The organism is Streptomyces sp. NPDC036813 (genome assembly GCF_055609245.1).
Genome location: NZ_JBVJPV010000015.1, coordinates 1 through 52,652, shown reverse-complemented (window position 1 = coordinate 52,652; position 52,652 = coordinate 1). Strand labels below are relative to the sequence as shown.

The following is a 52,652-nucleotide window of genomic DNA, read 5'->3' as shown; positions in this document are numbered from 1 at the left end:
GGGGGGGGGGGGGGGGGGGGCGCCCGCCCCGCGGCCCCCCCCCCCCCCCCCCCCCCCCCCCCCGCCCCCCCCCCCCCCCCCCCCCCCCCCCCCCCCCCCCCCCCCCCCGCCCCCGCCCCACAACGCACCGCAGGCGCGACACCAGCCCACCACGCACCGCAACGGGCCGCCGCAGGCACCCAAGGGGCGCGGGGAACGGCGCGACCAGCCACAACGAAACCCGCCCAGGCCGCCGCAGGCGAAACCCGCACAGGCGCCGCAGGCACCCGCACCCGCGCCGCAGGCTCACGTCATCCAGCGATCCGCCCGCGCAGCGCGACGCCCCGTCCGGGACCGCTCCGCCTGCCCCCGCAGCAACTCCGCCGCCTCCCCCGCACCCCGCAACCGCGCCGTGACCGTCTTGCCGGCCCCCGTGTCCACATGCACGTCGGCCAGCCCCCACAGCCGCTCCCACGGCCCCTGAGTGACCCGCACGCTCTGCACCTTGGCGTGCGGCACGAGCGCGAGACGCCGCCGCAGCAACCCGTGCCGCGCGGCGAACACCTCCCCGCTGACCGCGAGCCCGTACCCCCGCCACCACACCGGCACGCAGAACCCGGCCCGCCGTGAAGGCCGCGACAGCGACGACATCGCCGGCACGACCACCCCCGGCAGCACGCGCGCGACGACCGCCTCGGCGACCTCCCGCGGAGCGACCGGCACCAGCACGGAGTTGGACGACCCGGCCACGTCCAGCTCCACCCGCACCCATCCCCGCCGGCGCCACAGCAGCGGCTGCACGATCCGCACCGTCTGCACCCGCCCCGGCGGCACCGTCTCGTGGCTGCGGTCCAGCAGCCCCCGGTCGATGCGCAGCCCGTCCGGGGACTCGCCGACCGTCCAGTCGTACTCCGCGACGAACCGCCCCACGCTGCTCGCCCCGGCCGTGCCGAGCAGCGGCGTCGCGGTCGCGAGGACCGTCCACAGGCTGTGGGTGACCAGCCACAGCACCGGCGGGACGACGAGCGCGGCGACCAGCGAACCCCATGTGGCACCCGTCAGCGCCAGGGACAGCGCGAGCACCCGCGGCGGCACGCGCAGCACTTCGCGCGCCGGCGCCTCCCCGACCTCGTGCGCCGTCTCGGGCGCGAACCCGGCGGCGCGCGCGAGCAGTTCCGCGCGAAGTGCGCGCGCCTCACGCTCACCGAGGAACGCCAGCTCGTCCTTCTTCTCCGCGCCGACCACGTCGAGCCGCAGCTTCGCCACCCCCGCGATCCGCGCGAGCAGCGGCTGCGTGACGTCGATCGCCTGGATGCGTTCCAGCCGGATGTGCGCGCTCCGGCGGAACATCAGCCCGGTGCGGATGCGCAGCTCCGTGTCGGTCACCGCGTAGTGCGTGAACCACCAGGTCAGAAAGCCGTACAGGGCGGCCGCCGGGACGACCACGGCGAGCGCGAGCAGCAGCGTCGTGGTCGTCAGCCGGGTCAGCTGCCGCTGCGCCTGGTCGGGGTCGTGCACGGCCCAGCCCACGATCACCGCGATCGGCGCCCACGCCCGCCGCAGCGGTGTCACCGGATGCAGCCGACGCTCGACGACGGCCGGCGCCGCGCCCGCACCGCCGGCGGCCCCGCGCGCCGTCACAGTCCCGCCGATCGGGCCTCGCCCAGCTCGGTGAGCCGGTCGCGCAGCCGTTCCGCCTCGGCCGGGTCCAGGCCGGGGATGGTCGCGTCGGTCGCCGCGGCCGCCGTGTGCAGCTGCACGCTGGCCAGTCCGAAGTACCGCTCGACGGGCCCGGAGGTGACCTCCACCAGCTGCATCCGCCCGTACGGCACGACGGTCTCCTCGCGCCACAGCACACCCCGGCTGATCAGCAGGTCGTCGGCGCGCTCGGCGTACCGCCAGGACCGCCAGTTGCGGCCGAGCAGCACCCAGCCCCACGCCGCCGCCGCCAGAGGCAGCACCGCGAAGGCCGCCCACGCCGGCCCGACGAGCAGCCCGAGCAGCAGCCCGCCGGCCAGGGCGATCACCCCCAGCCACACCACCAGCAGCAGCCGCCGCATCCGCAGCAGCCCCGGCGGCAGCCCGGTCCACACCGGCTCCGCCCCCTGCACCGCCGTCCCCGTGTCCGTCCCCGTGTCCGTCGCCGTGTCCGCCGCATCCCGCCGGTCGTGCGGGCTCCCCGTCTCCATGCGGCCAGCGTACGTAGGGGAGACTGTGTCCATGACTCCTACGACGGAGACCATGGTCGGGATCGGCGGCGCCGCGGAGAGCACCGACATGGTGCTCAACATCGGGCCTCAGCACCCGTCCACGCACGGCGTGCTGCGGCTGAAGCTCGTGCTGGACGGTGAGCGCATCATGCGCGCGGAGCCGGTGATCGGCTATATGCACCGCGGCGCGGAGAAGCTCTTCGAGGCGCGCGACTACCGCCAGATCATCGTGCTCGCCAACCGCCACGACTGGCTGTCGGCGTTCTCCAACGAGCTGGGCGTGGTGCTCGCCGTCGAGCGGATGCTCGGCATGGAGGTGCCCGAGCGCGCGGTGTGGACGCGCACGCTGCTCGCGGAGCTGAACCGGGTGCTCAACCACCTGATGTTCCTCGGCTCCTACCCGCTGGAGCTGGGCGGGATCACGCCGGTCTTCTACGCGTTCCGCGAGCGCGAGGTGCTGCAGAACGTCATGGAGGAGGTCTCCGGCGGGCGCATGCACTACATGTTCAACCGCGTCGGCGGCCTCAAGGAGGACCTGCCGGCCGGCTGGAGCACACGCGCGCGTGAGGCCGTGGCCGCCGTGCGCTCCCGTATGGACGTCTTCGACGACCTCGTCCTCGGCAACGAGATCTTCCGCGGACGCACCCGGGACGTGGGCACGCTCGCGCCCGAGACGGTGCATGCGTACGGCGTGAGCGGCCCCATCGCGCGCGGCTCCGGCGTCGACTTCGACCTGCGCCGCGACGAGCCGTACCTGGCCTACGGGGAGCTGCAGGACACGCTGAAGGTGGTCACCCGGACCGAGGGCGACTGCCTGGCCCGCTTCGAGTGCCTGCTGGAGCAGACGCACAACGCGCTCGACCTGGCCGACGCCTGTCTCGACCGGCTCGCCGAGCTGCCGCCGGGGCCGATCAACCAGCGGCTGCCGAAGGTTCTGAAGGCACCCGAGGGCCACACGTATGCGTGGACCGAGAACCCACTCGGCATCAACGGCTACTACCTGGTCAGCAAGGGCGAGAAGACGCCGTACCGGCTGAAGCTGCGCTCGGCGTCGTACAACAACATCCAGGCGCTGACCGAGCTGCTGCCGGGGACGCTGGTCGCGGACATGGTGGCGATCCTGGGGTCGATGTTCTTCGTGGTCGGCGACATCGACAAATAGGTCCTCCGGCAGGCAGGTCCTCCGGCGGACGCCGCACGGTTCCCGCGGACGCGCCCCACGGGTTCCCGCGGACGCCGCACGGGTTCCCGCGGACGCCGCCCCACGGGTTCCCGCGGACATCGCTTCGTGCCCGCGGACACCGCCCGGCAGGTCACACGGCGGTGAGCGGGTCGGGGACGCCCACCGGCTGGAGCAGCCAGCCGAAGTCGCCGAGGCCGCCCGGCGCGGTCAGCTCGGCGGCCTCACCGGCGCTCGCGAGGGCGCGCACATACGCGGCGGGGTCCGTGGAGGCGAGCGTCAGCGGGGGGCGTACGCCGGTGATGCCGAGGGCGCGCAGTGCCTCGCGCTGGGTCAGGGTCCGCCCGCCGGGCAAGGCGCACGCGTCCAGGGCCACGTGCGCCGTGATGTCGCACGATCCGTCCGGTACGGGCGCCGTCTCGCGCCCCTTGCTGAAGCCCGTCAGCGTGCCGAACGGCGGGCGCGTCGCCGTCGTGTGCGCGTAGTCCACGGCCACCGCGAGCCCCCGCGCGACCCGGCCGACCGCCGACGACCATGCCTCGTCGCGCGGCCGCCCGATCTCCGCGCGCAGCCCAGGCTCCCCGGCCAGCGGCCACCAGCGCGCCAGCCACGCGGCGTCCGCGCCCGACACGGGCTCGCCGAGCCGCTCGGTGCCGTCGCGCCGGACCAGCACCAGCCGGGCGGTGCCCGACGCGTCCACCTCGGCGACCTCGACGGGCACGTTGTCCAGCCACTCGTTGGCGAACAGCAGCCCGGTGATCTCCCGCGGCGGCTCGGTGAGCCACTCGATGCGGTGATCGAGCCCGGCGGGACGGGCGGCGATCTCGACGGCGCACACGCGCGTGCGTGCGGCCACCTCGGCGGGCAGCGCGCCCAGCACCCCGGCGGCCAGCTCCCCGCGCCCCGCCGCCATGTCCACGAAGTCCAGCACGGCGGGCCGGCCCAGGGCCTCGTCCACCCGGACCAGCAGCGCCGCCACGGCCCGTGCGAACAGCGGGGAGGCATGCACCGACGTACGGAAGTGCCCGGCCGGCCCCTCCGGCCGCCGGTAGAAACCGCGCGCGCCGTACAGCGCGTCCTCGGTCGCCGCCCGCCAGCCGCGCCAGCCGTTCCCGCCGCCCGCGCGGTCCGTCGTCTCCTCGCCCACCCGCACAGACTAGGCGTACAGGTGATCGCGGCCTCCACCTTGGGGAGTACGCTCGCCGGGCGGGGATCGACCCTCCGGTTGACCCCTGCACCTATCCCGCTTGCCTACGCTGGGTTACGTGCAGCGCCTCTACGACTTCCTCCGCAGACACCCGACCGGGGTCGACGCCTTCTGGGCGCTCGTCCTGTGCGGGCTCTCGCTGATGGCCGCGGGGGCCGGTCAGGCGAACCGGGGCACCGACGCGCCCGCGCTGATGGTGCCGGTGGTGCTGCTGCTGTGCCTGGTGGTCGCGCTGCGGCGGCGCATGCCGGAGAAGATGCTGCTGCTGGCCATCGCACTCGGCCTGGCGCAGCTCGCGCTGGACGTCGACACGATGACCGCGGACTTCGCGATGCTGGTGATCACCTACACGGTCGCCGCGACCGGCGCCCGCTGGGCCTCCCGGCTCGCGCTGGTCATGGGCCTGGGCGCGGCCACCATGGCGCAGCTGCGCTGGCCCGGCAACGGCACGGGCCTGGCGGGCCACGTGGCGATCGTGGTCTTCCAGACCGTGCCGTTCGCCCTGGCCTGGGTGCTGGGCGACTCGATACGCACCCGCCGCGCCTACTACGCCCAGCTGGAGGAGCGCGCCGCCCGGCTGGAGAAGGAGCGTGAGGCGCAGGCGAAGGTCGCGGTGGCCGCCGAGCGCGCCCGGATCGCGCGCGAGCTGCACGACGTGGTCGCGCACAACGTGTCCGTGATGGTCGTCCAGGCCGACGGCGCCGCCTATGTGCTGGACGCGGCCCCCGACCAGGCGAAGAAGGCCCTGGAGACGATCTCCTCCACCGGCCGGCAGGCCCTCGCCGAGATGCGCCGCCTGCTCGGCGTGCTGCGCACCGGCGAGCACCAGGAGGGCGGCGAGTACGTCCCGCAGCCCGATGTGGATCAGATCGAGGACCTGGTCGAGCAGTGCCGGGGCTCCGGACTGCCCGTCGACTTCCGCGTCGAGGGCACGCCGCGCCCGCTGCCCAGCGGCGTCGAGCTGACCGCGTACCGGATCGTGCAGGAAGCGCTCACCAACACCCGCAAGCACGGCGGGCCGAACGCGGGCGCCAGCGTGCGCCTGGTGTACTTCGACGACGGGCTCGGCCTGCTCATCGAGGACGACGGCAAGGGCGCCCCGCACGAGCTGTACGAGGAGGGCGGCATCGACGGCCGGGGCCACGGCCTGATCGGCATGCGCGAGCGGGTCGGCATGGTCGGCGGCACCCTGGACGCCGGGCCGCGCCCGGGCGGAGGATTCCGCATCAGCGCCCTCCTGCCGCTCAAGCCGGCCCACTGACCGGCCCTGTGACTCGACCGGCCCACTGACCGACCCTGTGACTCCGAACGGAAGAGGCCCGATGACGATCCGCGTGATGCTCGTCGACGACCAGGTGCTGCTGCGCACCGGGTTCCGGATGGTGCTTGCCGCCCAGCCGGACATGGAGGTCGTCGCGGAGGCGGGTGACGGCGTCGAGGCCCTGCAGGTCCTGCGCTCGACGGCCGTCGACGTCGTCCTGATGGATGTGCGCATGCCGAAGCTGGACGGCGTGGAGACCACCCGGCGCATCTGCTCCGAGCCCGAGCCGCCCAAGGTGCTCATCCTGACCACCTTCGACCTGGACGAGTACGCCTTCTCCGGGCTCAAGGCGGGCGCTTCCGGTTTCATGCTCAAGGACGTGCCGCCCGGCGACCTGCTCGCCGCGATCCGGGCCGTGCACAGCGGTGACGCGGTCGTCGCGCCGTCCACCACGCGCCGGCTGCTGGACCGGTTCGCGCCGATGCTGCCGTCCTCGGGCAGGGAGCCGCAGGCCAAGGAGCTGGAGCGGCTCACCGAGCGGGAGCGCGAGGTGATGGTGCTCGTCGCGCAGGGCCTGTCGAACGGCGAGATCGCCGCCCGGCTGGTGCTGTCGGAGGCGACCGTGAAGACCCACGTGGGCCGCATCCTGACCAAACTGGGGCTGCGCGACCGCGTGCAGGTGGTGGTCCTGGCGTACGAGACCGGGCTGGTGCGGGCCGGCGGACACGGCTGACCGGGTGGTGCGGCGCCGGTAGGGTGTCGGGCCATGCTCCTGTGGATCAACGGCCCCTTCGGTGGCGGCAAGACACAGACGGCTCATGAGATACGGCGCCGGCTGCCCGGCAGCGTCATCTGCGACCCCGAGCACGCCGGGTTCGGCCTGCGCCGCATGCTGCCGCCCGAACTGCGCGGGGACTTCCAGGACTTGGCCTCCTGGCGGCAGGGCGTCGTCGAGGTGCTCGACCTCGCGCTGACCAAGCACGAGGGTGTGGTGATCGTGCCCATGACGGTCACCGACTCCGGCTGCTTCGCCGAAACGGTCGGCCGGCTGCGCGGACTGGGCCATGACGTACGGCACTTCGCCCTGCTCGCCGAGCGGGAGACCGTACTGAAGCGGCTTCGGGAGCGCGGCTTCGGGCACCTCCTGTCGTTCGCCGGCGGGAAGAACGCCGGGCTGGGCCGCGAGAGCTGGGCGGTTCAGCAGCTCGACCACTGCCTGGAGCGCCTGCAGGAACCGGAGTTCGCGGAGCACCTGTGGACCGACCACACCACGGTGCCGAAGACGGCCGACCGCATCGCCGTCCTGGCCGGCCTGCGGCTGACGCCGAACACCGAGAGCCGGCTGCGGACACGGCTGCGCCAGACGGCGGTGGGCCTGCGCCACATCCGCTTCGACTGACGCCCGCCTTTCCGGCGGCCCCCCGGACAGGCCCTAGCGGAGGATTCCTTCCAGGAAGTCGCTGCCGAGCCGGGCCACCACCGTCACGTCCAGCTGGTGCAGGACGTAGCGGCCGCGGCGGCGGGTGGTGATCAGGCCCGCCTTCTTCAGCACGCCGAGGTGCCGGGATATCTCGGGCGGTGACATGTCGTGCACGCGGGCCAGTTCCCCCGTGGTGTACGCGCTGCGGGCCAGGTGGCGGCAGATGCGCATGCGCACCGGGTGGGACAGGGCGGTCATTCGCAGGGTGAGTTCCTCGACCGACGTGGGGGCGGTCAGGTCGGGGGAGCCGACCGGGTAGTGCAGCAGGGGCTGCCAGCCCGCTCGGTGCAGGACGTTCAGATGCGGCCAGCCGAGGCTGGTCGGGACGAGCAGCAGGCCGCCGCCCGCGGTGATCGTGAGGGCCTGGGCCAGCTTGTCCACGACGATGTGCCCGCGCTCCTCGTCGAGGCTCGTGGCCGGCGAGACCGCTGCCAGGGCCTCAGCGAGCCCCCTGCGTCGCAGCAGATCCGTCTTGTGCCGGGCGTCGGCGGCCAGTTGGTGGCGCAGTCGCGCCCAGACGTCGGCGAAGAAGGCCTCCTCGCAGTCCTCCAGGAAGCGACGCAGCCACGCCCGGACGCTGGGCGGGTCGTCCAGCAGCCGCCGGGTGAAACGCACCTGCCGGGGCCCTCGGGAGGCGGCCACCTCCAGGGCCCGGCAGCGCACCGCCGGATCGTCCAGGATCCCTTCCTGCGGTGCGGCGGTCGCCGGGGTGCAGGTGAACTCCAGTGCGGCGTCGACGAACTGCGCGTCCGTCAGCTTGTCCAGCAGGTCGAGGTCCTCGGCGAGCGTGGCCCCGGGCAGGGTGCTGCGGCCCGGGATGCCGGCGAAGGGCTGGAACAGGTCGGAAAACGTCGACCGCCACAGGAAGTCGGCCTCGCACATCCGGTCGGCCAGATGCGGGTCGAGCCGGGCCGTCACCCCGGTCACCCAGCCCTGCAGGCCCGGATGGTGTCCCGGTTCGGACAGCGCGTGCAGCGCCATGCCGAGCTCGGCCAGGGCGGAGGGCACGACGGCCACCTGCTCCGGCCGCAGCCCTGTGATGTCGATGCGCACGCTCATGTCCCCATCGTGCACCCCACCACTGACAGCGCCCCCGCCGATTGACGGCAGTCGTCAATCGGCGGGACGTGCGCGGCGGACCAGGCGCAGGCTGGGGACACCAGGGCAGCCGCGGAGCCTTCCGGACCCTTCCCGAACTCCCTCTCCCCGCACCTCACGTCCCGAAGAGGCGATCCGCCATGAGCATCACCCAGCAGTACCTCCTCGACGCCCACCGTGCCCGGCAGCACGGTGAGGCGGCCCCGCCCGCGCCGGGCACCCACGAATGGCAGCTGGCGCGCGAGCTGCGCGACTACGGCCGGTTCCGCGCGGTGCTCGCCGGGCGCCCGGCCCGCGGACGGCTGCGGTGGCGGCTGCGGCTGCGGTCGCGGCACGCGGACGTCAGCCGGCGAGCGCCCGCACGCGCGTGACGAAGTCGGCGACCGCGGCGCGCACGTCGGCCTCGCTCCACTCCAGGCCGGCGGCGCGCACCGTGACCTCGGTGTGGGACAGACCCGGCCCCGCCTGCTCCCACGGGCTCTGGAAGAGCAGCGTCTTCGTCTCCTCGCCCTGACGCACCGCCGCCTCGGACAGCACCTGCGGGTCGTAGGGCAGCCAGACCTGGAACTGGTGGGTGTGCGGCACTTCGGGGTGCACGCGCGCCCAGGGCAGGCCGGACTCGGCGAACCCCTCGCGCAGCCCGGCGGCCACCACACGCGCGTGCGCCACGTACTCCGGCAGCCGGGGCAGCTCCCACTCGAGACCGGCGAGCGCCGTGAGCACGGTCGGGAACTGCTGGAGGATCATGCCGCCGTACCGGTGGCGCCAGGTCTTCGCGTCGTCCACCAGCGTCGCGGGGCCGGCGAGGGCGGCGCCGCCGAAGCCGTCGAGAGACTTGTAGAACGACACGTACACGCTGTCGGCCAGGCCGGCGATCTCCGTCAGCGGACGGTCGAAGTGGGCCGTGGCCTCCCACAGGCGCGCGCCGTCGATGTGCACCACCGCGTCGCGTTCGCGCGCCGCCTCCACGACCTCGGTGAGCTCCTCCCAGGACGGCAGCAGGAAGCCGGCGTCACGCAGGGGAAGCTCCAGCATCAGCGCCCCGAACGGCTCCGGGAAGGCGCGCACCTCCTCGGCCGTCGGCATCCGCGGCGCACTCGTCACGGGGACCGTGCGCAACCCGCTGACCACGGTGAACGCCCCGCCCTCGTGCACCTGGGGGTGGGCCAGCGCGTGCAGGGCGACGGTGGGGTCGCCGGTGCGGGCCGCCCAGCAGCGCAGGGCGACCTGCTGTGCCATCGTCCCGGTCGGGAAGAACGCGGCCGCCTCGGTGCCGAGCAGCTCCGCGACCCGGGCCTCCAGGGTCTCGACGATGCCGTCGCCGTATTGATCGGGGCGGTCGTCGAGGTCGTGCAGCTGTGCCGCGCGTTCCAGGAACGCCAGGCGCTCCCGCAGGGTGGCCAGATAACCGGGGCGTGAAAGCACCCGTTGCGCGCCCCTGTGTGCGACAAGGCGCCGGTCGCGCATCTGCTTGCGCCATCCGTCGGCCGCCGGTTCGTCCGTCTGCCGGGCCGGGTCGTCCACCGCCCGCTGTCCGTCCTGCTCCGCCACATCGCTCATGCGGGCGATCATGCCGTGCGCCGGATGAGAGGGGCATCCGGATTTCCTCGCCCGCCTCCACCGCACGGCATCCGCCCGGGGCGTGGCGTAACCCACAGCCTGTGGACGAACGGACGCCTCCCGACCCGATAGCGTTAACATGACGAGAAATCGTCCGGTACCCGGAGCGGACTGGAACGGAAGGCCCCCGTCGCGTGAGTACAAGCCAACAGCCAGATCCCAGGGACCGCCCCGCGCGGCTCACCGTCGGCGTCGTCGGCGCCGGGCGCGTGGGCCCCGCGCTCGCCGCCTCCCTCCAGTTCGCCGGGCACCGTCCGGTCGCCGTCTCCGGGGTCTCAGACGCCTCCCGCCGGCGCGCCGCACTCCTGCTGCCCGACGTCCCCCTCGTCCCGCCCGCCGAGGTCCTCCAGCGCGCCGACCTGGTCCTGCTCACCGTCCCCGACGACACCCTGCCCGGCCTCGTCGCCGGCCTCGCCGAGACCGGCGCCGTCCGGCCCGGCCAGCTGCTCGTGCACACCTCCGGGCGGTACGGCGCGAAAGTGCTCGACCCGGCGCTGCGCGCGGGCGCGCTGCCGCTGGCCCTGCACCCGGCGATGACGTTCACCGGCACGCCCGTGGACGTGCAGCGCCTGGCCGGCTGCTCGTTCGGCGTCACCGCGCCCGAGGAGCTGCGGCTGGCCGCCGAGGCCCTGGTGATCGAGATGGGCGGCGAACCGGAGTGGATCGCCGAGGAGATGCGCCCGCTGTACCACGCGGCGCTCGCCCTCGGCGCCAACCACCTGGTCACCCTGGTCGCCCAGTCCATGGAGCTGCTGCGCGAGGCCGGCGTCGAGGCCCCCGACCGGATGCTCGGCCCGCTGCTGGGCGCCGCCCTCGACAACGCCCTGCGCTCCGGCGACGCCGCCCTGACCGGCCCCGTCGCGCGCGGGGACGCCGGCACGGTCGCCGCGCACGTCGAAGAGCTGCGCAAGCACGCGCCGCAGACCGTCGCCGGATACCTGGCGATGGCCCGTGCCACCGCCGACCGGGCCCTCGCCCACGGACTGCTCAAGCCGGAACTCGCGCAGGACCTCCTCGGGGTACTCGCCACCGGGACCGACGGGATCGACGGCACCGAAGGGGACGCCCGATGACCATCACCTTGCTGCGCACCGCCGACGAACTCCGCGCACGCACGCGTGGCGGCCGCCGCGCCGTCGTGATGACCATGGGCGCCCTGCACGAGGGCCACGCCACGCTCATCCGCACCGCGCGCGGGATCGCCGGCGCCGACGGCGAGGTCGTCGTCACCGTCTTCGTCAACCCCCTGCAGTTCGGCAAGGGCGAGGACCTCGACCGCTACCCGCGCACCCTGGACGCCGACCTCGAGATCGCCGGGCAGGCCGGCGCGGACGCCGTCTTCGCGCCGGCCGTGGAAGAGGTCTACCCGGGCGGCGAGCCGCAGGTCCGCGTCAGCGCCGGCCCCATGGGGGAGCGGCTGGAGGGCTCCTCGCGCCCCGGCCACTTCGACGGCATGCTCACCGTCGTCGCCAAGCTGCTGCACCTCACCCGCCCCGACGTCGCCCTGTACGGCCAGAAGGACGCCCAGCAGCTCGCCCTGATCCGGCGCATGGTGCGCGACCTGAACTTCGGCGTCGAGATCGTCGGCGTGCCCACCGTCCGCGAGGACGACGGGCTCGCCCTGTCCAGCCGCAACCGCTACCTCTCCCCGCAGGAGCGGCGCACCGCGCTCGCGCTGTCCCGCGCGCTGTTCGCCGGCCGCGACCGGCACGCCGCCCAGGAGGCGCTGCGCGCACGCGCGCGTGAGGTGCCCGCCACGCACGCGCGTGCCGAAGCCCTCAGCGCCCTCGGCGAGTCCCGCGCCGCCGCCGACGCGCACGCCGTGGCCACCGTCGCCCCCGGCGGCCCGGCCGCCGTACGCGCCGCCGCGCGGGCCGTCCTCGACGAGGCCGCCCGCCTGGACCCGCCGCTCGAACTGGACTACCTCGCGCTCGTCGACCCGTCCGACTTCACCGAGATCGAGGACGACTTCACCGGCGAGGCCGTCCTCGCCGTCGCCGCCCGGGTCGGCGCGACCCGGCTGATCGACAACCTTCCTCTCACCTTCGGAGCCGCCTCGTGACCAGCACAGGCATACGACTGAACGCGCCCGCCCCCGGGTGGTCCATCGCCGCGGACGTGGTGGTCGTCGGTTCCGGCGTCGCCGGCCTGACCGCGGCCCTGCGCTGCGAGGCCGCCGGCCTGAACACCGTCGTCGTCACCAAGGCCCGCCTCGACGACGGCTCCACCCGCTGGGCGCAGGGCGGCATCGCCGCCGCCCTCGGCGAGGGCGACACCCCCGAACAGCACCTCGAGGACACCCTCGTCGCCGGTGCCGGCCTGTGCGACGAGGAAGCCGTGCGCGTCCTGGTCACCGAGGGCCCCGACGCCGTACGGCGGCTCATCGCGACCGGCGCCCACTTCGACGAGTCCGACGAAGGCGACCTCCAGCTCACCCGCGAGGGCGGCCACCACCGGCGCCGTATCGCCCACGCCGGTGGCGACGCGACCGGCGCGGAGGTCTCCCGGGCACTCGTCGAGGCCGTACGCGCGCGTGGGATGCGCACCATCGAGAACGCGCTCGTCCTCGACCTGCTCACCGACGCCGACGGCCGCACCGCGGGCGTCACCCTGCACGTGATGGGCGAGGGCCAGCACGACGGCGTGGGCGCCGTGCACGCCCCCGCGGTCGTCCTCGCCACCGGCGGCATGGGCCAGGTGTTCTCCGCGACCACCAACCCGCCGGTGTCCACGGGCGACGGTGTGGCGCTCGCCCTGCGCGCGGGCGCGGAGGTCTCCGACCTGGAGTTCATGCAGTTCCACCCGACCGTGCTGTTCCTCGGCGCCGATGCGGAGGGTCAGCAGCCGCTGGTCTCCGAGGCGGTGCGCGGCGAGGGCGCCCACCTGGTCGACGCCGACGGCGTGCGCTTCATGATCGGGCAGCACGAACTGGCCGAGCTCGCCCCGCGCGACATCGTCGCCAAGGGCATCCTGCGCCGCATGCTGGAGCAGGACGCCGAGCACATGTTCCTCGACGCCCGGCACTTCGGCGCCGAGATGTGGGAGCAGCGCTTCCCGACCATCCTCGCCGCGTGCCGCGCGCACGGCATCGACCCCGTCCACGAGCCGATCCCGATCGCCCCGGCCGCCCACCACGCCTCCGGCGGCGTGCGCACCGACTCTCACGGCCGCACCACAGTGCCCGGCCTGTACGCGTGCGGTGAGGTCGCCTGCACCGGCGTGCACGGCGCGAACCGGCTCGCCTCCAACTCCCTGCTGGAGGGCCTGGTCTACGCCGAGCGGATCGCCGCCGACATCGCCGTACGCAGCGCCGAGGACGGCCCGCACGTGCGCGTGCCCGAGCCCGTGCCCCAGCCGGACCAGCCCGCGCACCCGCTGCTCGCCCCCGAGAGCCGGTTCGCGATCCAGCGGATCATGACCGAGGGCGCCGGAGTGATGCGCTCCGCCGACTCCCTCGCCAGGGCCGCCGGCCAACTGCAGCGGCTGCACGACGAGGCCAGTGACGCGCTGGAGGAGAACGGCAAGACCGCCGAGCCCGGCGTCGACACCTGGGAGGCCACCAACCTCCTGTGCGTGGCCCGTGTCCTGGTCGCCGCCGCCCAGCAGCGCGAGGAGACCCGCGGCGGCCACTGGCGCGAGGACCACACCGAGCGCGACGACACCCACTGGCGCCGCCACATCGTCGTACGGCTGAACCCGGACTGCACCCTGGCCGTGCGTACCACCGACACCGCCGACTTCCCCCCGACCCGCCCCGAGGCCCCTGCGGCCCGGCCCTCCCAGGAGCAGTGACCCACGTGACCGATCAGGACCTTCCCCTCGCCTCCGACGGCGGCTGCGGCGACGGCTGCGCCTGTGGCGCTGACACCGACGAGGACTACCTGGAGTGCGGCCTCGACCCCGCGCTCGCCGAGCTCCTGGCCGAGGCCGGGCTCGACCCGGTCGAGGTCGAGGACATCGCCAACGTCGCCATCCAGGAGGACCTGGACGGCGGCGTGGACGTGACGACCGTCGCGACCATCCCCGAGGACGCCGTCGCCACGGCCGACTTCACCGCGCGTGAGGCGGGCGTCGTCGCGGGCCTGCGGGTCGCCGAGGCGGTGCTCTCGGTGGTGTGCACCGACGAGTTCGAGGTCGAGCGTCACGTCGAGGACGGCGACCGCGTCGAGGCCGGGCAGAAGCTGCTGTCGGTCACCTCGCGCACGCGTGACCTGCTCACCGCCGAGCGCAGCGCCCTGAACATCCTGTGCCGCCTGTCCGGCATCGCCACCGCCACGCGCGCGTGGGCCGACGTGCTGGACGGCACGAAGACACGCGTGCGTGACACGCGCAAGACGACGCCGGGCCTGCGTTCGCTGGAGAAGTTCGCGGTGCGCTGCGGCGGCGGCGTCAACCACCGCATGTCGCTGTCCGACGCTGCCCTGGTCAAGGACAACCACGTCGTCGCCGCGGGCGGCGTCGCCCAGGCCTTCAAGGCCGTACGCGAGGCGTTCCCGGACGTGCCGATCGAGGTCGAGGTCGACACGCTGCACCAGCTGCGCGAAGTCGTGGAGGCCGGCGCCGACCTGATCCTGCTGGACAACTTCACCCCGGCCGAGTGCGCCGAGGCCGTCGGGATCGTCGGCGGGCGGGCGCTGCTGGAGGCGTCGGGCCGGCTGACGCGCGACACCGCGCGCGCGTACGCCGAGACCGGCGTGGACTTCCTCGCCGTGGGCGCCCTCACCCACTCCTCGCCGATCCTCGACATCGGCCTGGACCTGCGCGAGGCGGAGTAGGGACCGGCCATGCTGCTGACGATCGACGTAGGCAACACGCACACCGTCCTCGGGCTGTTCGACGGCGAGGAGATCGTCGAGCACTGGCGCATCTCCACCGACGCCCGCCGCACCGCCGACGAACTGGCCGTCCTCCTTCAGGGCCTGATGGGCATGCACCCGCTGCTCGGCGACGGCCTGGGCGACGGCATCGACGGCATCGCCATCTGCGCGACCGTCCCGTCGGTGCTGCACGAGCTGCGCGAGGTGACCCGGCGCTACTACGGCGACGTGCCTGCCGTGCTGGTCGAGCCGGGCGTGAAGACGGGCGTGCCGATCCTCTTCGACAACCCCAAGGAGGTCGGCGCCGACCGCATCATCAACGCGGTCGCGGCGAACGAGCTGTACGGCGGCCCGGCGATCGTCGTCGACTTCGGCACGGCGACCACGTTCGACGCGGTCTCCGCGCGCGGGGAGTACGTCGGTGGGGTCATCGCGCCCGGCATCGAGATCTCCGTCGAGGCGCTCGGCGTGCGGGCCGCGATGCTCCGCAAGATCGAGGTCGCCCGCCCCCGCAGCGTCATCGGCAAGAACACGGTCGAGGCCATGCAGGCCGGCATCGTGTACGGCTTCGCCGGCCAGGTCGACGGCGTCGTCAGCCGCATGGCCCGCGAACTCGCCGACGACCCCGAGGACGTCACGGTCATCGCTACGGGCGGCCTGGCCCCGATGGTCCTCGGCGAGTCCTCGGTCATCGACGAGCACGAGCCGTGGCTGACGCTGATCGGCCTGCGGATGGTCTACGAGCGGAACGTCTCCCGCACGTGAGGCGCGCGTCGGCGGCCCCGGTGCGGTGACGGGGCGACGCGCCCCGTCCCCGGCCTCGGTGGCGCCGCGCGGAGGCGCGGACGCACGAGGCGGGGGACGCATCTGACGGCGGGGCGACGCGCGGAGGGATGACGGCGGGGCGCCGTCGACCCCCTGCGGCGCCTCCCCGGGGCCTCCAGTGGCGTGCTCCTCGTCCCCGGCGTCCCCGGCACGAACGCGCGCCGCGAACCGGTCCGCACGCCGGCCCGGCGGTGGGCCGCCCAGGCAGGGGCTGCAGGTTGCGCATCCTCGCCGCGTCCGCCCGCGGCGGGCCGTCCCGGCAGGGGCCGTGGGAGGGGTGGCCTGACCGCTTGGTCAACCGGGGGCGGCCCATCCCGGCCGACGCGCACGGCCGCGTGCCCATCCGGTGGCGGCCCCCCGGCAAGGGGCGGGCCATGCGCCCGCACCGCGCGCCCGCCCTGCGTGTCGGCTCCGTGCGCCCGCACCGCGCGCCCGCCCTGCGTGTCGGCTCCGTGCGCCCGCACCGTGCGCCCGCCCTGCGTGTCGGCTCCGTGCGCCCGCACCGTGCGCCCGCCCTGCGTGTCGGCTCCGTGCGCCCGCACCGCGTACCCGCCCTGCGGTGGGCCGGTCGGCAGGGGCGCGGGTCGCGCACCCGCACCGCGCGCTCGTCCGGCGGCGGGCCGTCCCACCGGCACCCGGCCAGGTGCGTCCCCGGTCGGCCGCTCCGACCGGAGGCCGGGAGCGGGAGACGGCGCGGCCCTACCGTCGGCTTGCCCTCGCAGCGCCGGACGGTGGGGGCCGTGTCCCGGGAAGAGCCGATCCCGCAGCTTGCGGGTGATCACGCGGCGCCCACCTGGGTGGCTCGGTGCGCCACGCCATGGCGTTGTGTCTGGTTTGTCTGATTAGCGCGTATGGTCGCTGCATGCCCACGCCATACGGATCCCGCGGCGGCATGGCGTTCGGCGTGGAGGAGCTGCGTGTGCTCCGCCGCGCTCTCGCCCTCGCCCTGAACCCCGCCCCCGCCTCGGCCGAGGACGTCCAGGACTGTCTCCGCCTCGCCGAGTCCCTCGACGAGGCGATGCGCGAGGGCGCCCGGCTGCGGGCCTTCCTCGTGGCCGACCTCGGTCGCTACCGCGCCGCGCTCCCGGGCACCGCCGCCGGCTACCTCGCCCTGCTCGACGAGGCGCTGGGTGCCGGATACCGGCCGGACCCCGACGACCTGGCCGCCCTGCGCGCCCTGCGCGGAAACCCCGTGGCGGCCGTCCTGCTCGACCGCTGCCGGACGATGGCCGAGCAGGACGTGCGGGCCCGCCTGGCGCGCGGCACGGCGGCTCGCGGCGCCAGCGTCGCGACCGTACCGACCGTGCCCGCCTGCCGTAGCCGTCTGCTCGCGCTGCCGGGCGGCCGCACGGCGGCGGACGACGGCCCCGCGGCCGGTGACGGCGACAAGCAGGAGAAGCGGCCTGCGCAGAAGCCGTCGCCCGCCACGCAGCCGCCGCCCTCGGGCCCCGCCCCGGACCGCCGCCCCATCCCGACCCCCGGCGAGGTCTTCCCCCGCCGCAAGCCCGCACCCACGCCCGGCAAGCCGCCCCAGCAACTGGTGGCCGGCTGACGCCTGCCGTGTTCATCCATCCGGGCGGGAGCGGCCGAATCGTCCGACCCCGCCCGAAATCCGCACGCGCGCGTGGCTACTCTGGAGCCATGGACTACGTCTCCGCGCTCCTGCCCCCGGTCGTGATGGCCGTGTTCTTCGTCGGCGTGATCCGGGTGATCGTCAAGACCCAGGGCGGCGCCAACAAGGCCAAGGAGGACGCGGCAGTCGACGCGGCCCTCGCGCGCGCCGAGGGTGCCCGCCAGGCCTCCGCCGGCGGCGACGCCTGACGCCCCGCCTGACGACCCGCCTCACGATCGCTTGACGGCCGCTTGACGACAGCCTGAGGCAGCCGTCCATCGCGCCGGCCGTCCCGCAGCCGCGTCGTCCCGGCGCCCTCACCGGCGTACGACTCCCCGCACAGCCTCCGCTGCCCAGTCGTACGCCCTTTTTGTTCGCGTTTGCAGCTGAAAGGGCACGTCCGGCACGCCAATGGCGGGATGTCCCACTATTGTCGAGCTGTGCCTCGCCCATTGGGAGAACTCGAAGACGCGGTCATGACGCGGGTGTGGAAGTGGAACCGCCCCGTCACGGTTCGAGAAGTCCTTGAAGATCTGCAACAGGAACGGTCGATCGCGTACACCACGGTCATGACCGTTTTGGACAATCTCCATCAGAAGGGCTGGGTGCGCCGCGAAGCGGAAGGCCGGGCCTATCGATATGAGGCGGTCTCCACGCGGGCCGCCTACGCCGCCGCCCTGATGAACGACGCGTGGGCGCAGAGCGACAACCCCGCCGCCGCTCTCGTCGCGTTCTTCGGCATGATGAGCGACGAACAACGGCAGGCCTTGCGGGACGCCCTGCGCATCATCCGTGACGGCGGCGAGGAACCCGTACCCGAAACAGCGGCCGCTCCCGAAGGAGCGGAAGGCGCCGGCCCGAACGCCGCCGATGCGGTCGACGCACAGGAGAACCCCGGCTCGGCAACGCGGGGCGGCGGGCGATAGCGTCCCGTCATGTCCGCACGAAGCCCGGAACCCACCGCTAAAGCCATCACCGTCCGGCGGGCGCGCACCAGCGATGTCCCCGCCGTGCGCCGGCTCCTCGACGCCTACGCCCGTGACGGCATCCTCCTCGACAAAGCGATGGTGACGCTTTACGAGGACATCCAGGAGTTCTGGGTCGCGGAACGCGACGACAACGCCGAGGTGGTCGGCTGCGGCGCGCTGCACGTGATGTGGGAAGACCTCGCGGAAGTGCGCACTCTCGCCGTGAAGCCCGGTCTGAAGGGGGCGGGTGTCGGCCACCAGGTGCTGGAGAAGTTGCTGCAGACCGCCCGCTGGCTGGGGGTTCGCCGCGTATTCTGCCTGACCTTCGAAGTCGACTTCTTCGGCAAGCACGGCTTCGTGGAGATCGGTGAGACACCGGTCGACCGCGATGTGTACGCGGAGCTCCTGCGTTCCTATGACGAGGGTGTCGCGGAGTTCCTCGGTCTCGAACGAGTGAAACCGAACACCCTGGGCAACAGCCGGATGCTTCTCCATCTGTGATCGCCGGGCAACGGGCAAGCGGGTCAACGCCTATTCGGCGCGACGGCACGCTGCCCCGGTTCCCTATGTCCGAAACGCACATGTTTCCGTCCCGGAGCGGGCGGAGCGGTCTCTGCCAGGGGTTTGTGTTTTTCCGGCAAAAGCGGTTTGCTTTCCGACGTACTGCCGTACTGCATATAACAGGGGCGGTGGCGAAACGGGCGGACGCCACGCACCCCGACCCCTCAGCGTTTTCGATGAAAGGAAATCCGGTGGCACAGAAGGTTCAGGTCCTTCTTGTCGACGACCTCGACGGCGGCGAGGCAGACGAGACCGTGACGTTCGCGCTGGACGGGAAGACGTACGAGATCGATCTCACGACCGCCAATGCGGACAAGCTGCGCGGCCTTCTCGAGCCGTACGTGAAGAATGGGCGTCGTACCGGGGGCCGTGCCTCGGGCGGTCGTGGAAAGGCGCGTGCCGCTTCCGGCGGTACGCAGGACACCGCCGCGATCCGCGCCTGGGCCAAGGAGAACGGCTACGAGGTCAATGACCGTGGCCGCGTTCCTGCGTCCATTCGCGAGGCCTACGAGAAGGCCAACGGCTGAGCGCACGCGCGCCGCAGGCGGATCCGGTGGCACTGTGTGGCCACCGTGTCCACCACGCGTACGAGATCGGGGGTGCCCGCACAGCCCCCCAGCGCCGACATCGTCGGCAGCGAGGACTCGGCCTCGCTCCCCGGAACGGGGGGCCGCAGCCATACGGCGGCCCCCTGCGAAGCGGCGGAGCGGCCAATCCTGGCCGGCCACGCGCCTACCGCCCCGGTTCTGGCCGCCCGTGCGCCGATCGCCCCGATTCCGGTCGGCGCACCTGCGACGGCCGCCTCTTCCGGCCCGGTTCCGGCCGGCGCCCGCGCTCCCGCGACGGCTGACCCCTCGGGCCCCTTCGGCCCCTCCGGCCCCTCCGGCCCTTCGAGCCCGGCTGCGGCAGGCCCTTCCGCCCCGCCCGCGGTCCACCGCCCGGCCGCCTCGGCCGACCACGCTGACGCACCCGGCCATGACTTCCCCGGCTCCCCGTGGAGCGGCACCGGCAGGGGGGCCTCCAGCGTGCTGCCGGGGCCCAGGGCCCCGAGGTCCATGGTTGCGGCCAGCGGGCCCCACTCCAGCCACTCCAGCAGGCCCGGCAGCTCCTCCGCGCTGCCCGGGGCCAGCAGGAACAGCATCCGGCCGCCGTGCAGGGCCACGGGCGACGTGGGCGCCAGATGGCGCAGCGCCGCCCGCCCGGCCTCGGCCGGGACGTCCAGGACGTCGAAGCGCGGGCCCACGGAAAGTCGTACCGGCTCTCCGGGCACCACCGGCCAGCCCAGTTCGTTCTCGTACCAGTGCCGGACCGGATCAGCCCGCTCGGGTGACCGCCGGGGGAAGGGGACCGTGGGCCATGGGGGGACTGCGCCAGCCATGCCAAGTGCAACAGCCGGAAACCCGTGCGGGTTACGCTGGGTGCTCCGATGTGTGCGCAGAGTTCCGGCCCGGGGGGCGTGCGGGGGTGCCAGGAGGCGCAAGGTTGTTCGCCCGTAGCGGAGGGAAGCCGTGCACGCGGCATGGACTGTCCGTCGCAGCGGGTAAGACATCCCTAGTGGGAGGGGGCGACACGCAGCCCGGGAGGTTTCCCGTTCGCCATCGGCGTACTGGCGACTGGGGTAACTGCCTGGCCTGCGGGAACATCGTCTCGCACCATCGGGTTGGAGCAGATGTCGGCGTTCGGGGTCAGGAGGCCATCGACGGTGTCGGCAGTTGGAATGAGCGGTCCCCGCTTGCGGGACTAAGCTGCGGAAGGACAGGGAGGGGAAGTTCCCCCCACTGCCTGACCGCTCTGAGGAGCGATTAACGATGTTCGAGAGGTTCACCGACCGCGCGCGGCGGGTTGTCGTCCTGGCTCAGGAAGAAGCCCGGATGCTCAACCACAACTACATCGGCACCGAGCACATCCTCCTGGGCCTGATCCACGAGGGTGAGGGTGTCGCCGCCAAGGCCCTTGAGAGCCTCGGGATTTCGCTCGAGGCGGTCCGCCAGCAGGTGGAGGAGATCATCGGGCAGGGCCAGCAGGCGCCGTCCGGCCACATTCCCTTCACCCCCCGTGCCAAGAAGGTCCTGGAGCTCTCGCTCCGCGAGGCCCTTCAGCTGGGCCACAACTACATCGGCACGGAGCACATCCTGCTCGGCCTGATCCGTGAGGGCGAGGGCGTCGCCGCCCAGGTCCTGGTCAAGCTGGGCGCTGATCTGAACCGCGTGCGGCAGCAGGTGATCCAGCTGCTCTCCGGTTACCAGGGCAAGGAGACCGCCGCAGCGGGCGGCCCTGCCGAGGGCACCCCCTCGACGTCCCTGGTCCTCGACCAGTTCGGCCGGAACCTCACCCAGGCCGCTCGTGAGTCCAAGCTCGACCCGGTCATCGGGCGCGAGAAGGAGATCGAGCGGGTCATGCAGGTGCTGTCCCGCCGTACCAAGAACAACCCGGTCCTGATCGGTGAGCCCGGCGTCGGCAAGACCGCCGTCGTCGAGGGCCTCGCCCAGGCCATCGTCAAGGGCGAGGTGCCCGAGACCCTCAAGGACAAGCACCTCTACACCCTGGACCTCGGCGCGCTGGTCGCCGGCTCCCGCTACCGCGGTGACTTCGAGGAGCGCCTGAAGAAGGTGCTCAAGGAGATCCGCACCCGCGGCGACATCATCCTGTTCATCGACGAGCTCCACACGCTGGTCGGTGCGGGTGCCGCCGAGGGCGCCATCGACGCGGCCTCCATCCTGAAGCCGATGCTGGCCCGCGGTGAGCTGCAGACCATCGGTGCGACCACGCTGGACGAGTACCGCAAGCACCTGGAGAAGGACGCGGCCCTCGAGCGCCGCTTCCAGCCCATCCAGGTCGCCGAGCCGTCCCTGCCGCACACGATCGAGATCCTCAAGGGCCTGCGCGACCGGTACGAGGCGCACCACCGCGTCTCCATCACCGACGAGGCGCTGGTCCAGGCCGCCACCCTGGCCGACCGCTACATCTCCGACCGCTTCCTGCCGGACAAGGCGATCGACCTGATCGACGAGGCCGGCTCCCGGATGCGCATCCGCCGGATGACCGCTCCGCCGGACCTGCGCGAGTTCGACGAGAAGATCGCGGGTGTCCGCCGCGACAAGGAGTCCGCGATCGACTCCCAGGACTTCGAGAAGGCGGCGTCTCTCCGGGACAAGGAGAAGCAGCTGCTGGCGGCGAAGGCCAAGCGGGAGAAGGAGTGGAAGGCCGGCGACATGGACGTCGTCGCGGAGGTCGACGGCGAACTGATCGCCGAGGTCCTCGCCACGGCCACCGGCATCCCGGTCTTCAAGCTGACCGAGGAGGAGTCCAGCCGCCTGCTCCGTATGGAGGAGGAGCTGCACAAGCGGGTCATCGGCCAGAACGACGCCGTCAAGGCGCTGTCGAAGGCGATCCGCCGTACGCGTGCCGGTCTGAAGGACCCCAAGCGTCCGGGTGGCTCGTTCATCTTCGCCGGCCCGTCCGGTGTCGGTAAGACCGAGCTGTCCAAGGCCCTCGCCGAGTTCCTCTTCGGTGACGAGGACGCGCTGATCTCCCTCGACATGTCGGAGTTCAGCGAGAAGCACACGGTGTCGCGTCTCTTCGGTTCGCCCCCTGGGTACGTGGGCTACGAGGAGGGCGGCCAGCTGACGGAGAAGGTGCGCCGCAAGCCGTTCTCGGTCGTCCTCTTCGACGAGGTCGAGAAGGCCCACCCGGACATCTTCAACTCGCTGCTGCAGATCCTGGAGGACGGTCGCCTGACCGACTCCCAGGGCCGGGTCGTGGACTTCAAGAACACGGTCATCATCATGACGACCAACCTCGGCACCCGGGACATCTCCAAGGGCTTCAACCTGGGCTTCGCCGCCGCCGGCGACACGAAGACCAACTACGAGCGCATGAAGAACAAGGTGTCGGACGAGCTCAAGCAGCACTTCCGTCCCGAGTTCCTCAACCGCGTCGACGACGTGGTCGTCTTCCCGCAGCTGACCCAGGACGACATTCTGCGGATCGTCGACCTGATGATCGGCAAGGTGGACGAGCGCCTGAAGGACCGGGACATGGGCATCGAGCTGTCCCAGGCCGCCAAGGAGCTGCTGTCCAAGAAGGGCTACGACCCGGTGATGGGCGCGCGGCCGCTGCGCCGCACGATCCAGCGCGAGATCGAGGACTCGCTGTCGGAGAAGATCCTCTTCGGCGAGGTGCGTCCCGGTCAGATCGTGGTCGTGGACACCGAGGGCGAGGGCGACGAGAAGACCTTCACCTTCCGCGGTGAGGAGAAGTCGGCGCTGCCCGACGTCCCGCCGATCGAGCAGGCGGCCGGTGGCGCCGGACCGAACCTGAGCAAGGACGCGTAAGCGCCGCGCTCGGCCTGCGCCGAAAGAACAAGGGAGCTGCCCCGGGACCGATGTCCCGGGGCAGCTCCCTTTCTCCGTTCGGGCGCCCTTTCGTTCCGGGTGTCGTCCGTCAGGACAGCTGTCCGTCGTAGTCCGGCAGCTTGAACGTCTTCTCGGCGTGGCCGCCGGAGAGGTCGGTGGCGCTGTTGCCGATGTTCGCGATGATCGTGTAGCCCTGGTTCTCGATCTGGGCGCGCTGTGCGGTCTTGTAGGCGGCGACGTCCTTGAACAGGTCGAACAGGCCGCGCACGCGCAGGTCGGCGACGTCGTAGCCGTCGTACTCCAGGTTGAACTCGGTGGGTGCGTAGAGGATGCCGGGGCGGGCGGTGACGAAGAAGAGCGAGACGCCGTGCTCCTGGGCGTAGCGGGCCACCTGGAGGACCGGCTTGTTGGCCGGCTGGGGGAAGTGGAACCCGAAGTCGGTCTCCAGGGTCGTGTTGTCGATGTCGAGGACGATCGCCTGGCGCTCGCCCGGCCGGGCGGCGGCGATCCGCTGCTGCAGGTACGGCAGCGCCTGGTCCATCACGCTCTGGCAGTCGCGCTGCCAGGTGGCGTAGTCGACGGCCCCGGCCGTCGCCGTGCCGGCCGCGGTGGACGCCGCGGGGGCCGCAGGCTCCGCGGCGTGCGCGGGGGCGGCCAGGGCCGTCAGGGCGGCCGCGGAGACGGCGGCCGTCGAGGCCCGGCGCAACCAGGCGCGTCTGATCGTCATGTGGGGGTTCCTCTCCCGTCCGTACACACGGTGGTGTCGTGTGCATGCTCTTTGGTGAGGGTGGCGCGGAAGGAACCGTAGGGTTACCGGCTGGTAAGTGGCTAGAGGTCTGCGCCACATTCGTACGAGCGTCCGCGCGGCTCTCCGGTGACGTGCCGCACGCGACCTGCGTCACGTACGAGGCGGAATAGTGGCCCCGGGAGATCCACAAAAGGGACTTTCATTACGGAACTGCCCTGCTTAGGGGATGCTCGGGGGCGTTTTGCCCGAAATGTTAGTTGCGCCGGAAGTCGAAGGTTTTGTGTTGGACAACTAGTTGTCGTCGTAGATCACACATTTGAGCTGATCTGCGCCGGGGGGTTACCAAGGATGAGCCCATCCGGCGGGATGCCTTTGCGTCGGGTGGCTTTTCTCTGTCCCCGGCTTCACGAGGTTCACATGTCCCAGCGCGTCACGTCCCGTCAGTCCCGTACGTCCGCCCTTCGCACCCGCGCCGCTGTGCTGGCCGCCGGTCTCGGGGTCTCGGTCGCGCTGGGAGCCGGGGTCGCGGCCGCCGCCGACGCCACGTCCGCCTCCACCACCGCCACCGCCACCGCGGTCGAGGCGCAGGCCGCCGCGCAGGCCAAGGCCGCCCAGGCCGCGAAGACCGCCGCGGCCGCCAAGGCCAAGGCCGCTGCCGCCGCCAAGCAGGCCGCCGCGAAGAAGGCTGCCGCGCAGAAGGCCGCTGCCAAGAAGAAGGCCGCCTCCTGGGTTCACCCGGTGGAGCACTACACGCTGTCCGCGAGCTTCAACCAGGCCGGCGGCATGTGGTCGCACCGCCACTCCGGCCAGGACTTCGCGGTGCCGCTCGGTACGAACGTCGTCGCCGCCCACGGCGGCACGGTCGTCAAGGCCGGCCCGAACGGCGCCGGCGACGGCCCCGCCTACGGCAACGCCATCGTCATCCGGCACGGCAACGGGACGTACTCCCAGTACGCCCACCTGTCCCGTATCGACGTGAAGATCGGCCAGGTCGTGGCCACCGGCCAGCACATCGCCAAGTCCGGCAACACCGGCAACTCCAGCGGCCCGCACCTGCACTTCGAGATCCGCAAGACGCCGAACTACGGCTCCGCGATCAACCCGGTCGCCTTCCTGCGGTCCAAGGGCGTGTCCGTCTGACCCGCCGCCGCCCCGTGCGGGCGGACGCTCAGGCCCCCTTGTGGGCCTGAGCCACCAGATCGAACGCGACCTCGAGGGTGGCCCTGCGCTTCTCCTCGGGGTCGCCTTCGATGTCCTGCAGGACGAACATCCCGGCGTGCAGCGTGAACAGCGCGCTGATGCAGCGGACCTTGTCGACCAGGTCCGCGTCGGGGTCGACGAGGATGTCCCGCAGCCCGAGCATGCGTTCCTTGAACATCTCGCCGATCCGCAGCTCGCGCACCGTGGCCTGGTTCTCCTGCATGAAGCGGAAGAGCGGGGCCGCCCCGGTCAGGGCCTCGCTGTAGCGGCGGACGATCTCCTGCTTGGTCTCGAGGGTGTGCGGCTGCTGCCGGCCCCACTCGATCAGGTCCTCGATCGGCCGGGACAGATCCCCGAAGATGCTGACGAGGATCTCTTCCTTGGTCTTGAAGTGGTAGTACAGCGCCGCCTTGGTGACGTCGAGGCTCTCGGCGATCTCCCGCAGGGAGGTCTTCTCGTAGCCCTGCTCGGCGAAGAGGTCGAGCGCGACGTCCTGGATGCGCTGGCGGGTGTTCCCGCGACGCTGCTGCTTGGTGCCGTCCATGGTGACGTCCATCCTCGTCCTCCTAGGGCTTCCCCGGAAACTTACCTGCCGCCCGGCTGGCAAACTTACTTGACGACCGGCTAGTTACGGAGCTACCTTCCCAGTGTAAAGATAACTAGCCGGTCGGCAAGTAAGTAGTAGCAGCAGCTGGGGGAAGTAGGGACGATGGCCGCCACAGAAACAGTCGAGACAGGCACGGGTAAGCGCCCCAGGAGTGTACGAGTCGTCCTCCTCGCGCTCATGATCACCATGATGCTCGCGATGCTGGACAACATGATCGTCGGCACCGCGATGCCGACCATCGTGGGTGAGCTGGGTGGCCTGGAGCATCTCTCCTGGGTCGTCACCGCCTACACCCTGGCCACTGCCGCCTCCACCCCGCTCTGGGGCAAGATCGGCGACATGTACGGGCGCAAGGGCTCGTTCATGGCCTCGATCGTGATCTTCCTGGTCGGCTCCGCGCTCAGCGGCATGGCGCAGGACATGGGGCAGCTCATCGGCTTCCGGGCCGTGCAGGGCCTCGGCGCCGGTGGTCTGATGGTCGGCGTCATGGCGATCATCGGCGACCTGATCCCGCCGCGTGAGCGCGGCAAGTACCAGGGCATGATGGCCGGCGTCATGGCGCTGGCGATGATCGGCGGCCCGCTGGTGGGGGGCACGATCACCGACCACTGGGGCTGGCGCTGGGCCTTCTACATCAACCTGCCGCTCGGTGTCGTCGCGCTCGGCCTGATCAGCGTGGTGCTGCACCTGCCGAAGAAGCGGGCCAAGACCCGCATCGACTACCTGGGCGCCGCGCTGCTGACCGTCGGCATCACCTCGATCGTCCTGGTCACCACCTGGGGCGGTACGGAGTACGCGTGGACCTCGGCGCGGATCATGGAACTGATCGGCATCGGCGTCGTCGCGCTGATCGGGTTCGTCTTCTGGCAGACCAAGGCCGCCGAGCCGGTCGTGCCGCTGCACATCTTCCGCAGCCGCAACTTCACGCTGATGTCGATCATCGGCTTCATCACCGGTTTCGCGATGTTCGGTGCCACGCTGTTCCTGCCGCTGTACCAGCAGGCCGTGCAGGGGGCCTCCGCCACGAACTCCGGGTTGCTGCTGCTGCCGATGCTCGGCGCGATGCTCGTCACCTCGATGGTGGCCGGGCGGATCACGACCAACAGCGGGCGGTACAAGGCCTTCCCGATCGTCGGTGGTGTGCTGATGGTCGTCGGGCTGTACCTGCTGTCGACGATGGACACGGGGACCACGCGGTTCACGTCCGGGCTCTACATGGCCGTGCTCGGTCTCGGTATGGGTTGCCTGATGCAGATCACCATGCTGGTCGCGCAGAACAGCGTGGAGATGAAGGACATGGGCGTCGCGTCCTCCTCCACCACCCTGTTCCGGACGCTCGGTTCCTCGTTCGGTGTCGCGATCATGGGTGCGCTGTTCAACCACCGGGTGCAGGACGTGATGGCCGAGAAGGCCGGGGCGCTGGGGTCGAAGATCACGGAGAAGTCCGCGCAGCTGGATGCGGCGAGCCTGGCGAAGCTGCCTGCTGCGGCGCGGGAGGCGTACCAGCATGCGGTGTCCTCCGGGACGCATGCGGCGTTCCTGCTCGGTGCGGTGGTTGCGGTGGTCGTGCTGGTGTCGGCGGTGTTCGTCAAGGAGGTGCCGCTGCGGGGGGCCGGGCCTCAGGCGGGCGGCGCGGAGGCTGCTGCGCAGGCGGCGGTTGTTGAGGCGGTGTGACGCCGTCAGTTGTGATGCGTCAGTTGTGATGCGTCGGTTGTGACGCGTCGGTTGTGATGCGGGGCGCTCGTCGGGTTTCGGCGGGCGCCTCGCTGTTTTCTGCGGGTGCGTGGGGGGTTGCTGTCGCGCCTGCGGTGCGCCCCGTACGCGGGTGCAGCAACGTCGTGGCGTGCGGCAGGTGGGGCGTGGCGTGTGGCAGGTGGGGCGTGGCGCCGCGCCAGGGGGCTACGGGAGGATGGGGTAGCTGCCTGTGTTGGTGGGGGCGTGTTCCGGGAGCCAGAGGACTGCTACCGCGCCCTCGGCCGGTATGTGGGGTGGGGCGCCGACTGGGCGGATGTTGCGGAAGGTCAGGCGGGCGCCGAGGACGCGGGCCTGGCCGGCGGCGATGGTGAGGCCCAGTCCGTGGCCGTGGCCGGCGCGGTCGGTGCTGCCGGTGCGGAAGCGGCTCGGTCCCTCGGCGAGGATGTCCTCGGGGAAGCCGGGGCCGTGGTCGCGCACCCGGATGACCCGGCCCTCCACGGTCACCTCGATGGGCGGCTTGCCGTGCCGGGCTGCGTTGGCCAGCAGGTTGAACAGCACGCGTTCCAGGCGGCGCGGGTCGGTGGTGACCTCCGATTCATGGACGACCCGGACCTCGATCTCCGGGTCCTTGACCGCCACCCGGCGGGCGACGAACTCACCGAGCAGGATGTCCTGCAGTTCCGCCCGCTCCGAGGCGCCGTCCAGGCGGGCCACCTCCAGGACGTCCTCCACCAGGGTCCGCATCGCCTTCGCCCGGTCCAGCACCAGCTCGGTCGGGCGGCCGGGCGGCAGCAGCTCGGCAGCCGTGAGCAGCCCGGTCACCGGGGTGCGCAGCTCGTGCGCGATGTCGGCGGTCACCCGGCGCTCGGCCTCCAGCCGCTGCTGGAGCGCGTCCGCCATGGCGTCCACCGCGCTCGCCAGGTCGTCGGTCTCGTCCCGGACGATCCCGCCGATGGCGTCCCGCACCCGTACCTCTGTCTCCCCGCGGGCGACCCGGTTGGCGGCGGCCGCCGCCTTGCGCAGCCGGCGCGACAGCTGCCCGCCGATGAGCACGCCGAGCGCGCTGCCGCCCAGTACGACGGCGATGGAGCCGATGACGAGGGCCTGGTCGAGGTCGCGCAGGATGTCCGTGCTGCGGTCGGTGAAGTGGGTGTGCAGCGAGAGGATGCGCCCGTCCTTCGCCGGGGTGGCGGCCCAGATGTCCGGCGGGTGGCCCCGGCGGTCGGAGACGTAGGTCGCCACCCGGTTGGCCAGGACCCGCTCACGCAGCGGTTCGGGCAGGCCGGCGTCGTTGATCGCGACGCCGGGGAAGTTCGCCCGGTGGGTGAGGTCGTAGTTCCGCTGGGCGATCTTGATCCGCTCGACGGCCAGATCGCGGGCGTTGTCCAGCATCGACACCCGTGCCGCGTTGTGGACGACCAGGCTCAGCACGATCGCCACGAGCGCGCCGACCAGCGCGATCGCAGCGCTGAGCTTCCACCTCAGCCCCGTCCGGATACCCGCCCGCTCCAGATGCTCCGGAAGCAGACGTCGCACGATCCCCCGCATGCCGAGCCCCGCTCAGGCCTTCAACTTGTAGCCGAAGCCGCGGACCGTCTCGATGCGGTCCTGGCCGATCTTGGTGCGCAGCCGCTGCACATGCACGTCGACGACGCGGGTGTCTCCGCCCCAGCCGTAGTCCCAGACTCGCTCGAGGAGCTTGTCCCGCGACAGGACCGTGCCCGGCGCGGAGGAGAACTCCAGCAGCAGGCGCATCTCGGTCGGGGTCAGCGCCACCGGGCGGCCGGCCCGGCGTACCTCCATGCCGTCCGTGTCGACCTCCAGGTCGCCGAAGCTCAGCACGCCGCCCTGGTCCGCCGAGGCCGCGCCGTCCGCCTGCCGGTCACCGCCCGCGTGTCCGAAGCGGCGCAGCACCGCGCGGATGCGGGCGACCAGCACGGCCCCGTCGAACGGCTTGGTGACGTAGTCGTCGGCGCCCGCCTCCAGCCCCAGGACCACGTCGATCGCGTCGGCGCGAGCCGACAGCATGATCACCGGGACGGTGGACTCGTCGCGGATGCGCCGGCACAGGCTGACGCCGTCCAGGCCCGGGACCATGACGTCCAGCAGCGCGATGTCGGGGCGGTCCGCCCGGAACGCCTCCAGGCCCGACAGGCCGTCGGGCATGGCGGTGACCACGAAGCCGTCCCGCTCCAGGGCGAGCTGGGTGGCCTCGCGGATGACGTCGTCGTCCTCGACGAACAGGACGTGGGTCTGGTCTGCCATCCCGGTGCTCTCAGTCCTTGTGTGCTTCTCGGTCGTAAGGCTCTCTACGTGGACGCGTGGATCTCGCGGCGCGTTCACTCCTCCATCGGAACGAGCGGTCCGATCGGTTCACGCCCGCCGCGATGTCCGCGTCAGTTGTCCGCCGGCGCCGGTGCGGGAGCCTGCGCCGGAGTGGTGTCCACCGTGGTGCCGTAGTCGGTGTGGTGGAAGTCGTCCTGCACGAACCGGCCCGCTTTCCAGACGTACGTGATCACGTTCTCGCCGGACGGGTTCGACACCGGATCGCCATTCTTGTACACCTGCTTGGTCACCATCAGAGCGCCGCGGTCTATCTCGGCGTAGACCGGGGATTCCTCGGACTGGAACACATTCTGGTACCGGTCGCCGTCCGCGCGATACACGTACGAGCCGACGCCCACCGCGTCACCGCACGTCAACACGTTGATGACGACGTCGTCGACCGATCCGTCGGTCAGGTCGCCGTACGACACGTCGACGGGGTAGTCGTCCCCCACGCACGGCCGCAGGCTCTTCTTGACCGCGTCCGAGACCAGCGGGTCCTGTTTGACGAGCCGGACCGGGTCCACCGCCTGCATGGTGTGCACGGGGCTGGGGGAGGGCGAGGCCGCCGCGCCCGCGACCGAGTCGGCGCGGGCGGGGCCTTCGTCACGGGTTCCGGTGCCGCCGGTGGCGCACGCGGAAACCAAAAGGGCGAGGGCGGCGAGCACGACCGCCGCCGTGATCACCGCCTGAAGACTCCCCCGGGACGGGGAGGCATCCCCGTCCGTCAGGCCGCGCACCGCTCCCGCTCCTCACGCTCCAGCGCGCGTGCGTCCAGATCGCGGGCCTCCAGCTCCTCGCGGAGCCGGGCGAGCGCCCGGTGCAGCGTGCTCTTGACCGTTCCGGCCGACATGCCGAGGGCGGCGGCCGTCTCCTCCGTGGACATCTGCTCCCAGTGTCGCAGCACGACCACGCTGCGCTGCTTCGGGGCGAGCACCTTCATGATGTCCATCAGCAGGGCGCGGTCTGCGTGCTGCTCGGTGGAGTCGTCCACGGAGGCGTCCGGGAGCTGCTCGGTGGGCACCTCCTCCAGCTTGCGGGCGCGCCACCACTCGGTACGCGTGTTGATCATGACGCGCCGCAGATAGGCGTCCGCCAGCCGCTTGTCGGCGATGCCCTCCCAGCGGCCGTAGGTGCGGGCCAGGGCGGTCTGGAGCAGGTCCTGGGCGTCGACCGGGTCCGGGACCAGCCGGCGGGCGCTGCGCAGCAGCGCGTCCTGCCGGGTGCGGACGTACTCCTCGAACTCGAGCACCTCGCCCTGCGCCATGATCAACCGCCTCCGAAAAGTCCCCGTGGTGCCGGCTGCCTGCTGCCGGTGTCCTGCCTGTGGTCGTCGTGTCCCTGACGGGCACGACAACGAAGGTACGGAGGCGTTGTCACGGCGTTGTGCGGAGCAGCCTGCGGCCAGCGCTCGGCTGTACGTCGGTTGTGTAACGGAAGCCGGTCGTGGGTAAAGGGGTTGGGCAATTTATCGGAGTATGACCCGATTTGGGCTCTGTGATGGACCGTAACACGCGGCCGGACGCTGTGAAGTGTCTGTACGTCAGCCCGGAGCGGCCCGTGCGCGAACCGGCCGCGTGCTCGGTGGAGCCCGTGTGTCAGCTCAGCGGCAGCCGGTACAGTCCGCCCGGCAGCGGCTCCGCCAGACCGTCCGCGACGAGACCGTCCAACGCCCGGGCGCGCTGCACCGGCTCGTGCCACACCCGGTCCAGCACCGCCTGCGGCACGGGCGCGTGCGCCTCCCTCAGGACGGCGAGCAGCTTGCCGCGCACCTGCCGGTCGGTGCCGGCGTACGTCTGGCCGCGCCGCGGCGGCCCGTCGTGCTCCGGCTTGCCCGCAAGCCGCCATGCGCACTGCGCGGCGATCGGGCAACGGTGACAGTCCTCGTTCTTCGCCGTGCACACCAGGGCGCCCAGCTCCATCGAGGCCGCGGCCCAGCGCGCGGCGGTCCGCTCGTCCTCCGGCAGCAGAAGGCGGGCGAGTCGCCGCTCGGCGGCCGTGGTGGCGTTCGGCGGGTACTGCACACCGCTCACCGCGCGGGCGAAGACCCGGCGCACATTGGTGTCCAGCACCGCGTGCCGCTGCCCGTACGCGAACGAAGCCACCGCCGCGGCCGTGTACTCGCCGATGCCGGGCAGCGCGAGCAGCTGGGCGTGGTCGGTGGGTACGTCGCCGCCGTGCCGCTCTGTTATCGCCACCGCCGCGCCGTGCAGACGCAGCGCGCGGCGCGGGTAGCCGAGCCGGCCCCAGGCGCGTACCGCCTCACCGGGTGCCTCCTCGGCCAGGTCGGCGGGGCGGGGCCAGCGGGCCAGCCACTGCTCGTAGATCGGCAGTACCCGGCTGACCGGCGTCTGCTGGAGCATGAACTCGCTGACCATCACACCCCAGGCACCCGCCTCCGGGCGACGCCAGGGCAGATCACGCGCGTGCGCGTCGAACCAGGCGATGACAGGGGTGTGCAGTTCCTCCCCGGCCGGCGCGGCCGACGGGACGGGGCTGCTGTGCAAAAGCTTCGTGGGCGCAGTCATGGCGCTACCGATCCTGCCATGCACGACCACGCGCGCGTGCGCACCGACGGGGGGCGGGTCGGAGCACGGGCGGCGTCCGCCGGTGCGGGAAGCGCGGCGGGAGAGGGGGTGGAGGTGGCGCGGCTGTGGTGAAGAGGGCGCGGCCGTGGCGGTGCGGGGTGCGCGCTGAGCGGGTGGTGGTGGGGCGGCGGCGGAGAGCGCGGTGGGCGGTGGGCGGTAGGCGGCGTGCGCCGGTGGCGGGCGGTGGCCGGGGCGAGGGGGCGTTGGTGTCGGGGTGGCGGCCGCGGCGAGGGAGCGGTGCCGGCGCGTGGCGGAATCGGAGGGGGGTGGTGGTCCTGGTCCTCGCGGCACCGCCGCCTCGCCCCCGCGCGTGCCGGACGACGGCCCGCCCTCCTACGCCTGCACCCGGCCACGCGCGTCCCTTCTCCTCGCCCCTGGTCCCGCCACGAGCTGCACGCGCCGGCCGTCGAGCCTCACCAGCCGGGCGAGCCGCGAACTCCTCGCCCTCGTTGATCACTTGAAATTCGGGCCACCCCAGCCGTGGCCACGGGTGCAAGGGCTGCGATCGTGAACGTGCCAGAGGGCCGAGGTGTGTTCGAAGAGTGGTCTCCGGGATGATGATCCGGAAAAGTTGCGCTGCGGGCGGCGGGTGACGCAAGCGAACGCAGCGATCTCTCGTACAGTTTGCGCCGTGGGATCTCTGCGCAATCCGGTCGGGCCGCTTCCCTCCTCCATCTATTGGCGACGGAGGGCCGTACTGCTGTCTGTGGTCGCGCTGTTGGCGCTGTTGATCACATGGGTCGTCACCTCGGGTGACGGCGGCGGCAACAACGACGCCGGTGGGTCCAACGGCAAGAATCCCGCGTCCTCGATCACGCCCGGGCCGTCCGGCTCGGGTCCGGCGATCAGCCAACATCCCGGCGGGCGCGACGAGTCGAGCGGCGGGGACTCCAGCGGCTCGGGGGGCGGATCCGGTGCCGGCGGTGGCTCCGGCTCGGGCGGCACCGGTGGTGCGGACGGTTCCGGTGGTGCCGGCGGCGTCGGTGGTGCGGGCTCGGCCGGTGGAGCGGACGACGGGATCAACGGCAGTGCGGGCGGCGGCAGCGGTGCGGGCGCGGTGTTGCCGGCCGGCTCCCCGCTGCCCAATTGCACCGCCGGTGACCTGACGCTGCGCAGCGTTCGCAACAGCTACACCCCGGACCAGACGCCGACGTTCCAGATCGTCGCCCGCAACACCTCCGCCCACGACTGCAAGGTCGACCTCGGACCGAAGAGCGCGGTGGTGACGATCAGTCAGGAAGGCGACCACTTCTGGTCCTCCGCCGACTGCCCCAAGGGCAACGGGAGTCTGCTGTACCGGGTGCCGGCGAGCAGCAGCATCACGTACGTGGTGACGTGGGACCGCCGGGCGAGCGCGCCGCAGTGCGCGACGCCTCCGGCCCGGACGGCCACGCCGGGGACGTATCTGGTGGAGGCGAAGGCGCCCGGGTTCGAGAAGGCGCAGACGTCCTTCGTGCTCGCGGCGGACTGACGCGGGGCCCGGCCGCACGGCCACTCGGACGCACGGGTCCACGGTCCACGGGTCCACGGGTACGACAAAGGGGTGCCGCCCACGTCGGGCAGGCACCCCTTGCGTATGCCGATGGCGCGCGAGCCGCCGGAGGCTACACGTACCGCTCCAGGATCGACGACTCCGCCAGCCGCGACAGGCCCTCACGGACGCTGCGGGCGCGGGCCTCGCCGACGCCGTCGACGGTCTGCAGGTCGTCGACGCTGGCGGCGAGCAGCTTCTGCAGACCGCCGAAGTGCTCCACCAGACGGTCGATGATGGCGCCGGGAAGCCGCGGGACCTTCGCCAGCAGCCGGAAGCCGCGCGGCGAGACCGCGGAGTCGAGGGCCTCCGGGGAGCCCGTGTAGCCCAGGGCGCGGGCAACCGTGGACAGCTCCAGCAGCTCGGCGTGGGTGAGCTTGTCCAGCTCGGCCAGCGCCTCGTCGACCGTGCGGGAGCGCTTCGCGGTCGGCTCGGGGACGTAGTCCCGCACGACCAGTTCCCGCTCGGGCTCGACCCCGGCGATCAACTCGTCGAGCTGGAGGGCGAGCAGCCGCCCGTCGGTGCCCAGTTCGATCACGTATTCGGCGATTTCGGTGGCGATGCGGCGCACCATCTCCAGCCGCTGCGCCACCGCGGAGACGTCCCGGACCGTCACCAGGTCCTCGATCTCGAGTGCCGACAGCGTGCCCGCGACCTCGTCCAGGCGCAGCTTGTAGCGCTCCAGGGTGGCCAGCGCCTGGTTGGCGCGGGACAGGATCGCCGCCGAGTCCTCCAGGACACGGCGCTGCCCGTCGACGTACAGGGCGACCAGTCGCATGGACTGGGAGACGGAGACGACCGGGAAGCCGACCTGCTTGGAGACGCGGTCCGCCGTGCGGTGCCGGGTGCCGGTCTCCTCCGTCGGGATCGTCGCGTCGGGGACGAACTGGACACCCGCCCGCAGGATCTTCGACAGGTCAGAGGAGAGCACGATGCCGCCGTCCAGCTTGCACAGCTCGCGCAGCCGGGTAGCGGTGAACTCCACGTCCAGGACGAAGCCGCCCGTGCACATCGTCTCGACCGTCTTGTCGAAACCGAGCACGATCAGGCCGCCGGTGTTGCCGCGCAGCACCCGCTCGAGGCCGTCCCGCAGGGCCGTGCCCGGTGCCACAGCGCTCAGCGAGGCGCGCATCAGGCCATCGGAACCGGCACTCCCACCGGACTTTCCGGGAGCTGCTGCCCGGTCGTTGGCTGCCACTGCACTCCTCCGGTCGCAGGTTCTGGGGCGCTCCCGTTGCGCACTCGGTTCGTACGGACGGGCGAGACCAGGGCAAAGTCTACCGGCGGTCTTCCGGCTCCCGTGGGGCCTCTCGGTGACGGGAGCGCGGCAGCACCCGCAGAGCGTCCCCTATGTCGGCGACTTCCAGGACCTTCATACCGGCCGGGATCTTCCCCGGGTCGCCCGGTACGAGCGCGTGGGTGAAGCCCAGCCGGTGTGCCTCGGAGAGGCGCCGCTGCACGCCCGTGACCCGCCTGACCTCGCCCGCCAGACCCACCTCGCCGATCGCGACCAGGTTCTTCGGCAGGGGAGTGTCGCTGGCCGCGGAGGCCAGGGCGAGCGCGATCGCGAGGTCCGCGGCGGGCTCCGACAGCTTCACACCGCCGACCGTCGCGGAGTAGATGTCCCTTTTGCCGAGGGCGCTGATGCGGCCGCGCTGCTCCAGCACCGCCAGCATCATCGACACCCGGGACGTCTCCAGACCGGACGTCGTACGGCGCGGGGAGGGGATCTGCGAGTCCACGGTGAGCGCCTGGACCTCGGCCACGAGCGGACGGCGGCCCTCCAGGGTGACCGTAAGGCAGGTGCCCGGGACCGGTTCGTCACGACGGGTCAGGAAGAGCCCGCTCGGGTCGGTGAGGCCCGTGATGCCCTCGTCGTGCAGTTCGAAGCAGCCGACCTCGTCCGTGGTGCCGTAGCGGTTCTTCACGCCGCGCACCAGGCGCAGACGCGCGTGCCGGTCGCCCTCGAAGTGGAGCACCACGTCCACGAGGTGCTCCAGCAGGCGGGGGCCGGCGATCGCGCCGTCCTTGGTGACATGGCCCACCAGAAGCGTGGACATGCCGCGCTCCTTGGAGGCACGGATCAGGGCGCCGGCCACCTCGCGGACCTGTGCCATGCCGCCGGGCGCGCCGTCGATCTCGGGCGAGGCCACCGTCTGCACCGAGTCCATGATCAGCAGTGACGGCTTGACGGCGTCCAAGTGGCCGAGCACGGCCGCGAGGTCGGTCTCGGCGGCCAGGTAGAGGTGGTCGTCGATGGCGTTGATCCGGTCGGCGCGCAGCCGGACCTGGCTCGCGGACTCCTCGCCGGTGACATAGAGGGTGGGGTGCTCCGCACTGGCCGACTTGGCGGCGACGTCGAGCAGGAGGGTGGACTTGCCGACGCCGGGCTCACCGGCGACGAGCACCACCGCGCCGGGGACCAGACCGCCGCCGAGGACACGGTCCAGTTCCGGCACGCCGGTGGGGCGGGCGGTGGCCTGCCGGCCGTCGACCTGTCCGATGGGCAGCGCGGACGTGGTGACACGGCCCGGCGTCGTCGTACGGACCGCGGGCGCGCCGTACTCCTCGACCGTGCCCCAGGCCTGGCATTCGGGGCAGCGGCCGAGCCACTTCGCCGTCTGCCAGCCGCATTCCGTGCAGCGGTAGGAGGGACGGTCCTTGGTGGTCTTGGTACGGGCAGCCATGGACCACACCGTAGCGGCCGGGTCTGACAGCGGGCCTTCGCCGACCGTACGGCCATGGACGGCAGGCCCTTCGCCGGCGGTACGGCCGTGCAGGCGCGGGACGGCGAAAGGCTGGGTCCCGCGACATGAACCGGCCACCCGACGCCCGGAACCGGCCACGGAACGGAGAGCTCCTGTCCCCTATTGAGGGATCGTTTCACCCGTACGGATTAAAAGTGCTCAAGGCGCCCGAGAGGCCCTGCTCGTGCCGCCTACGGTCGCACGGGTGATGAGCAGCACTCCGGAGACCTCGACCCGCACCACCGGCGCACACCGGGCGCACCGGGAGGCGCGCGACCGCGCCGCGGCGCGCACGCTGGCGCAGCGCCCGCCCGCGCGCTACGAGCCGTATCTCGACGGGCTGTTCACCTACTGCCTGTCCGTCCTGTGCGACCACGACTCGGCCACCGCCGCCCTCGCCGACGCGCTCGCCCTCGCCGAGCGGCGCGGCACGCGCGTGCCGGAGGCCGCAGGGGACCGCCGCGCCTGGTTGTACGCGCTGGCCCGCTGGGCGTGCCTTCGCAAGCTCGCCGAGGCCAAGCAGAAACGTCAGGCCACCCACGCCGCGGGCCGCCCGGGCACCGGCAGTGAGCCGGAGGCCACCGTGCCGGTCGCCCCGGAGGTCCAGGAGCGGCGGCGCCGCGAACTGGGCCTGCTCGCCTGGCCGGAGGCCGCCGGCACCACGCCCGAGCAGCGCGAGGCCCTGGAGCTCGCCGTTCGCCACCAGCTGGCCGCCCACGAGGTTGCCGCCGTGCTCGGCATGGATCTCGCCGCCGCCCGCGAGCTGCTGGCCGCCGCGGCCTGCGAGGTGGAGCGCACCCGCGCGGCGCTCGCCGTCGTGGAGACGGGCACCTGCGCGAGCGTGGCCCGCCTGACCGGCGACGGCCGGTTCGTGCTGAGCAGCACCCTGCGCCGCGAGTTGGTCCGGCACGTCGACGACTGCCCCCGCTGCCGCCGCACCGCCGAGCGCGCGGTGCCCGGCCGCTGGCCCGGCGCCAGCGTCACCCCCGCCGAGCTGCCGGTGCTGGAGGCGCCCCGCGCGGCACTGCACGTCGCCCTCGCGCATCACCCACGCGCGCGTGGCCTCGCCGTGCCGCGCTTCGACCGGCGTGGCTTTCCGATGGACCCCAAGGACCGCGCGGCCCGCCGCGACCGGCTGCGCGCGCGTGCCGTCACCACGACCGTCGTCGCCACGGTCGTCGCCGCCCCCGTGCTCGCCCTGTGGGCCGCCTACCGGGGAGCACCGGTCGGCGAGGACACCGCCGGCGGCCCGGCCGCCGCCCGCCACGACCACGGCGCGGGCACGCTCGACGGCGAGACGGCGAGCGGCGGGTACGAGAACGCCGGCAACGCCAGCACCCGGCCCGGCGCCCGTTTCGGTCAGGGCGACGACGGCGACGTCTCCGTCGAGGTCGTCAGCGTGGCCGGAGCCGGCGCCCAGGGCGCGGACCTGGAGGTCACCGCCGGCAGCCGGGGCGACACCACGCTGATCACCCTCACGGCGACCGGCTCGGGCCCCGTGCGCTGGTCGGCCACCACCACGGCCCCCTGGCTCTACCTCAGTCAGTCCTCGGGAACGCTCCAGCCCGGTGAGTCGTTCACGATCCAGGTGCACGTCGACCCCCTGCGCGAGCCGTCCGGCCACTGGAGCGCGCGGGTGGCGATCGCGCCCGCCGGCGCCGTCGTCTCCATCGAGGGCTACGGCACAGCGCCCAGCCCCTCCGACCCCGGCACCGGCCCGGGCAGCCCCACGGACCCGCCCTCGTCCGGCCCCGACCCGACGCCCACCACCTCGTCCCCCTCGGACCCCGGCGGCTCGCCCACCCCGAGCAGCCCGCCGTCGTCGCCCGACCCGACGCCCACCCAGTCCACGCCGTCCGACCCGGGCGGCTCCACCGACCCCGGGGGCTCGACCCCGCCGCCCGGCGACGGCGGCGACCCGAGCCCGTCGGCGTCGTGACGCCGGACGCGATACGGCGCCGTACGCCTTACGCATACGGCGCCGAAACGCACCTCGCGGCTTTCGCGCCCGTGGACTCCGTACCCGCGGGCCGTGTCAGAGCGCCGGGTCCGCCGGGTGCGGGGCGAGCAGCGGCAGCCGGGACGCCAGCCGCTCCTCGCACAGCTCGACCAGCCGGTCGTAGCCGGCCTTGCCCATCAGCTCGGTCAGCTCCGCCCGGTAGGAGACGTACACCGGATCGCCCGCGCCGTGCGCCGAGGTCGCCGAGGTGCACCACCAGTGCAGGTCGTGACCGCCCGGGCCCCAGCCCCGGCGGTCGTACTCCCCGATGGAGATCTGCAGCACGCGCGTGTCGTCGGGTCGCTCGATCCAGTCGAAGGTCCGCCGGATCGGCAGCTGCCAGCACACGTCCGGCTTGGTCTCCAGCGGCTCGCGGCCCTCGCGCAGGGCCAGGATGTGCAGCGAGCAGCCCGCGCCGCCCGGGAAGCCCGGCCGGTTCTGGAAGATGCAGGAGCCCTGGTAGGGCCGGGTCTGCCGCTCGCCGTCCTCGTCCTCGGACACCCAGCCGTTCTTCGTGCCCTCGGCGTGGTGCTGCCAGATCTCCGGCGTGAGCCGCGCCACGTGCCCGGCGACCCGCTTCTCGTCGTCCTCGTCGGAGAAGTGGGCGCCCAGCGTGCAGCACCCGTCGTCCGCGCGGCCCGCCTGGATGCCCTGGCAGCCGCTGCCGAAGATGCAGTTCCAGCGAGAGGTCAGCCATGTCAGATCGCACCGGAAGACCTGCTCGTCGTCCGCCGGATCCGGGAACTCCACCCACGCGCGCGCGAAGTCGAGGCCCTTCTCGTCGGCCACCGGTGCCTCCGGGCCCAGCAGGGCCTTCTTCGGCTTCTTCGCCGCCTTCACCACCTTCGCCTGCGAAGGACCCTTGGAGGATTTGGTCGACTTGTCGGCTTTCGCCGTCTTGGCCGGATTTTCGTCCTTCGCCTTTTTCGTCTTTGGCACCCGTCCAGGGTAAGTCGCCGAGTGCCCGTCCCGGCACCGCACGGGGGACCGAACACAGCACCGCTGGCAGTAGCGTTCCCTACATGAGACTCGGTGTCCTCGACGTGGGATCGAACACGGTGCATCTGCTGGTGGTGGACGCGCACCCCGGCGCACGCCCGCTGCCCGCGCACTCGCACAAGACGGAGCTGCGGCTCGCCCAACTCCTGGACGACGAGGGCTGCATAGGCGCCGAGGGCATCGACAAACTGATCGCCGTCGTCAAGGAGGCCCTCCAGGCCGCCGAGGACAAGGGCGTGGAGGATCTGCTGCCCTTCGCCACCTCCGCCGTCCGCGAGGCCGGCAACGCCGACGACGTCCTCGCGCGCGTGCAGGCCGAGACCGGCGTCGAGCTGCAGGTTCTCACCGGCGAGGAGGAGGCCCGGCTCACGTTCCTCGCCGTCCGCCGCTGGTTCGGCTGGTCCGCCGGGAAACTGCTCGTCCTCGACATCGGCGGCGGCTCCCTGGAGATCGCCTACGGCATGGACGAGGAACCGGACACGGCGGTCTCGCTGCCGCTGGGCGCCGGCCGTCTCACCGCCGGCTGGCTGCCCGGCGATCCGCCCGACCCCGAGGACGTTCGCGCCCTGCGCCGTCACGTCCGCGCGCAGATCGCCCGCACGGTCGGCGAATTCAGCCGCTTCGGCGCCCCGGACCACGTGGTCGCCACCTCCAAGACCTTCAAGCAGATGGCCCGCATCGCCGGCGCGGCGCGTTCCGCGGAGGGCCTGTACGCCCAGCGGGAGCTGAAGCGGGAGAGCCTGGAGGCATGGGTCCCCAAGCTCGCCGACATGACCGCCGCCCAGCGCGCCGAGCTCCCCGGCGTCTCCGAGGGCCGCGCGGGCCAGCTCCTCGCCGGCGCGCTGGTCGCCGAGGGCGCGATGGACCTGTTCGAGGTGGAGGCCCTGGAGGTCTGCCCGTGGGCCCTGCGCGAGGGAGTGATCCTCCGGCGCCTGGACCACATGGGCTCGGCGTAACCCTGGCACGGGGGTGCGGGGCGGTGCCGACGTACGGCTCCGGCGCGGGGGTGTGACTGTGCCGACCTGCGGGCTTCCTGCCCGGGGGTGCGGGGCTGTGCCGTGTCCGGCCCCGTGAATGGGGGCGCGGGGCGGTGTCGGCCTGCAGCCCCACCAGGCGGACGCACCCGCAGCCGGGTACGCCGCCCACGGCGACGGCACCCTGCCGCGGCCCGCAACGGCGTGCGGCGCCCCCCTGGCGGAGGGTGCGGGGCGGAGGGCGCGGGTGCCGCGCGACGGCGGGCGGGCGCGCCGTGGCGCGCGGAGCAACACTCACCGTGGCAGGGAGGGCGGGCGCCCGAGGCGCGGCCCGCAGCCGCCTGCGGCGCCCCCGGCGCGAGAGGGTGCGCTTGCCGCAGCGCGCAGCCACGCGTGGCACGCCCCACGATGGCGGTCGCGCGTGCCGTGGCCGCAGTTGCGTGCGGCGCTCACCCGACGACGGAGCGGGTGTCCTCGCCGCAGCGCGCAGCCGCGTGCGGCACCTCCCGGCGCGGGCGGGTGCCCCTGGTGCAGCACGCAGCCGCGCATGGCACGCCTTCCGGCGGCGGGCGGGCGCCCCTTCGGCGGCCCGCAGCCGGGTACGTCGCTCACCACGACGGCGTCCTGCCGCGCGGCCCGGGACCCGCAGCGGCGTGCGGACGCCCTCGTGTAGGCGGACGCCCTGTCGCAGCTCGCAACCGCGTGCGGCACGCCCCCCGGCGGTGGGCGGGCGTTCCCGTGGGGGCGCGCAGCCGTCTGCGGCGCTCCTCGCAACGACATAGGGGCCACCCCGTCCCAGCCCGCGGCCGCGCACGGCGCTCAGCGCAACGCGGCGCGCGGGCGCCCCCCGTCCCAGCCCGCGGCGACGCCCGGCGCTCGCCGCAGCGGCACAGGGGTGCCCCCGCCCGCGGCCGCGTCCGGCGCTCGCCGCAGCGGCATAAGGGGACCCCCGCCCGCAGCCGCGTATGGCAATGCCCACAACGGCGAATAGGGACCCCACGTCCTCACACCCGCACCCCGTAACCTGTCCCCCATGGCAGAGCCAGTCGTGCGGATCCCGGATGCGAAGGTCGCGCTGTCGACGGCCTCGGTGTATCCGGAGTCGACGGCCACGGCCTTCGAGATCGCCGCGCGCCTCGGTTACGACGGTGTCGAGGTCATGGTGTGGACCGACCCGGTCAGCCAGGACATCGAGGCGCTACGCAGACTCAGCGACTACCACCGCATCCCGATCCTCGCCGTACACGCCCCCTGCCTGCTGATCACGCAGCGTGTGTGGTCCACCGACCCGTGGACCAAGCTGCAGCGCGCCCAGGCGGCGGCCGAGAAGCTCGGCGCGAGCACGGTCGTCGTCCACCCGCCCTTCCGCTGGCAGCGCCAGTACGCCCGGGACTTCGTGGACGGCATCTGGCGCATGGCGAACGAGACGGACGTCCGGTTCGCCGTCGAGAACATGTACCCCTGGCGCTACCGCGACCGCGAGATGCTTGCGTACGCCCCCGACTGGGACGTCACGAAGGACGACTACCGCCACTTCACGATCGATCTCAGTCACACGGCGACCGCCCGCAGCGACGCGATCGAGATGATCGACCGCATGGGCGACCGTCTCGGCCACGTCCACCTCGCCGACGGTCGTGGCTCCGCCAAGGACGAGCACCTGGTGCCCGGCCGCGGCACGCAGCCCTGCGCGGAGGTGCTCGAGCGGCTCGCCGTGAGCGGCTTCGACGGCCATGTCGTCATCGAGGTCAACACCCGCCGCGCCATGTCCAGCGCGGAGCGCGAGGCCGACCTCGCCGAAGCCCTGGCCTTCACCCGCCTGCACCTGGCGTCCGCCGTGAAGGTGCCCCGGCGATGACCGAGCGCGAAGCCGCCCCCGCGACGGAGGCGGCCGCCGGTACCCGCCGCCGGGGACGCCCGCCCCGCACCGAGTCGGCCGGCACGCGTGACCGCATCCTGACCGCGGCCCGTGAGGAGTTCTCCGAGCGCGGCTTCGAGAAGACGTCCGTGCGCGGCATCGCCAAGGCCGCCGGTGTCGACTCGGCGCTCGTCCACCACTACTTCGGCACCAAGGAACAGATCTTCGAAGCGGCCATCGAGGTCGCGTTCGCACCGGCCCTGACGATGCGCGACGCGGCCCTGGCCGGCCCCCTCGCCGATGTCGGTGAGCGCATGACCCGGCTGCTCCTGGGCCTGTGGGAGAACCCGGCCACCCGGACACCGCTGCTCGCCATCGTCCGCTCGGCGGTGAACAACGAGACCGCGGCGGCCGCCCTGCGCCGCCTGGTCTCCGCGCAGCTGCTGCGCCGGGTGGCCGGGGAGCTGAAGACCGCGGACGCCGAGCTGCGCGCCGAGCTGGCGGCCGCGCAGCTGGTCGGTACGGTGATGCTGCGGTACGTGATCAAGGTGGAGCCGCTGGCGTCGGTGGACGTCGAACAGATCGTCGCCCGCCTCGCCCCGGTCGTACAGACACACCTGACGGGCACCTGACGGGCACTGAGGGGTGCCGACGAGCGGCTGAGGGGTGCCGACGAGCGGCTGAGGGGCGCTGAGGGGCGAGACGCCCGTCCCGCATTCCGGACACCCCGTCCCGGTCCCTGGATGACCGGCGTACGCTCGAGTGCAGTCAGAATTCTCTGACCGAAGGTCTTAGAAGGAGCGAGCGACGATGCCCGAGCTGAGGTCCCGCACAGTCACCCACGGCCGCAACATGGCGGGCGCCCGCGCCCTGATGCGCGCCTCCGGTGTACCGGGTGCGGACATCGGCCGGAAGCCCATCATCGCGGTCGCCAACAGCTTCACCGAGTTCGTCCCGGGTCACACGCACCTGGCGCCGGTCGGCCGGATCGTCAGCGAGGCGATCAAGGAGGCCGGTGGCATCCCGCGCGAGTTCAACACGATCGCCGTCGACGACGGCATCGCGATGGGCCACGGCGGCATGCTGTACTCCCTGCCCTCCCGCGACCTGATCGCGGACAGCGTGGAGTACATGGTCGAGGCGCACTGCGCCGACGCCCTGGTCTGCATCTCCAACTGCGACAAGATCACCCCGGGCATGCTGAACGCGGCCCTGCGGCTGAACATCCCCACGGTCTTCGTCTCCGGCGGTCCGATGGAGTCCGGCCGCGCCACGCTCGTCGACGGCACGGTCCGCACGCTCGACCTGGTCGACGCGATCTCCGACGCGGTGAACGACAAGATCTCGGACGAGGACATCCTCCGTATCGAGGAGAACGCCTGTCCGACCTGCGGTTCCTGTTCCGGCATGTTCACCGCCAACTCGATGAACTGCCTGACCGAGGCCATCGGCCTGTCCCTGCCGGGCAACGGCTCGGTCCTGGCCACCCACACCGCGCGCAAGCAGCTCTACGTCGACGCCGCGCGCACCGTGATGGACCTCGTCCACCGTTACTACGAGCAGGACGACGACTCGGCCCTGCCGCGCAACATCGCCACCTTCCAGGCGTTCGAGAACGCCATGGCCCTCGACATCGCCATGGGCGGCTCCACCAACACGATCCTGCACCTGCTGGCCGCCGCGCAGGAGGCCGGCGTGCCCTTCGGCCTGGAGCAGATCGACGCGGTCTCCCGCCGGGTGCCGTGCCTGGCGAAGGTCGCGCCGAACGTCGCCAAGGACCGCACGTACTACATGGAGGACGTGCACCGCGCCGGCGGCATCCCCGCCCTCCTCGGCGAGCTGCACCGCGCGGGCCTGCTGAACGAGGACGTGCACTCGGTGCACAGCCCGTCCCTGGCCGACTGGCTCAAGACGTGGGACGTGCGCGGCGGCTCCCCGTCGCCCGAGGCCGTCGAGCTGTGGCACGCGGCGCCCGGCTGCGTGCGCTCCGCCGAAGCCTTCTCCCAGTCCGAGCGCTGGGAGGCGCTGGACACCGACGCCGAGGGCGGCTGCATCCGCTCCGCCGAGCACGCCTACTCCAAGGACGGCGGCCTCGCGGTCCTCAGGGGCAACCTCGCCGTCGACGGCTGCGTGGTGAAGACGGCCGGCGTCGACGAGTCCATCTGGACCTTCGAGGGTCCGGCGGTCGTCTGCGAGTCGCAGGAGGAGGCCGTCCAGAAGATCCTCACCCAGCAGGTCAAGGAGGGCGACGTCGTCGTCATCCGCTACGAGGGTCCCAAGGGCGGCCCCGGCATGCAGGAGATGCTCTACCCGACCTCGTACCTGAAGGGCCGGGGGCTGGGCAAGGCGTGCGCGCTGGTCACCGACGGCCGCTTCTCCGGCGGCACGTCCGGCCTGTCGATCGGCCACGCCTCCCCGGAGGCGGCCTCGGGCGGCACCATCGCCCTCGTCGAGGACGGCGACCGTATCCGCATCGACATCCCGAACCGCTCCATCGAGCTGCTGGTCGACGATGCCGAACTGGCCCGCCGCGAGCAGGCCCTGGACGGCGCCTACCGCCCGAAGAACCGCGACCGGAAGGTCTCGGCGGCCCTGCGCGCCTACGCCGCGATGGCCACCAGCGCCGACAAGGGCGCGGTCCGGGACGTCTCCAAGCTGGGCTGACCGTCTCCCGGCCGACCGGCCGGTCCCTACGACGACGAAGGGCCGCTCCCCGAGGAGCGGCCCTGTCGCCTGCCCGGCCCGGGCGCGCGGCGGTCACCGCGGGTTCCGGGGGGCCTCCGGCTCCGTTCCGGGCAGGCGCTGTTGCCTCCGGCTCGGTGTCCCGGGGGCGCCGCTGCCTTCGGCGTCCAGTCCCGGCGGGTGAGGCTGCCTGCGCCCGGGTGCGCCCCCGTCGCTACCACGCGCCCGGTGTCCCCGCGGGCGCCGCGAACACCGTGCCGTCGGGGGCCGAGGCGTACACGCGGCCGTTGGTGATCACCGGTGTGGGCAGGCTCGCGGCGATGCGGTCCGTGCCGGTGCCCAGCCGGGCGCGGGTCTGGCCGACGAGGCTGCCCGTGCGGGCGTCGACGCCGAGGAGCCGCCCGTCGGCCGCCGTGACGTAGACATGGGCCCCGTCGGCGGCCGGCGCCGAGGCACGGCTCACGGATGTCTCCAGTGACCACAGCCGCCGGCGCGCGCTCATGTCCACGGCGTCCAGGGAGCCGCCGACCCCCATGAGGTAGACGACGTCCTCCCGCACGGTGGCCTGCACCCCCTGCCGGGCGACGGGCAGCGCGACCCGGCGCGTCGCCCCGGTCGCGGGGGAGTAGCGGACCACGGCCGCCGCCTCGCCGTAGGCCCGGTCGAGGGCGAGCAGGTAGACCGAGCCGTCCCGGGCGCCGACGAGGTCGAGCATCCCGCCCAGCCGGGTCTCCCAGCGCACGGCACCGGTGCGCGGGTCCACGGCGGTGAGGCGGGTGTGCTTCCCGTCGCCCGACACGCTCGCCGCGAACGCCAGGGTGTCTCCGGCGAACGACTCGAACGACGGCATGGCCTGCCCCGCGATCCGGTGGCTCCACACCGTGGCACCCGTCGCCGCGTCCAGGCCCGTCACCGTGCCGTGCGCACCGGTGAGCAGCAGCATGTCGCCGACGGCCCGGAACCCGGCGTACGCGGGCACGTCCTGCTGTCTGCGCACCTCACCGGAGGCCGGGTCGAGCGCCTCCAGTCGCCGTCCCTGGTCCTCAGGGGCGTAGACGAGCCCGCCCGCGACCACCGGTGGGCCACCGGTGCGCCCCCGCGCGGCGGGGCGCCGCCACAGCAGCCGGCCGTCCTCGGGGTCGAGCGCGAAGACCACGCCGGGCCGGGCGCACAGCAGCCGCCCGGCGCCCGGGGCGCACTCGGCGGCACCGCCGCTCCCCGCCACCGCTTCGGCCTCCCACCCGGCGAAGCCGTCTGGCGCGGACCGCGGCGCCGTACCGCCCGCCGCGGCACCGCCGGCGATCAGCGGTACGACGGCGAACGCACCGCCCGCGACCAGCGCCACCGCGCCCACGGCGACGGCGATCCGCCCGAGCCGACGCCCGCGCGCCCGCTCGCCCGCGCCCGCTGCTCCCGCCTGCCTGCCGTCCTGCGCCCCTGCGCCACCTCCCGCCGCCTCGCTGTCCGGGCTCTCCTTCGACGCGGACGGCGACGGACCGTCCCCGGTCCGCTGGGCCCCGGTCCGCTGGGCCGGTATGAACGCCTGCGTGTCGTACGAGGCCGCCACCGAGCGCAGCTCCCGCATCAGCTCGTCCGGTGTCGGCCGCTCCTCCGGCTCCTTGGCGAGACAACGTCCCACCAGCGCCGCGAGGTTCCCCGGCACGCCGGTCAGATCCGGTTCGTCGTGCACGACGGAGTAGGCGACGACGTACGGACTGTCGGAATCGAACGGGCCCCGCCCCGTCGCCGCGTGCACCATCACCGAACCCAGCGCGAAGACGTCGGCCGCGGACCCCACCTGCCGGGGCCTGCGGAACTGTTCCGGTGCCATGAACGGCGGTGTCCCGATCAACTTGCCGGTCTCGGTGCGCAGTTCGCTGTCCTTGGGCCGGGAGATGCCGAAGTCGATGACCTTCGGACCGTCCTCGGCGAGCAGAACGTTGCTCGGCTTCAGGTCCCGGTGCACCACCCCGACCCGGTGGATGTCGCGCAGCGCCTCCGCCAGCCCCGCCATCAGCCGGCGCAACTCCGCCGCCGGCATCGGGCCGTTGCGCTTGACGTGCTCGGACAGCGTCGGCCCGGGGATGAACAGGGTGGCCATCCAGGGCCGTTCGGCATCCGGATCGGCGTCGACGACGGGCGCGGTGAAGGCGCCGCTCACCCGGCGCGCGGCCACGATCTCCTGCCGGAACCGGCCCCGGAACTCCGGATCCCGGGCGAACTCGGCGTGCACGACCTTCACCGCGAGCCGCATGCCCGACGCGCTGCGGGCGAGGTGGACGACGCCCATGCCGCCCGAGCCCAGACGGGACTCCAGCAGATAGTGACCGGCGTATTCCGGAAGTTCCGCTTCCGCGCCCGCCCCGGTGTTCCTCTGTGGCGCCATGGAACCCCCCGTGCTCTTCGTCCGCGCGCGCGACGCACGGAGCCTAGTCGATGACTCGAACAAGACAGAGGCGGCTTGCTAGCGTTCGCGTGCGAGTCGCGCACAGCTGTTTCACCGCGCGACAAGAGGGAATCGACACGACCCCACATCTGACGTGGGGTGCAACGGGGGAGGTCATCATGTCGGTCGACCATGTCGACGAAACCGCAGGTGAGGCACTGCGGACCCAGGCCACGACGGCGCTGCGCTACTACGACGTGGCACCCGGCGTCCGGCTGAACGTGCGCAGCGGCCCCGGCACCGGCTACCCGATCGTCAAGATCCTGCCGGAGGGCATCAAGGTGCCGGTCTACTGCCAGACCCCGGGCACCTGGGTGTCCGGCTCCTACGGCACGACCAACATCTGGGACAACATCGGCAACGGCGAGTTCGTCTCCGACGCGTACGTGCACACGGGCAGCGACGGCTACATAGCCCCGCGCTGCGCCTGAGCGGCACCGGCCCCGGGGCGCGGCACCGGCGCGGCGCCGCGACTCGGGGCCGGTGCGCGCACAGCGCCATAATCGAGGGCGTGAGCGACGAGAACGGCACCCTGGACACCTCCACCGGCCCCCGGCCGGAACCCCTGCGTTTCTTCGGCACCACCTGGGTCGACCACGCGCACGGCTACGCCGCCCGCCGCCTCGGCGTCGCCGTCGGCTCTCTCGTCGCCGCGGCGGCCGCCTGCCTGGTGCTGCGCTTCGCCTACGAGGGGCTGGCGATCGCGGACACCGGCAGCTTCGTGACCGTGCTCGTCACCGCGATGTTCACGATCTGCAGCGCGCTCGCCTTCCGGCACACCTGGGACTCCTTCGGCAGGCGCCCCGACCCGGAACGGCACGCCAACCTGCGTGGCCTGCTCGCCATCGGCTTCGTCGGCTCGCTCCTCGCCTACTTCTTCCGCTCCCTGACCGAGGCCCCCGGCGAGAAGCTCCACCGCGCCGAGTACGAGGAAGCCCTCGACCAGCACCGACGTCGCTCCGCGAAGCGCTCGGGCAACCCCACCAAGAAGAAGCGGCGTTCCTAGGAGCCGCCGTGGGGGCGGGCGCGGTGAGCGAAAAACCGTCCGCTCCCCGCGACCGACCGGGCCACCATGGCCCCATGACCTCCACGTCGGAACCGTCCCGCGTCGCCCCACGGGAGCCCCGCGACCTCGCTCACCTCCACGCCGCCCGGGCCCACTCCTTCAACGCCGCCGCGGCCCAGTACGCCGCCCACCGCCCGTCGTACCCCGACACGCTGTTCGACGCCGTCCAGGACCTCGCCGGCCGCCCCCTGCGCGGCGCCCGCGTCGCCGACGTAGGCGCGGGCACCGGTATCGCGACCGGCCTTCTTGCCCGCCGTGGTGCCGACGTCCTCGCCGTGGAGCCGGGCGCGGGCATGGCGGCCGAGCTGCGCCGCAGCCTGCCCGAGGTGCGGCTCGTCCGCGGCGACGGCAACGCCCTGCCGCTCGCCGACGCCTCCATGGACCTCCTCACCTACGCCCAGTCCTGGCACTGGACCGACCCGGCCCGCGCGGTCCCGGAGGCCCGGCGCGTGCTGCGTCCGGGCGGCGCGCTGGCGCTGTGGTGGAACACCAGCGCCCTGGACGTGCCGTGGATCGCCGACCAGGCGGTCCGTATCGCCCGCCACTTCGACATCGAGGACGCCCATGTGAAGAAGGGCGCCTTCGACCCGGCCGCCGCCGACCCCACCGGCAGCCTCCGCTTCACGCACCGCCGGGTGCGCTGGAGCCGCCGCGTCCCCGTGGACACCCACCTCGCCAACATCGGCAGCCACTCCGTCTTCCTCGTCCACGGCGAGGCCGGCGCCCATGCCTTCCTCACCGCCGAGCGCGCCCGCCTGCTGACCGCCTTCCCGGACGGCGTGGTGGAGGAGGCGTACGACGTGGAACTGCTGGTGGCCCGCATCCCCTGACCCGACCCTCCCTCCGACACCGGCGACCCAGGCCCTCCTCGCCCCCCGCACCCGCCCTGCGCCCGCGAGGCCCGAGCCCCGCGGGCGCTTGACGCTGCCCCGCGCCCGGCGCAGTATTCACCACATGATGAATTACTCGTCCGGCGCGCCACCCACCCACACCCCGGCCGTTCACGCCACCGGACTCACCGCCGTCCGCGGCCACCGCACCGTCCTGCACGGCCTGGACTTCTCCGTCCCGCGCGGCCGCATCACCGGCCTGCTCGGCCCCTCCGGCTGCGGCAAATCCACGCTCCTGCGCGCGATCGTCGGCACCCAGGCCAAGGTCACCGGCACCCTCGAGGTCCTCGGCCGGCCCGCCGGCCACCCCGCCCTGCGCACCCGCATCGGCTACGTCACCCAGGCCCCGTCCGTCTACGACGACCTGTCGATCCGCCAGAACCTCGACTACTTCGCGGCCGTCCTCAACCCCGCACAAGCCACCCCCGACCGCCGCACCGACATCGACCGCGTCCTCGCCGACGTCGACCTCACCCACCACGCCGACGCCCTCGCAGGCAACCTCTCCGGCGGCCAGCGCAGCCGCGTCTCCCTCGCCGTCGCCCTGCTCGGCACCCCCAAGCTGCTCGTCCTCGACGAACCCACCGTCGGCCTCGACCCCGTCCTGCGCCGCGACCTGTGGAACCTCTTCCACACCCTCACCGACCGCGGCGCCACCCTCCTCGTCTCCTCCCATGTGATGGACGAGGCCGAGCGCTGCCACCGCCTGCTGCTCATGCGCGACGGCCGCATCCTCGCCGAGGACACCCCCGACGCCCTGCGCGAGCGCACCGGCGCCGACACCGTCGAGACCGCCTTCCTCCACCTGGTCGACCAGGCGACCGCCGCGGCCCGCGCCCAGGAGACCACCCGATGAACACCACCACGACCGCACCGGCCCCCACCCGCGCCCTGCACCCCGCGCGCACCGCCGCCACCGCCACCCGGGTCCTGCGCCAGCTCACCCACGACCCGCGCACCATCGCGCTGATGCTCCTCGTCCCCTGCGTGATGCTCTTCCTGCTGCGCTACGTCTTCGACGGCAGCCCGCACACCTTCGACACCATCGGCGCGTCCCTGCTCGGCATCTTCCCGCTGATCACGATGTTCCTGGTGACCTCCATCGCCACCCTGCGCGAACGCACCTCGGGCACCCTCGAACGTCTTCTCGCCCTGCCCCTCGGCAAAGGCGACCTGATCGCCGGCTACGCCCTCGCCTTCGGCGCCGTCGCGATCGTCCAGTCCGCGCTCGCGACCGCCCTCGCGCTGTGGGTCCTCGGCCTGGACGTCACCGGCAGCCCCTGGCTGCTCCTCCTGGTGGCCCTGCTCGACGCCCTCCTCGGCACGGCCCTCGGCCTCTTCGTCTCGGCCTTCGCGGCCTCGGAATTCCAGGCGGTCCAGTTCATGCCGGCCGTGATCTTCCCCCAGCTCCTCCTGTGCGGCCTGTTCACCCCGAGGTCCGACATGCACCCCGCCCTGGAAGCCCTCTCCGACGTCCTCCCCATGTCGTACGCCGTCGACGGCATGAACGAGGTCCTCCACCACACCGACATGACCGCCACCTTCGTCCGCGACGTCCTCATCGTGGCCGGCAGCGCCCTGCTCGTCCTCGCCCTCGGCGCGGCCACCCTCCGACGCCGTACGCCCTGACCCGCGGCAGACCGCCGAAGCGTCCCCTACGCCCGTTCCGCCCACCGGACACCGCGGGCCCGCCCCCGCCGCTGGTGCGAGGATGCCTTCAGGACGACGCACCCTTCGGAGGCATCCCAGCCATGACGCAGAAAGTCGCAGTGCTCGGCACCGGCAAGATCGGCGAGGCCCTGCTCAGCGGAATGATCCGCAGCGGCTGGACCCCGGCCGACCTCCTCGTCACGGCCCGCCGCCAGGAACGCGCCGACGAACTCCGCACCCGTTACGGCGTCACCCCGGTCACCAACGCCGAGGCCGCCAAGACCGCGGACACCCTGATCCTCACGGTCAAGCCGCAGGACATGGGCGCCCTCCTCGACGAACTCGCCCCCCACGTCCCCGCCGACCGCCTGGTCATCAGCGGCGCCGCGGGCATCACCACCGCGTTCCTCGAAGAGCGCCTCGCCGCCGGCACCCCCGTCGTACGCGTCATGACGAACACGCCCGCCCTCGTCGACGAGGCCATGTCCGTCATCTCCGCCGGCAGCCACGCCACCGAGGCGCACCTGGCCCACTCCGAGGAGATCTTCGGCGCCGTCGGCAAGACGCTCCGCGTCCCCGAGTCCCAGCAGGACGCCTGCACCGCGCTCTCCGGCTCCGGCCCGGCGTACTTCTTCTATCTCGTCGAAGCCATGACGGACGCGGGCATTCTGCTCGGCCTGCCCCGCGACAAGGCCCACGACCTGATCGTCCAGTCGGCGATCGGCGCCGCCACCATGCTCCGCGACAGCGGCGAGCACCCGGTCAAGCTCCGCGAGAACGTCACCTCTCCCGCCGGTACGACCATCAACGCCATCCGCGAGCTGGAGAACCACGGCGTACGGGCCGCCCTGATCGCCGCCCTCGAAGCCGCCCGTGACCGCAGCCGCGAGCTGGCCTCCGGCACCAAGGACTGAGCCCGCCCGCGGGCACGGCCGCAGGTCCGGAACGCCCGCCGGGGTGCGCCCCCGCCGCGAGTTGACACGCCCCGGTGGCGTCCGTAAGGTTCTTCGAGTTGTCCGACGTGAGAGCCGACTCCGGTCGGTCCCCGGACAGCCATTCCGCAAGTCCTACCAGCTACTCGACGGCCAGTCGTATGTCTGTGCTGCTGTCGTGTTGCCGGTGCGCGCATTTGCGAAATGAGGAATCCGCGTTCGAAAGGACGCAGGGCCCCGATTAGCTCGGGGGCCGGGAATCCGCTAAAGTCTCACTCGTCGGAACGGCCCAACAGCCGGGAAGGCAAACCCCGCTGACCGGGGATCAGACGCCGAAAGGATCTGATAGAGTCGGAACCGCCGGAAAGGGAAACGCGAGAGCGGAAACCTGGAAAGCACCGAGGAAATCGGGTCGAGAAAAGATCTGATAGAGTCGGAAACGCAAGGCCGAAGGGAAGCCCGGAGGAAAGCCCGAGAGGGTGAGTACAAAGGAAGCGACCGTTCCTTGAGAACTCAACAGCGTGCCAAAAGTCAACGCCAGA

Annotated in this window: 49 protein-coding genes; 31 read left to right on the top strand and 18 right to left on the bottom strand. The window is 72.6% G+C overall.

The window, feature by feature from the left end:
- Nucleotides 1-285: 285 nt before the first annotated feature.
- Entirely contained in the window at nt 286-1,620 is a 1,335-nt protein-coding gene (locus ACZ67Q_RS28315) for a PH domain-containing protein (RefSeq protein WP_471187662.1), read from the bottom strand.
- Nucleotides 1,617-2,168 (bottom strand): PH domain-containing protein, encoded by a 552-nt coding sequence (locus tag ACZ67Q_RS28310; protein WP_471187659.1) that lies wholly within the window; start codon nt 2,166-2,168, stop codon nt 1,617-1,619. The genes ACZ67Q_RS28315 and ACZ67Q_RS28310 overlap by 4 nt, the downstream gene beginning before the upstream one ends.
- 31 nt (nt 2,169-2,199) lie before the next feature.
- Between ACZ67Q_RS28310 and ACZ67Q_RS28305 the strand changes: the two genes are divergently transcribed.
- Nucleotides 2,200-3,351: an NADH-quinone oxidoreductase subunit D gene (locus ACZ67Q_RS28305; protein WP_471187657.1), complete on the top strand. Its 1,152-nt coding sequence runs from the start codon at nt 2,200-2,202 to the stop codon at nt 3,349-3,351.
- Nucleotides 3,352-3,502: 151 nt separating this feature from the next.
- Here ACZ67Q_RS28305 and ACZ67Q_RS28300 read toward each other — a convergent pair whose 3' ends face one another.
- Nucleotides 3,503-4,516, bottom strand: a complete 1,014-nt coding sequence (locus ACZ67Q_RS28300) for an SAM-dependent methyltransferase (protein ID WP_471187655.1) — start codon at nt 4,514-4,516, stop codon at nt 3,503-3,505.
- 118 nt (nt 4,517-4,634) lie between these two features.
- On the opposite strand from ACZ67Q_RS28300, the gene ACZ67Q_RS28295 reads away from it, so the two are divergent.
- The 3 genes from ACZ67Q_RS28295 (at nt 4,635) to ACZ67Q_RS28285 (ending at nt 7,236) form a co-directional block, all read left to right on the top strand.
- Nucleotides 4,635-5,837, top strand: a complete 1,203-nt coding sequence (locus ACZ67Q_RS28295; RefSeq protein WP_471187653.1) for a sensor histidine kinase — start codon at nt 4,635-4,637, stop codon at nt 5,835-5,837.
- Between the two features lie 61 nt (nt 5,838-5,898).
- Nucleotides 5,899-6,570, top strand: coding sequence for a response regulator transcription factor (locus tag ACZ67Q_RS28290; RefSeq protein ID WP_361633767.1), 672 nt, complete (start codon nt 5,899-5,901; stop codon nt 6,568-6,570).
- A gap of 33 nt (nt 6,571-6,603) precedes the next feature.
- Nucleotides 6,604-7,236 (top strand): AAA family ATPase, encoded by a 633-nt coding sequence (locus ACZ67Q_RS28285; protein ID WP_471187651.1) that lies wholly within the window; start codon nt 6,604-6,606, stop codon nt 7,234-7,236.
- Nucleotides 7,237-7,269: 33 nt separating this feature from the next.
- Here the strand turns inward: ACZ67Q_RS28285 and ACZ67Q_RS28280 are convergent, their stop codons facing one another.
- On the bottom strand, nt 7,270-8,376 hold the full coding sequence (locus ACZ67Q_RS28280; RefSeq protein ID WP_471187648.1) for a DUF5937 family protein: 1,107 nt from the start codon (nt 8,374-8,376) through the stop codon (nt 7,270-7,272).
- A gap of 179 nt (nt 8,377-8,555) precedes the next feature.
- Here ACZ67Q_RS28280 and ACZ67Q_RS28275 point away from each other — a divergent pair, with 179 nt between their 5' ends.
- Complete coding sequence (locus ACZ67Q_RS28275; RefSeq protein WP_471187645.1) at nt 8,556-8,786, top strand: hypothetical protein; 231 nt, start codon at nt 8,556-8,558, stop codon at nt 8,784-8,786.
- Here ACZ67Q_RS28275 and ACZ67Q_RS28270 read toward each other — a convergent pair.
- Complete coding sequence (locus tag ACZ67Q_RS28270) at nt 8,758-9,975, bottom strand: threonine aldolase family protein (RefSeq protein ID WP_471187642.1); 1,218 nt, start codon at nt 9,973-9,975, stop codon at nt 8,758-8,760. The two genes, ACZ67Q_RS28275 and ACZ67Q_RS28270, sit on opposite strands and share 29 nt — an antisense overlap.
- Nucleotides 9,976-10,169: 194 nt before the next feature.
- On the opposite strand from ACZ67Q_RS28270, the gene ACZ67Q_RS28265 reads away from it, so the two are divergent.
- From ACZ67Q_RS28265 to ACZ67Q_RS28220, 10 genes are all read left to right on the top strand, one after another.
- A complete protein-coding gene (locus ACZ67Q_RS28265; protein WP_471187639.1) occupies nt 10,170-11,108 on the top strand; it encodes a Rossmann-like and DUF2520 domain-containing protein in 939 nt (312 codons plus the stop codon).
- Nucleotides 11,105-12,097, top strand: a complete 993-nt coding sequence (panC, locus tag ACZ67Q_RS28260) for a pantoate--beta-alanine ligase (RefSeq protein WP_471187636.1) — start codon at nt 11,105-11,107, stop codon at nt 12,095-12,097. Before ACZ67Q_RS28265 ends, panC begins: the two co-directional genes overlap by 4 nt.
- Nucleotides 12,094-13,827 carry an L-aspartate oxidase gene (locus ACZ67Q_RS28255; RefSeq protein ID WP_471187633.1) on the top strand — a complete coding sequence of 578 codons (1,734 nt, stop codon included), beginning with the start codon at nt 12,094-12,096 and terminating at the stop codon, nt 13,825-13,827. The genes panC and ACZ67Q_RS28255 overlap by 4 nt, the downstream gene beginning before the upstream one ends.
- 5 nt (nt 13,828-13,832) lie before the next feature.
- Nucleotides 13,833-14,810, top strand: coding sequence for a carboxylating nicotinate-nucleotide diphosphorylase (gene nadC, locus ACZ67Q_RS28250; RefSeq protein WP_471187631.1), 978 nt, complete (start codon nt 13,833-13,835; stop codon nt 14,808-14,810).
- Nucleotides 14,811-14,819: 9 nt separating this feature from the next.
- A complete protein-coding gene (locus ACZ67Q_RS28245; RefSeq protein WP_361633742.1) occupies nt 14,820-15,617 on the top strand; it encodes a type III pantothenate kinase in 798 nt (265 codons plus the stop codon).
- A gap of 952 nt (nt 15,618-16,569) precedes the next feature.
- Nucleotides 16,570-17,229, top strand: a complete 660-nt coding sequence (locus ACZ67Q_RS28240) for a hypothetical protein (RefSeq protein ID WP_471188089.1) — start codon at nt 16,570-16,572, stop codon at nt 17,227-17,229.
- 89 nt (nt 17,230-17,318) lie between these two features.
- Nucleotides 17,319-17,498, top strand: a complete 180-nt coding sequence (locus ACZ67Q_RS28235; RefSeq protein ID WP_471187628.1) for a hypothetical protein — start codon at nt 17,319-17,321, stop codon at nt 17,496-17,498.
- 243 nt (nt 17,499-17,741) lie between these two features.
- Complete coding sequence (locus tag ACZ67Q_RS28230) at nt 17,742-18,215, top strand: BlaI/MecI/CopY family transcriptional regulator (protein WP_471187625.1); 474 nt, start codon at nt 17,742-17,744, stop codon at nt 18,213-18,215.
- 9 nt (nt 18,216-18,224) lie between these two features.
- On the top strand, nt 18,225-18,758 hold the full coding sequence (locus ACZ67Q_RS28225; RefSeq protein WP_469816147.1) for an amino-acid N-acetyltransferase: 534 nt from the start codon (nt 18,225-18,227) through the stop codon (nt 18,756-18,758).
- A gap of 251 nt (nt 18,759-19,009) precedes the next feature.
- On the top strand, nt 19,010-19,345 hold the full coding sequence (locus ACZ67Q_RS28220) for a histone-like nucleoid-structuring protein Lsr2 (RefSeq protein WP_363266463.1): 336 nt from the start codon (nt 19,010-19,012) through the stop codon (nt 19,343-19,345).
- Here the strand turns inward: ACZ67Q_RS28220 and ACZ67Q_RS28215 are convergent.
- Nucleotides 19,324-20,196 (bottom strand): SCO3374 family protein, encoded by an 873-nt coding sequence (locus ACZ67Q_RS28215; protein ID WP_471187621.1) that lies wholly within the window; start codon nt 20,194-20,196, stop codon nt 19,324-19,326. The genes ACZ67Q_RS28220 and ACZ67Q_RS28215 overlap by 22 nt on opposite strands.
- 430 nt (nt 20,197-20,626) lie before the next feature.
- Between ACZ67Q_RS28215 and ACZ67Q_RS28210 the strand changes: the two genes are divergently transcribed.
- Entirely contained in the window at nt 20,627-23,152 is a 2,526-nt protein-coding gene (locus ACZ67Q_RS28210) for an ATP-dependent Clp protease ATP-binding subunit (protein ID WP_361633724.1), read from the top strand.
- Between the two features lie 109 nt (nt 23,153-23,261).
- On the opposite strand, the gene ACZ67Q_RS28205 is transcribed toward ACZ67Q_RS28210, so the two are convergent.
- A complete protein-coding gene (locus ACZ67Q_RS28205; protein WP_471187618.1) occupies nt 23,262-23,900 on the bottom strand; it encodes an HAD family acid phosphatase in 639 nt (212 codons plus the stop codon).
- 438 nt (nt 23,901-24,338) lie between these two features.
- Between ACZ67Q_RS28205 and ACZ67Q_RS28200 the strand changes: the two genes are divergently transcribed.
- Nucleotides 24,339-25,061, top strand: coding sequence for a M23 family metallopeptidase (locus tag ACZ67Q_RS28200; RefSeq protein WP_471187615.1), 723 nt, complete (start codon nt 24,339-24,341; stop codon nt 25,059-25,061).
- 28 nt (nt 25,062-25,089) lie between these two features.
- Here the strand turns inward: ACZ67Q_RS28200 and ACZ67Q_RS28195 are convergent, their stop codons facing one another.
- Entirely contained in the window at nt 25,090-25,677 is a 588-nt protein-coding gene (locus ACZ67Q_RS28195) for a TetR/AcrR family transcriptional regulator (protein ID WP_471187612.1), read from the bottom strand.
- Between the two features lie 153 nt (nt 25,678-25,830).
- Here ACZ67Q_RS28195 and ACZ67Q_RS28190 point away from each other — a divergent pair, with 153 nt between their 5' ends.
- A complete protein-coding gene (locus ACZ67Q_RS28190; RefSeq protein ID WP_471187609.1) occupies nt 25,831-27,402 on the top strand; it encodes an MDR family MFS transporter in 1,572 nt (523 codons plus the stop codon).
- A 225-nt stretch (nt 27,403-27,627) separates the two neighbouring features.
- Here the strand turns inward: ACZ67Q_RS28190 and cseC are convergent, their stop codons facing one another.
- The 5 genes from cseC to ACZ67Q_RS28165 all read right to left on the bottom strand — a co-directional run bounded on the left by cseC (nt 27,628) and on the right by ACZ67Q_RS28165 (nt 32,276).
- Nucleotides 27,628-28,971, bottom strand: coding sequence for a two-component system sensor histidine kinase CseC (gene cseC, locus ACZ67Q_RS28185; RefSeq protein WP_471187606.1), 1,344 nt, complete (start codon nt 28,969-28,971; stop codon nt 27,628-27,630).
- Nucleotides 28,972-28,983: 12 nt separating this feature from the next.
- A complete protein-coding gene (gene cseB / locus ACZ67Q_RS28180) occupies nt 28,984-29,688 on the bottom strand; it encodes a two-component system response regulator CseB (protein ID WP_471187603.1) in 705 nt (234 codons plus the stop codon).
- 131 nt (nt 29,689-29,819) lie between these two features.
- Nucleotides 29,820-30,488, bottom strand: coding sequence for a hypothetical protein (locus ACZ67Q_RS28175; RefSeq protein ID WP_471187600.1), 669 nt, complete (start codon nt 30,486-30,488; stop codon nt 29,820-29,822).
- Entirely contained in the window at nt 30,476-31,015 is a 540-nt protein-coding gene (locus tag ACZ67Q_RS28170; protein ID WP_361633701.1) for a SigE family RNA polymerase sigma factor, read from the bottom strand. Before ACZ67Q_RS28170 ends, ACZ67Q_RS28175 begins: the two co-directional genes overlap by 13 nt.
- Nucleotides 31,016-31,346: 331 nt before the next feature.
- Nucleotides 31,347-32,276, bottom strand: a complete 930-nt coding sequence (locus ACZ67Q_RS28165; RefSeq protein ID WP_471187596.1) for an HhH-GPD family protein — start codon at nt 32,274-32,276, stop codon at nt 31,347-31,349.
- Nucleotides 32,277-32,967: 691 nt separating this feature from the next.
- Here ACZ67Q_RS28165 and ACZ67Q_RS28160 point away from each other — a divergent pair.
- Complete coding sequence (locus tag ACZ67Q_RS28160; protein WP_471187593.1) at nt 32,968-33,807, top strand: hypothetical protein; 840 nt, start codon at nt 32,968-32,970, stop codon at nt 33,805-33,807.
- Nucleotides 33,808-33,940: 133 nt separating this feature from the next.
- Here ACZ67Q_RS28160 and disA read toward each other — a convergent pair whose 3' ends face one another.
- Together disA and radA are read right to left on the bottom strand one after the other, a co-directional pair.
- Nucleotides 33,941-35,065 (bottom strand): DNA integrity scanning diadenylate cyclase DisA, encoded by a 1,125-nt coding sequence (disA, locus tag ACZ67Q_RS28155; RefSeq protein ID WP_361633692.1) that lies wholly within the window; start codon nt 35,063-35,065, stop codon nt 33,941-33,943.
- A gap of 79 nt (nt 35,066-35,144) precedes the next feature.
- Entirely contained in the window at nt 35,145-36,554 is a 1,410-nt protein-coding gene (radA, locus tag ACZ67Q_RS28150; RefSeq protein WP_471187589.1) for a DNA repair protein RadA, read from the bottom strand.
- 268 nt (nt 36,555-36,822) lie between these two features.
- Here radA and ACZ67Q_RS28145 point away from each other — a divergent pair, with 268 nt between their 5' ends.
- Nucleotides 36,823-38,553, top strand: a complete 1,731-nt coding sequence (locus tag ACZ67Q_RS28145; protein ID WP_471187586.1) for a BACON domain-containing protein — start codon at nt 36,823-36,825, stop codon at nt 38,551-38,553.
- A gap of 96 nt (nt 38,554-38,649) precedes the next feature.
- Here the strand turns inward: ACZ67Q_RS28145 and ACZ67Q_RS28140 are convergent, their stop codons facing one another.
- A complete protein-coding gene (locus tag ACZ67Q_RS28140; RefSeq protein ID WP_471187583.1) occupies nt 38,650-39,552 on the bottom strand; it encodes a DUF3109 family protein in 903 nt (300 codons plus the stop codon).
- An 83-nt stretch (nt 39,553-39,635) separates the two neighbouring features.
- Between ACZ67Q_RS28140 and ACZ67Q_RS28135 the strand changes: the two genes are divergently transcribed.
- The 5 genes from ACZ67Q_RS28135 (at nt 39,636) to ilvD (ending at nt 45,108) form a co-directional block, all read left to right on the top strand.
- On the top strand, nt 39,636-40,568 hold the full coding sequence (locus ACZ67Q_RS28135; protein ID WP_471187580.1) for a Ppx/GppA family phosphatase: 933 nt from the start codon (nt 39,636-39,638) through the stop codon (nt 40,566-40,568).
- A 565-nt stretch (nt 40,569-41,133) separates the two neighbouring features.
- The gene (locus tag ACZ67Q_RS28130) at nt 41,134-41,259 is read left to right on the top strand and encodes a hypothetical protein (protein WP_471187577.1); all 126 of its coding nucleotides are present in this window, start codon (nt 41,134-41,136) and stop codon (nt 41,257-41,259) included.
- Between the two features lie 360 nt (nt 41,260-41,619).
- Complete coding sequence (locus tag ACZ67Q_RS28125) at nt 41,620-42,444, top strand: sugar phosphate isomerase/epimerase family protein (RefSeq protein ID WP_471187574.1); 825 nt, start codon at nt 41,620-41,622, stop codon at nt 42,442-42,444.
- Nucleotides 42,441-43,076, top strand: a complete 636-nt coding sequence (locus ACZ67Q_RS28120; protein ID WP_471187571.1) for a TetR/AcrR family transcriptional regulator — start codon at nt 42,441-42,443, stop codon at nt 43,074-43,076. The genes ACZ67Q_RS28125 and ACZ67Q_RS28120 overlap by 4 nt, the downstream gene beginning before the upstream one ends.
- A gap of 178 nt (nt 43,077-43,254) precedes the next feature.
- Nucleotides 43,255-45,108, top strand: coding sequence for a dihydroxy-acid dehydratase (gene ilvD, locus ACZ67Q_RS28115; protein ID WP_471187568.1), 1,854 nt, complete (start codon nt 43,255-43,257; stop codon nt 45,106-45,108).
- Nucleotides 45,109-45,340: 232 nt separating this feature from the next.
- Here the strand turns inward: ilvD and ACZ67Q_RS28110 are convergent, their stop codons facing one another.
- The gene (locus tag ACZ67Q_RS28110; RefSeq protein WP_471187565.1) at nt 45,341-47,512 is read right to left on the bottom strand and encodes a protein kinase domain-containing protein; all 2,172 of its coding nucleotides are present in this window, start codon (nt 47,510-47,512) and stop codon (nt 45,341-45,343) included.
- 179 nt (nt 47,513-47,691) lie between these two features.
- Here ACZ67Q_RS28110 and ACZ67Q_RS28105 point away from each other — a divergent pair, with 179 nt between their 5' ends.
- The 6 genes from ACZ67Q_RS28105 (at nt 47,692) to proC (ending at nt 52,092) form a co-directional block, all read left to right on the top strand.
- Nucleotides 47,692-48,003 (top strand): SH3 domain-containing protein, encoded by a 312-nt coding sequence (locus ACZ67Q_RS28105; RefSeq protein WP_471187562.1) that lies wholly within the window; start codon nt 47,692-47,694, stop codon nt 48,001-48,003.
- Nucleotides 48,004-48,083: 80 nt separating this feature from the next.
- A complete protein-coding gene (locus ACZ67Q_RS28100; RefSeq protein WP_471187559.1) occupies nt 48,084-48,578 on the top strand; it encodes an EamA/RhaT family transporter in 495 nt (164 codons plus the stop codon).
- 74 nt (nt 48,579-48,652) lie between these two features.
- The gene (locus ACZ67Q_RS28095) at nt 48,653-49,468 is read left to right on the top strand and encodes a class I SAM-dependent methyltransferase (RefSeq protein ID WP_471187556.1); all 816 of its coding nucleotides are present in this window, start codon (nt 48,653-48,655) and stop codon (nt 49,466-49,468) included.
- Nucleotides 49,469-49,592: 124 nt separating this feature from the next.
- Entirely contained in the window at nt 49,593-50,384 is a 792-nt protein-coding gene (locus ACZ67Q_RS28090) for an ABC transporter ATP-binding protein (RefSeq protein ID WP_471187553.1), read from the top strand.
- A complete protein-coding gene (locus tag ACZ67Q_RS28085) occupies nt 50,381-51,157 on the top strand; it encodes an ABC transporter permease (protein WP_471187550.1) in 777 nt (258 codons plus the stop codon). The genes ACZ67Q_RS28090 and ACZ67Q_RS28085 overlap by 4 nt, the downstream gene beginning before the upstream one ends.
- Nucleotides 51,158-51,279: 122 nt before the next feature.
- Nucleotides 51,280-52,092 (top strand): pyrroline-5-carboxylate reductase, encoded by an 813-nt coding sequence (gene proC / locus ACZ67Q_RS28080; RefSeq protein ID WP_471187547.1) that lies wholly within the window; start codon nt 51,280-51,282, stop codon nt 52,090-52,092.
- Between the two features lie 343 nt (nt 52,093-52,435).
- On the opposite strand, the gene ACZ67Q_RS28075 is transcribed toward proC, so the two are convergent.
- A partial coding sequence (locus tag ACZ67Q_RS28075; protein ID WP_471187544.1) for a hypothetical protein occupies nt 52,436-52,652 on the bottom strand: 217 nt, incomplete at its 5' end.

Excerpts from the sequence above, each read along its gene's own strand:
- ACZ67Q_RS28310 (WP_471187659.1), bottom strand. The coding sequence starts at position 2,168 with ATGGAGACGGGGAGCCCGCACGACCGGCGGGATGCGGCGGACACGGCG.
- ACZ67Q_RS28305 (WP_471187657.1), top strand. The coding sequence starts at position 2,200 with ATGACTCCTACGACGGAGACCATGGTCGGGATCGGCGGCGCCGCGGAG.
- ACZ67Q_RS28290 (WP_361633767.1), top strand. The coding sequence starts at position 5,899 with ATGACGATCCGCGTGATGCTCGTCGACGACCAGGTGCTGCTGCGCACC.
- ACZ67Q_RS28285 (WP_471187651.1), top strand. The coding sequence starts at position 6,604 with ATGCTCCTGTGGATCAACGGCCCCTTCGGTGGCGGCAAGACACAGACG.
- ACZ67Q_RS28280 (WP_471187648.1), bottom strand. The coding sequence starts at position 8,376 with ATGAGCGTGCGCATCGACATCACAGGGCTGCGGCCGGAGCAGGTGGCC.
- ACZ67Q_RS28275 (WP_471187645.1), top strand. The coding sequence starts at position 8,556 with ATGAGCATCACCCAGCAGTACCTCCTCGACGCCCACCGTGCCCGGCAG.
- ACZ67Q_RS28270 (WP_471187642.1), bottom strand. The coding sequence starts at position 9,975 with ATGAGCGATGTGGCGGAGCAGGACGGACAGCGGGCGGTGGACGACCCG.
- panC (WP_471187636.1), top strand. The coding sequence starts at position 11,105 with ATGACCATCACCTTGCTGCGCACCGCCGACGAACTCCGCGCACGCACG.
- ACZ67Q_RS28245 (WP_361633742.1), top strand. The coding sequence starts at position 14,820 with ATGCTGCTGACGATCGACGTAGGCAACACGCACACCGTCCTCGGGCTG.
- ACZ67Q_RS28240 (WP_471188089.1), top strand. The coding sequence starts at position 16,570 with ATGGCGTTCGGCGTGGAGGAGCTGCGTGTGCTCCGCCGCGCTCTCGCC.
- ACZ67Q_RS28235 (WP_471187628.1), top strand. The coding sequence starts at position 17,319 with ATGGACTACGTCTCCGCGCTCCTGCCCCCGGTCGTGATGGCCGTGTTC.
- ACZ67Q_RS28225 (WP_469816147.1), top strand. The coding sequence starts at position 18,225 with ATGTCCGCACGAAGCCCGGAACCCACCGCTAAAGCCATCACCGTCCGG.
- ACZ67Q_RS28215 (WP_471187621.1), bottom strand. The coding sequence starts at position 20,196 with ATGGCTGGCGCAGTCCCCCCATGGCCCACGGTCCCCTTCCCCCGGCGG.
- ACZ67Q_RS28210 (WP_361633724.1), top strand. The coding sequence starts at position 20,627 with ATGTTCGAGAGGTTCACCGACCGCGCGCGGCGGGTTGTCGTCCTGGCT.
- ACZ67Q_RS28205 (WP_471187618.1), bottom strand. The coding sequence starts at position 23,900 with ATGACGATCAGACGCGCCTGGTTGCGCCGGGCCTCGACGGCCGCCGTC.
- ACZ67Q_RS28200 (WP_471187615.1), top strand. The coding sequence starts at position 24,339 with ATGTCCCAGCGCGTCACGTCCCGTCAGTCCCGTACGTCCGCCCTTCGC.
- ACZ67Q_RS28195 (WP_471187612.1), bottom strand. The coding sequence starts at position 25,677 with ATGGACGTCACCATGGACGGCACCAAGCAGCAGCGTCGCGGGAACACC.
- ACZ67Q_RS28190 (WP_471187609.1), top strand. The coding sequence starts at position 25,831 with ATGGCCGCCACAGAAACAGTCGAGACAGGCACGGGTAAGCGCCCCAGG.
- cseC (WP_471187606.1), bottom strand. The coding sequence starts at position 28,971 with ATGCGGGGGATCGTGCGACGTCTGCTTCCGGAGCATCTGGAGCGGGCG.
- cseB (WP_471187603.1), bottom strand. The coding sequence starts at position 29,688 with ATGGCAGACCAGACCCACGTCCTGTTCGTCGAGGACGACGACGTCATC.
- ACZ67Q_RS28170 (WP_361633701.1), bottom strand. The coding sequence starts at position 31,015 with ATGGCGCAGGGCGAGGTGCTCGAGTTCGAGGAGTACGTCCGCACCCGG.
- ACZ67Q_RS28165 (WP_471187596.1), bottom strand. The coding sequence starts at position 32,276 with ATGACTGCGCCCACGAAGCTTTTGCACAGCAGCCCCGTCCCGTCGGCC.
- radA (WP_471187589.1), bottom strand. The coding sequence starts at position 36,554 with ATGGCTGCCCGTACCAAGACCACCAAGGACCGTCCCTCCTACCGCTGC.
- ACZ67Q_RS28145 (WP_471187586.1), top strand. The coding sequence starts at position 36,823 with ATGAGCAGCACTCCGGAGACCTCGACCCGCACCACCGGCGCACACCGG.
- ACZ67Q_RS28135 (WP_471187580.1), top strand. The coding sequence starts at position 39,636 with ATGAGACTCGGTGTCCTCGACGTGGGATCGAACACGGTGCATCTGCTG.
- ACZ67Q_RS28130 (WP_471187577.1), top strand. The coding sequence starts at position 41,134 with ATGGCACGCCTTCCGGCGGCGGGCGGGCGCCCCTTCGGCGGCCCGCAG.
- ACZ67Q_RS28125 (WP_471187574.1), top strand. The coding sequence starts at position 41,620 with ATGGCAGAGCCAGTCGTGCGGATCCCGGATGCGAAGGTCGCGCTGTCG.
- ACZ67Q_RS28120 (WP_471187571.1), top strand. The coding sequence starts at position 42,441 with ATGACCGAGCGCGAAGCCGCCCCCGCGACGGAGGCGGCCGCCGGTACC.
- ilvD (WP_471187568.1), top strand. The coding sequence starts at position 43,255 with ATGCCCGAGCTGAGGTCCCGCACAGTCACCCACGGCCGCAACATGGCG.
- ACZ67Q_RS28110 (WP_471187565.1), bottom strand. The coding sequence starts at position 47,512 with ATGGCGCCACAGAGGAACACCGGGGCGGGCGCGGAAGCGGAACTTCCG.
- ACZ67Q_RS28105 (WP_471187562.1), top strand. The coding sequence starts at position 47,692 with ATGTCGGTCGACCATGTCGACGAAACCGCAGGTGAGGCACTGCGGACC.
- ACZ67Q_RS28095 (WP_471187556.1), top strand. The coding sequence starts at position 48,653 with ATGACCTCCACGTCGGAACCGTCCCGCGTCGCCCCACGGGAGCCCCGC.
- ACZ67Q_RS28090 (WP_471187553.1), top strand. The coding sequence starts at position 49,593 with ATGATGAATTACTCGTCCGGCGCGCCACCCACCCACACCCCGGCCGTT.
- ACZ67Q_RS28085 (WP_471187550.1), top strand. The coding sequence starts at position 50,381 with ATGAACACCACCACGACCGCACCGGCCCCCACCCGCGCCCTGCACCCC.
- proC (WP_471187547.1), top strand. The coding sequence starts at position 51,280 with ATGACGCAGAAAGTCGCAGTGCTCGGCACCGGCAAGATCGGCGAGGCC.